The 57,671-nt window shown below is 44.8% G+C and carries 49 protein-coding genes and 1 other RNA gene (2 of these 50 running past the window's edge); 21 read left to right on the top strand and 29 right to left on the bottom strand.

All coding sequences use genetic code 11. The features are described from left to right. A protein-coding gene (locus tag IDJ77_RS04480; protein ID WP_191187732.1) for a PAS domain-containing sensor histidine kinase crosses the window boundary here: on the top strand, positions 1–1,046 show its 3' portion. Its footprint begins 463 nt before the window's first position; only the last 1,046 of its 1,509 coding nucleotides appear in the window; its start codon lies beyond the left edge, outside the window; the stop codon is at positions 1,044–1,046. 104 nt (positions 1,047–1,150) lie between these two features. Continuing rightward, a complete protein-coding gene (locus tag IDJ77_RS04475; protein WP_191187731.1) occupies positions 1,151–1,801 on the top strand; it encodes a response regulator in 651 nt (216 codons plus the stop codon). Between the two features lie 60 nt (positions 1,802–1,861). On the opposite strand, the gene IDJ77_RS04470 is transcribed toward IDJ77_RS04475, so the two are convergent. The 10 genes from IDJ77_RS04470 to IDJ77_RS04425 all read right to left on the bottom strand — a co-directional run bounded on the left by IDJ77_RS04470 (position 1,862) and on the right by IDJ77_RS04425 (position 13,704). Beyond that, positions 1,862–2,467, bottom strand: a complete 606-nt coding sequence (locus IDJ77_RS04470; protein WP_191187730.1) for a response regulator — start codon at positions 2,465–2,467, stop codon at positions 1,862–1,864. Positions 2,468–2,534: 67 nt separating this feature from the next. Then, on the bottom strand, positions 2,535–2,768 hold the full coding sequence (locus IDJ77_RS04465; RefSeq protein WP_191187729.1) for a hypothetical protein: 234 nt from the start codon (positions 2,766–2,768) through the stop codon (positions 2,535–2,537). Positions 2,769–3,549: 781 nt separating this feature from the next. Beyond that, positions 3,550–4,596, bottom strand: coding sequence for an NHL repeat-containing protein (locus IDJ77_RS04460; protein ID WP_191187728.1), 1,047 nt, complete (start codon positions 4,594–4,596; stop codon positions 3,550–3,552). Between the two features lie 431 nt (positions 4,597–5,027). After that, entirely contained in the window at positions 5,028–6,068 is a 1,041-nt protein-coding gene (locus IDJ77_RS04455) for an NHL repeat-containing protein (RefSeq protein WP_191187727.1), read from the bottom strand. 496 nt (positions 6,069–6,564) lie between these two features. Next, on the bottom strand, positions 6,565–6,993 hold the full coding sequence (locus tag IDJ77_RS04450; protein WP_191187726.1) for a response regulator: 429 nt from the start codon (positions 6,991–6,993) through the stop codon (positions 6,565–6,567). Next, positions 6,990–7,268 (bottom strand): hypothetical protein, encoded by a 279-nt coding sequence (locus tag IDJ77_RS04445; RefSeq protein ID WP_191187725.1) that lies wholly within the window; start codon positions 7,266–7,268, stop codon positions 6,990–6,992. The genes IDJ77_RS04450 and IDJ77_RS04445 overlap by 4 nt, the downstream gene beginning before the upstream one ends. 96 nt (positions 7,269–7,364) lie before the next feature. Next, positions 7,365–8,024, bottom strand: a complete 660-nt coding sequence (locus IDJ77_RS04440) for a response regulator transcription factor (RefSeq protein WP_191187724.1) — start codon at positions 8,022–8,024, stop codon at positions 7,365–7,367. Between the two features lie 5 nt (positions 8,025–8,029). Next, positions 8,030–9,598: a PAS domain-containing sensor histidine kinase gene (locus IDJ77_RS04435; protein WP_191187723.1), complete on the bottom strand. Its 1,569-nt coding sequence runs from the start codon at positions 9,596–9,598 to the stop codon at positions 8,030–8,032. After that, positions 9,576–12,524, bottom strand: coding sequence for a CheR family methyltransferase (locus IDJ77_RS04430; RefSeq protein WP_191187722.1), 2,949 nt, complete (start codon positions 12,522–12,524; stop codon positions 9,576–9,578). The genes IDJ77_RS04435 and IDJ77_RS04430 overlap by 23 nt, the downstream gene beginning before the upstream one ends. Positions 12,525–12,684: 160 nt before the next feature. Beyond that, positions 12,685–13,704: a chemotaxis protein CheB gene (locus IDJ77_RS04425; RefSeq protein ID WP_191187721.1), complete on the bottom strand. Its 1,020-nt coding sequence runs from the start codon at positions 13,702–13,704 to the stop codon at positions 12,685–12,687. A gap of 553 nt (positions 13,705–14,257) precedes the next feature. Here IDJ77_RS04425 and IDJ77_RS04420 point away from each other — a divergent pair. After that, on the top strand, positions 14,258–14,689 hold the full coding sequence (locus IDJ77_RS04420; RefSeq protein WP_191187720.1) for a hypothetical protein: 432 nt from the start codon (positions 14,258–14,260) through the stop codon (positions 14,687–14,689). A gap of 272 nt (positions 14,690–14,961) precedes the next feature. Here the strand turns inward: IDJ77_RS04420 and ssrA are convergent. The 4 genes from ssrA to IDJ77_RS04400 all read right to left on the bottom strand — a co-directional run bounded on the left by ssrA (position 14,962) and on the right by IDJ77_RS04400 (position 18,607). Beyond that, positions 14,962–15,332: a transfer-messenger RNA gene (gene ssrA, locus IDJ77_RS04415) on the bottom strand. 109 nt (positions 15,333–15,441) lie between these two features. Further along, positions 15,442–16,476, bottom strand: coding sequence for an acyltransferase (locus IDJ77_RS04410; protein WP_191187719.1), 1,035 nt, complete (start codon positions 16,474–16,476; stop codon positions 15,442–15,444). A 79-nt stretch (positions 16,477–16,555) separates the two neighbouring features. Beyond that, positions 16,556–17,761, bottom strand: a complete 1,206-nt coding sequence (locus tag IDJ77_RS04405) for a pyridoxal phosphate-dependent aminotransferase (protein ID WP_191187718.1) — start codon at positions 17,759–17,761, stop codon at positions 16,556–16,558. Positions 17,762–18,196: 435 nt separating this feature from the next. Continuing rightward, positions 18,197–18,607, bottom strand: coding sequence for a DUF1573 domain-containing protein (locus IDJ77_RS04400; RefSeq protein WP_191187717.1), 411 nt, complete (start codon positions 18,605–18,607; stop codon positions 18,197–18,199). A gap of 136 nt (positions 18,608–18,743) precedes the next feature. On the opposite strand from IDJ77_RS04400, the gene IDJ77_RS04395 reads away from it, so the two are divergent. The 3 genes from IDJ77_RS04395 to IDJ77_RS04390 are packed head-to-tail and all read left to right on the top strand — an operon-like array spanning position 18,744 to position 21,808. Then, entirely contained in the window at positions 18,744–21,176 is a 2,433-nt protein-coding gene (locus IDJ77_RS04395) for an alpha-ketoacid dehydrogenase subunit alpha/beta (protein ID WP_191187716.1), read from the top strand. A gap of 45 nt (positions 21,177–21,221) precedes the next feature. Beyond that, positions 21,222–21,383 carry a DUF2683 family protein gene (locus tag IDJ77_RS28000; RefSeq protein WP_394368024.1) on the top strand — a complete coding sequence of 54 codons (162 nt, stop codon included), beginning with the start codon at positions 21,222–21,224 and terminating at the stop codon, positions 21,381–21,383. Next, positions 21,374–21,808: a hypothetical protein gene (locus tag IDJ77_RS04390; protein WP_191187715.1), complete on the top strand. Its 435-nt coding sequence runs from the start codon at positions 21,374–21,376 to the stop codon at positions 21,806–21,808. The genes IDJ77_RS28000 and IDJ77_RS04390 overlap by 10 nt, the downstream gene beginning before the upstream one ends. A gap of 37 nt (positions 21,809–21,845) precedes the next feature. Here the strand turns inward: IDJ77_RS04390 and IDJ77_RS04385 are convergent, their stop codons facing one another. Continuing rightward, the gene (locus IDJ77_RS04385; protein WP_191187714.1) at positions 21,846–22,238 is read right to left on the bottom strand and encodes a DUF1801 domain-containing protein; all 393 of its coding nucleotides are present in this window, start codon (positions 22,236–22,238) and stop codon (positions 21,846–21,848) included. Between the two features lie 331 nt (positions 22,239–22,569). On the opposite strand from IDJ77_RS04385, the gene IDJ77_RS04380 reads away from it, so the two are divergent. The 5 genes from IDJ77_RS04380 to IDJ77_RS04360 all read left to right on the top strand — a co-directional run bounded on the left by IDJ77_RS04380 (position 22,570) and on the right by IDJ77_RS04360 (position 28,954). Then, complete coding sequence (locus tag IDJ77_RS04380) at positions 22,570–23,469, top strand: prephenate dehydratase (protein WP_191187959.1); 900 nt, start codon at positions 22,570–22,572, stop codon at positions 23,467–23,469. Between the two features lie 176 nt (positions 23,470–23,645). Next, entirely contained in the window at positions 23,646–24,776 is a 1,131-nt protein-coding gene (locus IDJ77_RS04375) for a bifunctional 3-deoxy-7-phosphoheptulonate synthase/chorismate mutase type II (RefSeq protein WP_191187713.1), read from the top strand. Positions 24,777–24,878: 102 nt separating this feature from the next. Continuing rightward, positions 24,879–26,225 (top strand): 3-phosphoshikimate 1-carboxyvinyltransferase, encoded by a 1,347-nt coding sequence (gene aroA, locus IDJ77_RS04370; RefSeq protein ID WP_191187712.1) that lies wholly within the window; start codon positions 24,879–24,881, stop codon positions 26,223–26,225. A 207-nt stretch (positions 26,226–26,432) separates the two neighbouring features. Continuing rightward, complete coding sequence (aroC, locus tag IDJ77_RS04365; protein WP_191187711.1) at positions 26,433–27,524, top strand: chorismate synthase; 1,092 nt, start codon at positions 26,433–26,435, stop codon at positions 27,522–27,524. A gap of 185 nt (positions 27,525–27,709) precedes the next feature. Next, positions 27,710–28,954, top strand: coding sequence for an MFS transporter (locus IDJ77_RS04360; protein ID WP_317174300.1), 1,245 nt, complete (start codon positions 27,710–27,712; stop codon positions 28,952–28,954). A gap of 5 nt (positions 28,955–28,959) precedes the next feature. Here IDJ77_RS04360 and IDJ77_RS04355 read toward each other — a convergent pair whose 3' ends face one another. Then, on the bottom strand, positions 28,960–29,133 hold the full coding sequence (locus tag IDJ77_RS04355) for a hypothetical protein (RefSeq protein WP_191187710.1): 174 nt from the start codon (positions 29,131–29,133) through the stop codon (positions 28,960–28,962). A 309-nt stretch (positions 29,134–29,442) separates the two neighbouring features. On the opposite strand from IDJ77_RS04355, the gene IDJ77_RS04350 reads away from it, so the two are divergent. Further along, positions 29,443–30,072, top strand: coding sequence for an HAD family hydrolase (locus IDJ77_RS04350; protein ID WP_191187709.1), 630 nt, complete (start codon positions 29,443–29,445; stop codon positions 30,070–30,072). A gap of 138 nt (positions 30,073–30,210) precedes the next feature. On the opposite strand, the gene IDJ77_RS04345 is transcribed toward IDJ77_RS04350, so the two are convergent. Together IDJ77_RS04345 and IDJ77_RS04340 are read right to left on the bottom strand one after the other, a co-directional pair. After that, positions 30,211–30,717, bottom strand: a complete 507-nt coding sequence (locus IDJ77_RS04345) for a DinB family protein (RefSeq protein WP_191187708.1) — start codon at positions 30,715–30,717, stop codon at positions 30,211–30,213. 3 nt (positions 30,718–30,720) lie between these two features. Further along, positions 30,721–31,737 carry a glycosyl hydrolase gene (locus IDJ77_RS04340; protein ID WP_191187707.1) on the bottom strand — a complete coding sequence of 339 codons (1,017 nt, stop codon included), beginning with the start codon at positions 31,735–31,737 and terminating at the stop codon, positions 30,721–30,723. Between the two features lie 106 nt (positions 31,738–31,843). Here IDJ77_RS04340 and IDJ77_RS04335 point away from each other — a divergent pair, with 106 nt between their 5' ends. After that, positions 31,844–33,400: a L,D-transpeptidase family protein gene (locus tag IDJ77_RS04335; RefSeq protein WP_191187706.1), complete on the top strand. Its 1,557-nt coding sequence runs from the start codon at positions 31,844–31,846 to the stop codon at positions 33,398–33,400. 226 nt (positions 33,401–33,626) lie between these two features. Here IDJ77_RS04335 and IDJ77_RS04330 read toward each other — a convergent pair whose 3' ends face one another. Further along, on the bottom strand, positions 33,627–34,430 hold the full coding sequence (locus IDJ77_RS04330) for a murein L,D-transpeptidase catalytic domain family protein (RefSeq protein ID WP_191187705.1): 804 nt from the start codon (positions 34,428–34,430) through the stop codon (positions 33,627–33,629). A 266-nt stretch (positions 34,431–34,696) separates the two neighbouring features. Then, positions 34,697–35,275, bottom strand: a complete 579-nt coding sequence (locus IDJ77_RS04325; protein WP_191187704.1) for a nitroreductase family protein — start codon at positions 35,273–35,275, stop codon at positions 34,697–34,699. Positions 35,276–35,500: 225 nt separating this feature from the next. On the opposite strand from IDJ77_RS04325, the gene IDJ77_RS04320 reads away from it, so the two are divergent. Next, positions 35,501–36,724, top strand: a complete 1,224-nt coding sequence (locus IDJ77_RS04320) for a dicarboxylate/amino acid:cation symporter (protein ID WP_191187703.1) — start codon at positions 35,501–35,503, stop codon at positions 36,722–36,724. A 152-nt stretch (positions 36,725–36,876) separates the two neighbouring features. Here the strand turns inward: IDJ77_RS04320 and IDJ77_RS04315 are convergent, their stop codons facing one another. Genes IDJ77_RS04315 through IDJ77_RS04295 form a run of 5 tightly spaced genes read right to left on the bottom strand, consistent with a single transcriptional unit; the run spans position 36,877 to position 40,118 of the window. Next, on the bottom strand, positions 36,877–37,380 hold the full coding sequence (locus IDJ77_RS04315; protein ID WP_191187702.1) for a hypothetical protein: 504 nt from the start codon (positions 37,378–37,380) through the stop codon (positions 36,877–36,879). 23 nt (positions 37,381–37,403) lie between these two features. Next, positions 37,404–37,898, bottom strand: a complete 495-nt coding sequence (locus IDJ77_RS04310; RefSeq protein WP_191187701.1) for a hypothetical protein — start codon at positions 37,896–37,898, stop codon at positions 37,404–37,406. Positions 37,899–37,956: 58 nt separating this feature from the next. Further along, positions 37,957–38,847 (bottom strand): sterol desaturase family protein, encoded by an 891-nt coding sequence (locus IDJ77_RS04305; protein ID WP_191187700.1) that lies wholly within the window; start codon positions 38,845–38,847, stop codon positions 37,957–37,959. Between the two features lie 4 nt (positions 38,848–38,851). Next, complete coding sequence (gene aroB / locus IDJ77_RS04300; protein WP_191187699.1) at positions 38,852–39,910, bottom strand: 3-dehydroquinate synthase; 1,059 nt, start codon at positions 39,908–39,910, stop codon at positions 38,852–38,854. A 1-nt stretch (position 39,911) separates the two neighbouring features. Next, positions 39,912–40,118 carry an RNA-binding S4 domain-containing protein gene (locus IDJ77_RS04295; protein WP_191187698.1) on the bottom strand — a complete coding sequence of 69 codons (207 nt, stop codon included), beginning with the start codon at positions 40,116–40,118 and terminating at the stop codon, positions 39,912–39,914. Between the two features lie 161 nt (positions 40,119–40,279). Between IDJ77_RS04295 and IDJ77_RS04290 the strand changes: the two genes are divergently transcribed. After that, positions 40,280–41,449, top strand: coding sequence for a proline dehydrogenase family protein (locus IDJ77_RS04290; protein ID WP_191187697.1), 1,170 nt, complete (start codon positions 40,280–40,282; stop codon positions 41,447–41,449). Between the two features lie 156 nt (positions 41,450–41,605). Here the strand turns inward: IDJ77_RS04290 and IDJ77_RS04285 are convergent, their stop codons facing one another. Together IDJ77_RS04285 and IDJ77_RS04280 are read right to left on the bottom strand one after the other, a co-directional pair. Then, complete coding sequence (locus tag IDJ77_RS04285) at positions 41,606–42,082, bottom strand: DinB family protein (RefSeq protein WP_191187696.1); 477 nt, start codon at positions 42,080–42,082, stop codon at positions 41,606–41,608. Positions 42,083–42,087: 5 nt separating this feature from the next. Continuing rightward, on the bottom strand, positions 42,088–42,720 hold the full coding sequence (locus IDJ77_RS04280; protein WP_191187695.1) for an HAD family hydrolase: 633 nt from the start codon (positions 42,718–42,720) through the stop codon (positions 42,088–42,090). 85 nt (positions 42,721–42,805) lie between these two features. Between IDJ77_RS04280 and IDJ77_RS04275 the strand changes: the two genes are divergently transcribed. Next, positions 42,806–43,927, top strand: a complete 1,122-nt coding sequence (locus tag IDJ77_RS04275; RefSeq protein WP_191187694.1) for a bile acid:sodium symporter family protein — start codon at positions 42,806–42,808, stop codon at positions 43,925–43,927. Here the strand turns inward: IDJ77_RS04275 and IDJ77_RS04270 are convergent. Then, positions 43,902–45,005: an SGNH/GDSL hydrolase family protein gene (locus IDJ77_RS04270; protein WP_191187693.1), complete on the bottom strand. Its 1,104-nt coding sequence runs from the start codon at positions 45,003–45,005 to the stop codon at positions 43,902–43,904. The two genes, IDJ77_RS04275 and IDJ77_RS04270, sit on opposite strands and share 26 nt — an antisense overlap. A 199-nt stretch (positions 45,006–45,204) precedes the next feature. Between IDJ77_RS04270 and IDJ77_RS04265 the strand changes: the two genes are divergently transcribed. Further along, positions 45,205–50,841, top strand: a complete 5,637-nt coding sequence (locus IDJ77_RS04265) for a YVTN family beta-propeller repeat protein (protein ID WP_191187692.1) — start codon at positions 45,205–45,207, stop codon at positions 50,839–50,841. A 159-nt stretch (positions 50,842–51,000) separates the two neighbouring features. Here the strand turns inward: IDJ77_RS04265 and IDJ77_RS04260 are convergent, their stop codons facing one another. Next, the gene (locus IDJ77_RS04260; RefSeq protein ID WP_191187691.1) at positions 51,001–51,396 is read right to left on the bottom strand and encodes a (R)-mandelonitrile lyase; all 396 of its coding nucleotides are present in this window, start codon (positions 51,394–51,396) and stop codon (positions 51,001–51,003) included. Between the two features lie 109 nt (positions 51,397–51,505). Between IDJ77_RS04260 and IDJ77_RS04255 the strand changes: the two genes are divergently transcribed. The 4 genes from IDJ77_RS04255 to IDJ77_RS04240 all read left to right on the top strand — a co-directional run. Then, positions 51,506–55,744: a gliding motility-associated C-terminal domain-containing protein gene (locus IDJ77_RS04255; RefSeq protein WP_191187690.1), complete on the top strand. Its 4,239-nt coding sequence runs from the start codon at positions 51,506–51,508 to the stop codon at positions 55,742–55,744. A gap of 217 nt (positions 55,745–55,961) precedes the next feature. Further along, positions 55,962–56,534, top strand: coding sequence for a Crp/Fnr family transcriptional regulator (locus IDJ77_RS04250; protein ID WP_191187689.1), 573 nt, complete (start codon positions 55,962–55,964; stop codon positions 56,532–56,534). Between the two features lie 397 nt (positions 56,535–56,931). Next, on the top strand, positions 56,932–57,450 hold the full coding sequence (locus tag IDJ77_RS04245) for a YceI family protein (RefSeq protein ID WP_191187688.1): 519 nt from the start codon (positions 56,932–56,934) through the stop codon (positions 57,448–57,450). Between the two features lie 29 nt (positions 57,451–57,479). Then, positions 57,480–57,671, top strand: partial view of a tautomerase family protein gene (locus IDJ77_RS04240; protein WP_191187687.1) — the 5' portion only. It continues 27 nt past the right edge of the window; 192 of the gene's 219 nt are visible here — the first part of the coding sequence; it begins with the start codon at positions 57,480–57,482; its stop codon lies beyond the right edge, outside the window.

Raw genomic sequence — 57,671 nt, 5'->3', positions numbered from 1 at the left:
CGTTAACAGGCGCCTACAATGTTGACAGATCTAAGGAACAGTTAGAACTGTCGCTGGAGGCATCACACGCCGGCACGTGGGAATTGGAAATCTACACTATGAGATTTTATCTGGTGTTATTTAATCGCCTGATGTGCCCAATACCCGATGTTGATTTTGACGGCCGATACAGAACTTTTATCGATTACATCCACCCCGAAGATCGGCCAATGGTAGAATCCAGTTTCCGGAAATCTATAGATTTTGGTGTACCAACAGATGTAGTTTGCAGGTTTCCAACGCAAAACGGGGAAATTTGCTATTGCCGCACTAAAGGGCAAGTGATTACCGATAATAATAGTATTAAGCGCCTCGCCGGCATCATGATTAATGTTACTGATCAAGTGCTTGCAGAGAAACATGATAGGGAATTAAAAGCAAGTCAGCAAAAACAAATATCGCTTGCAATCATAGAAGCTGAAGAGAGTGAAAGAAGGCGTATAAGTAACGCTCTACACGATAGTGTAAACCAATTATTGTATGGCGTAAAAATGAAACTTGACATTTTAAAACCCAAAACAACAGAAACGCCGGCTGTTTTAGAAATTGAACACCTGGTGGAGCAGGCAATTAGTGATGTGCGTAATATATCTTTTGAACTTGCGCCATCTATTTTAGTGGAATTTGGCTTGCAAGCCACTTTAACGGAATTAGCAGACCGGTTATCTTCAAACAGGTTAGAGATAAGAACAACGTTTCTTAAAAATAAATTTAGGCCGCCGTTAAACCTTGAATTAAATATTTTTAGAATTATACAGGAGCTAATTAATAATTCTATTAAGCACTCGGGTGCCAGTTTAATCGATATTAAAATAAGGATAACTAAAAGAATAGAGATTGAATTGAAAGATAATGGCAAAGGGTTCAATTACCCCGAGCAACTGGTAAGTCCAAGTGGTACCGGTCTTAGCAGCATTAAAAATCGCTTGGCCTTATATAATTGCGATTTGAAAATCGAATCGGCAATTGGCAAAGGCACAGTAGTTTTTATATCGTTTAACCCGTAAACCTAATTGTTATTTAACTTAGATTGTTACACATGATATTAGAGCTTTCGCGAGGCCGTTAAAATGATTGTTATCAAATCCGCTTATATAAATTAGAATACACCTTGATTAACATTATTCTTGCCGACGACCACAATCTTGTTAGAAACGGCATTAAAGCATTGTTAGATAGAGAACCACTATGTAAAATAGTAGGTGAGGCTGACGACGGTGCAACTGTGTTAGCGCTGTTGAAACAGGGTATTATTGCTGATATTGTCCTGACGGACATCAGTATGCAAGGAATGGGAGGGCTTGAGCTCGTAGAAAGCTTAAAAACTAGCCATCCCGAAATTAAATCAGTTGTATTAAGTGTACATGATAATGAACAATATGTAACGAAGGCTTTTAGAATGGGGGCTATAGGGTACCTTTTGAAAAGCATTGGTGCCGATGAATTGATTTTTGCTATTAAGCATATATCGCAAAATAACCAATATGTCTCTTCACAATTGTCAACCAAGTTTTTAGACAGGTTACTTACTATTCCCGACCAAATTCCAAATCTTTCTAAGCGTGGTATTGAATTCTCAGAAAAGGAATTGGAGATACTGAGCTTAATAGCAGATGGCTATACTAACCAGGAGATAGCCGATAAAACTTACTCGGGCAAACGTACTATTGAAGGATACAGGCAAGGGCTTATTGACAAAACGGGCGCACGTAATACCGCCGCTTTAGTTCGCTTTGCGATGGCGAACGGGATAATAAATTAAAGAGTTACCCATTAACGTGCCAATTTTGTGATGGCACTCTCGCGCAGAGTGCCAGTATCGTTACACCCCGCAAAAAATTGAGCGAATTGTATTTAATTCAACTGGTTTAGAGAGAAAAGTTTCTATCAACGGGTTGGAAATAGATTTTAATACGTCGGCCCGGGAAATTGACGAGGATAATATAAATATTCGAATCTTATTATCCGGATCGATGTCGAGTTGGTGAAATGCTTCTAAAAATTCCCATCCTCCCATAACAGGCATATTTAAATCGAGAAAAATATAGTCGGGAAAATAGGAGGGATCATTTATACTTATTTGTAACAACTTGTTGATGGCTGCATCTCCATTATTGAATAATTCAATGTCGAGTTTACCCAGAACTTGCTCCAACCCAATTTTTACAATAACGCTATCAAGTTCTGCATCATCTACAATGAATATTCTTGAGGGGCGCTTACTAACAAATACTTCTGGTAAATGCGGTCTAAAATCGAAATCAATTGCATTGCCTATAACGGAAATTATTGCGCCATTAAGGTTTTTCGTTTGAAGCCAATTGTGAATCGTCCGGGTGTTAACCATCAATTTGCGGGCAATATCGCCTATCAAATATCCGTTACTAATCAAAATCTTTGCAACTATCTGTCCGTAGTGTTTATCCATAATTAACTGATTAAATCCGCGTGCCTATAAGATTCGTTGATCTTATTACGCGCCAATTATTGTAGCACTAATTTTTGATACTTAAACCAGGGAAAATACTCGACCAATTTTTTTGTACCGTGCCTTCCGGATATAGCAGATCTTCAATTTCAAATTCCCCGTCGAGCCACTCCCTTGCATCGGTAGCGGTTCTCCATTCCGTATTCTCAAGCTTTTCTCTCATGTTTTGAGGAAAGGTGAGGTATTTATTATCTATCCAGTTTTGGGCATGATCCATTGAGATCACTTCTATCATAATCATGATCTGTTTCGAGTTGTCGACTCCCAACGCGCTAACAGGCTGGCAGGTTTCCAGGTTATTTTCCAATAATCGAACTGCCTCTATGATCTCTTGATTGCTTCTAATCATTTCTTTTAAATTAATTGCGATTGTAAATATGGATGGTAATTTAAATAATATGGAAGGGGTATTTAGCTAAAATTGCAGTATTTTTTATCAAAGGTTAAATTATGAATTTTTTATTTAAAAAACTAAAGAGAAACGATATTTTAACTGAATGAGTTGTTTTTTAGTTTTCTCTCGCCACACGTGAGCAAATAGCTGTTTAAATTGAAACGCACCTTTACTAAAAAGAGGATATATCAATTGATATGATTTGAGCCGTTTCTGTAGCATTCGCCGCCGCGGGCGGTATTATTTCCCGTAATTTGCACAAATACCCGTTTGCCTGGCTGATGGCATAAATGTTGGCAACGATTTATAAATTAATCAACATTTTATGTATCCCGGGCAACAATTTATTAATTTGATATCCGATTTTATCGACCAACTCGAAAGCATCCAGAATGAGTACTGGTGGTGGTTTAAATCACGCCACGGAAATTCTCAACAAACTACCGATGATCTAATCTCCAATCACGTGGTATTAGACTATTCAGGATTCGACTATTTGATATTTAAATTCGCCGATAATTCTGAGCTGCCGCGGGCAATCAGGATGGAATGTATTTCTGCTTATGTAAAAGTATTTGGTGACACCGACAATCTTTAAACAACGTTTCTCCCAATAATAATATTTAATTTATTTGAGGATGATTTTCCTGATCGCATTTGCTTTTGAATCTGAAAAATAAATAGCGCTTTCGTCTTTACTCAATGCGAGATATTTTGCATTTACATCAGCCTTTGAACCAACGCCGTCACGTCCGTCCGGGAAAGTTTTGTTGGGGCCGGCAATAATGCTTAGTTTCCCATTATCAATGCGTTTGATATAACCACCGTCAGCAACGTATAAGGTTCTGCTGTCTTTATTAGCTGTAATGCAAGTGATATTGTTAAAAGTAAGTTCGGGGAAGATAACCGCCCCGGTGTTGTCTTTAGAATGTTTGTAAAGCTTCCCTTTATATGCAAAGTAAATTACTCCATTGTAACCGGCAAATAGTGCGGGATATGTATAATAGCCGGGCTCATCGGGCAAAAATTTGTTGGTAAATACTATAGGCTCATAATTAAAAGTAAAGTTCGACTTTTTAGCTGTCACCTTTTGTATCGTATTACCCGAGATTGACCAAAATGCATTGGCATAGGGGTCTTTAACCATATCCCTTTGATCATAATATTGATTGCCATATCCGCCAATAAGTGCACCATCTGGTGTAAAGATAAGTACCCGGTCAGTTGGTTCAGATGGGTCGTCATCAATAGTATAAACAACGTTGTTATCATCAATTCCCAAGTATTTTGGCGAATGCAGCCAGTAGGCAGGGTTGGTCAATTCATGATTTGGCACAGCAAAAGACGAAACATCCGCGGTTGGGCTTACCATTCGGATAATATCGTTACCGGTATCGGCAACGTAAATTGTCCCGTCAGCCATCAGTTGAATGCCAAAGGGGTTATTAAAGCGGGCGTTTTTGCCGTTAGCATTTACAAGTGTTGCCCCTGATTTGTAAGGAGCACGGGCAATTGTAAATACGGAATTTACAGGTACGCCCGATATAGTCATCTCGGTTAGCGCTAAATTGTCTATTTGGGGGCTTATTTTGCTTTCAGCAACATCGTTTTTTTTACAGGTTGTTAAGCAAGCAAGCGCCAGTAACATTGCCGGAATGGTAAATTTACGTTTCATAGGTATTATTTATTGGTTAAGTGAATTTAGTTTAATGAAAGGCTAATGCTCAATTATTGCTACACAGTTTTGTATACAACTCCACGATTTTTCACATAATGAACACGTATTAATTATCCTTGGTAATTTTAATTTTTCGACGAGTAATTTTATGTTATTGAACTACCAATTATGCCTACAACATTAGAATCATCCGTCAAACAGCATGCAACAGCGTTCGTTTCGTGCCCTAAATGTAACAGTGCAGATGTTTCCAGGGTAACCCGTAATCTTTTTTTTAAGGTTTGTTCTCCTGTTGTGGATGTACGGAAGTATATCTGTTATAAGTGTTTAAATAAATTCCATAAAACATCCGGAAACGATTAATACGCGTGTTTGCAAACACGAAAAAGCCCGGGGATTTATAACCCCGGGCTTTTTCTATAAATTGATTATTGATTTCGGGATATCTTTCTTAATGCATGGTTACCTGCATCTACCACATAAATATCATTTTCGTTAAAGGAAATTCCGGTCGGCATGGAAAATCTGGCATCCTTTCCTAACAAGCCGCCAGTGAAACCAGCATCGGTATATGCGGAGAGTTCTGTTTCTACACCATTTGTACCCAATTGAGTAATTCTATTATTCTGATACACCAGAAAGAGGTTTTCGATAGGAGAAGGATTTAGGTTTCTGTCAAGTTTCTTAACAGCCATATCTAATATATCATATTTCTTATCTTTTTGAAAAAAGTACGTATTAACTTGTCCTTTTTGTGTAATTCTCCTGATAGTATGTCCGTTTCTTCTAACTCCATCACCGTCAATAACCCATAAAAAGCCATCCGCCGCTAATCGTATGCTGCTCAGGTAGCTAAAATGTGCGCTGGCGCCTATTCCATCTTTAATTCCAAAAAGCCCTGTCTTTCCTGCCAAAATACTGCACTCATTATCCGGAGTAACTTTAATAATTCTTCTGTTATAACTATCGGCTATAAATAAGGTACCGTCATCGGCAATGGCTATATCCTGGGGCGTATTGAGGCTGAGGCTAAGTTTTACCTTGCTTATATACCCGGAAGGCTTTATTTTAATAATCTTGTTTTCCCCCGCAACTGCAACATATATATCACCATTTTTTGCGGCCTTTATGCCATAGGGCCCGCGTAGTTTATCAACTGCTATTGTAACAGTACCGTTTTTTAGTACTTTATAAACTTTTCCCTGGTTTTGTGATGTAATGTACATCGACCCGTTTGGAGCTGTACAGATCCTTGTAGGTTGAGGGATATTATCCGTTCCGGATACCGTGGTGGATACGTATAAAGGAACTATTTCAGTGGTTGGAGCCTCGTTAGTTATTACATTTGTTGTTACAACCGGTGGCGTAACGTCCGAATAAGCGGGCTCATCTTTTTTACAACTTTGTATGCTGATAAGCAACCCAACCAACAACAGCTGAGCAAAATGTTTCAGGTAGATTTTTTTCATTGAAAGCACTTTAAAATAACACCATCTCCGCGTTAATATTGGAGGATTTTTCATGTTAATATTATTCGTGATTTAAAGTTATATATAGTTATAACCATAATTGTTAACGCAGAAAGGGTTGTGCGTTTAGTGTATAAAAAATGCACACTTTACACATTATTTATTGATAGATAGGTATTTATATCTGTGACGCCCGTTATAATAACAATTTATAGAAGACTGGAATATAAATCTTTAATGTGTGTAAACAATAAGGGTATGCAAGCACGTAAGTGGAAATCACTTTCAGTCATTTTAGACTGCAGGGTACTAATGCCCCGATAAATTAATCGCCCACAGGGAGCGCGTGGACCTTAGTAACTTTAGATCATTTGACGTGCACTATCAAATATTTGTCATTAACCGATCATCGACAGGCCCGATTGGAATGATCTTACCGGATGTGCGTTTAACTCGTTTATTAAGCCTGTTTCCGGCTCTGTTACTTTTATCATCTTCACAAGTTATTGCTAATCGTTAAAGATGCATGTTGCTGAATTATAGCGCGTGCAAACTGTAGAGTGTTATCGCGGGTAACCAATATTTTAACACGCTTCACCAAGTCATCTATATCAAATGGTTTTGCAATAAAGTCGTCACAGCCATAACTCCCCTTTGTAATAGGTTTAGAGCCGGCGGTAAAAATAATAACCGGAATAGCCGTAAATTCCGGATCTTTTTTGAGTTGCGAACACCAATCGCCGCCATTGATGTCGTTCAGGTAAAAGTCCAATAAGATCAACCCAGGTTGGTGTTGCCTTACTAAACTTATGAGATCGTGAGTGTCCTGCACTACGATAGCCTCAAAGCCTTCATAGTCAAACAATACCTGCAAAATATCCAATACAGCAGCATCGTCATCCAATACTAATATGCGCTTTCTCATGGGCTTACCTCCTTAAATGCATTCATGTCCACCAGGTCTACCAGGATAATGGTTTCATCAACACCCAGTGCCATTTGCACCGGTTCTTCAGCAAGGTCGAAATAGGTATCGAATTTTTCCGGCAGGTTAATAAGTGACGGTTCGGTTTTTACAGGAACCAGGGTGATGCATATATTTGCATCGTCTCCCACGATAGCGGTAGTTTTAGAATAGCAGTACCGGTACCCTTGGCTTACCAGCCCGTTGAGTAGCTTTGTAGTTAACATCTTTTGCATGGCCCTTATTTTTAATAAAGGTAGCCGGGCACAATTTTACACACGAGGGGATAACCCCCTAAAGCATTACGGGTTTTACTCTAAATGGTTGTATGGTTAGATAACTCCGTTAAGCATTGCGAACCGGATCAGCGCGATGGTATTTCGGGAGTCGGTTTTATCGATGAGCTGTTGCCGGTGGTTTTCAATAGTTCGCTTGCTGGTAAAAAGCTTGTCGCCTATTTCCTGGTTGGTATAACCTTCGGCGAGCAGGGTGAGGATCTCAATGTCCCTTGTAGAAAACTCGATGTTGTGAACGTTTTCATGGGTAATAGGATCGGGGATGGTGAGCAAACGAGTAAGAAAACGCGTTGATAACTCCGCGCAGATATACTGCCCGTATTCATGAGTGTGACGAATGGCAAATATTAACTCAGCGGTACTGACACTTTTTAATAAGTAGCCGCAAGCTCCGGATTTGAAAGCCTTGATCACATATTTTTCAGTGTCCAAAGCGCTTAACATAATTGCTTTTACTTTAGGGTAATCTGCTTTTAAGCGTTCAGTTAATTCAATGCCGCCCATTACGGGCATGTTCATATCCACCAATATGATATCCGCCATGGTGCCATTTTCAAGCAGGCTAAGTACTTCGGCGCCATTATTAGCTTCGCCGGTGATTTGGAAAGCTTTCTCCTTTTCCAGCATTGATTTGATGCCGCCTCTTACAATGAGGTGGTCATCGGCCAGTATGATGTTTAAGGTAGATTTTAACATGGCAATTACTCAGAAGTGATGTCTAATTTGATCTTAACTACAGTACCCTCTCCGGGTTGAGACTCAATAGTTAGATAACCGTTATATAAACTCAGCCGGTTTTTGATGCTGGATAGTCCTGAACCGGAAGCGATATCTTCCTGTTTTGCTACATCAAACCCCTTTCCGTTATCCGTTACGCAAATCTCGATACTTTTACTTTTTTTAACCTCAAGGGTAATTAGTGTGGCACCGGAATGCTTCAGGGCGTTATTAACGAGTTCCTGTAAAATGCGGAAAATATTTGCTTCAAGTGGTAGGCTTAATCGCTCGTTCAGCCGCGTAAGCTTTGTTTTGATCAGCATTTTTGGCGTAGAGAGGCGCTTAGCCATTTCATCGATTGTTGCCCGCAAACCAAAATCATTTAATATCGACGGCGCTAATTCAAAAGAAATGTTCCGTGTTTCCAGCACAGCCATATCTAAAAGCTCGTAAACGGTTTTCATTACTTCGGTAGGGTCTTCCGCATCAAATAAGGTGCGGAGCTTGATCCGGATTCCGTATAATAACTGGCTAACACTGTCGTGAAGTGCATCACTAATTCTGGCGCGTTCGTTCTCTTCCGCATGGATAGTAGCCAGCGCAATATTTTTTTGCTGATCAATTTTAGCGCGGATGGCTTCTTCCTCCAGATTTTTTTTTCCGGTAATATCCATCATTATACCCACAAAGCGGCTCGGTTGCCCGGATTCGGTGATCACGTGCCCACGGATGCTGGCGAAACAGGTAAGGCCGCTTTGATTGTTAAAACGGCAAACAAGATCGATCGATTGTTGATTATTCATCGCAACCCGGAACTGGTGATCTATATTGGCACGGTCATCCGGGTGAATAAGGTTGATAAACGTTTGGTATCGCCCGTCGAATTTATCGCCGGGAATAGCCCAGGTTTGGTAATTGAATTCGTCGAGGTAAAATTTCATGGTATCCAGCTCCAGTTCCCAGGTACCCGATGACGAGGCCTCTAAAGCAAGTTCGAGCCGCTCCTTGGTTTTCGCCAATACCATCTCCGCATGTACCCTTTTCGTTATATCCATTACGGCAATGTCGCATTGCAATGGCAAAGTACGCACAGGCGTAATAGCGATGCCTTCCATCTGCACATAAAACTCCCGGCCTTTCCTCGATCTTATTTTTAGGTGGCAGCTTTGCTTTCTTCCGCTATTAAGCATCTCCCTGAAAAAGATATGATACGTATCCATATCTTCGGCCGCAACAAAGCTTTGCAGTTTGTTATTTAAAATGTTGCTTTTAACAGATTCCAGTAGGGTAATTCCTACATTATTAACTTCAATGATTAGTCCGGTTTTATCAAGAATGTAATATCCTATCGGGGCCAGGTCATAAATCCCGGCAAACTTAATTTGCTGAAGTTTTAATTTCTCGTTAGCAATTCTAAGCTCATCGTTTTGCATCTCCAGTTCGGCCTGGTACAAGTGTAACTCTTCCAACACTTTTTCCAGGTGCTCTTCATGGGGAGATATGATACTTTTCTCCTTTACACTTAAAGGCTTACGCTCCGACTGGTTTTTCATTAATGCTCAAAACAATTAAAGGCGTAGTAACGGTGTCTTCAAAAAACGGACGCACTTCCAGCAGGTAAGTAATCGGCTTCTTCCCCTTTACAATTACTGTTGCCATACCCATTCTTCGTTCAAATAAGCATTGTTGCAGTAATTCGCCCGGTGTATCTGTTTTCCAGTGCTTTTTCAAAAACTCGTCAACCTTTTGGCCAAGCAGCTTATGCGGAACCAGCCCAAATAAAGTGGAAGCTGCTGTATTAGCGCTGGTGATTTTTAAACTTTTGTCGAGTTGAAAGGTAGCTTGCGGCATCTCGTTTACGATGGAAGCCAAATAATCCTTGCATACCTCCAGGCTCGATTGCATCAGCTTATAGTCAGTGATTAACGTCAGGGTTAAAACCGCGCCTGAGATATAATTATCTAAAGTGCGATAGGGCATAATGCGTATTCGGTACCATTCATTGTTCTTGGTTTTAACATCGGTAACTTTTATGCATAACTTATCTATTACCTCCCTGATATCATCTTCATTGATCGGCTGGTCGAAGTTGGAAACTACGTGACTAATTGGGCGGCCCACATCGGTTGCAATGAGGTTAAATAATTTGCGAACCTGCGGTGTATACCGTAGGATATTCAGGTCGTTATCCAAAAATAAAGTGCAAACTTCCGTGGCTTCCAATAAGTTCTTCATATCGTTATTAAGCCGGGTAAGTTCTTCTGTTTTAGATTGGTATTGAGAATTAACGGTCATTAATTCCTCATTTAGCGATTGCATTTCTTCTTTAGTGGTCAGCGATTCTTCATTCGTGCTTTGCAGTTCCTCGTTGGTGCTTTGCAGCTCTTCGTTACTTAGCCTTATCCGTTCCAGCGAGCCTTCCATTTGCTCAACTGTATTTGTTAACTGCTGCTTGGTATAAACGAGTTCTTTTTTAAGTTTCGTTGTTGCTGTGCTATCGTTAGGTCCGTTTATGTCTGGTTGGTTTTTAGCGGCATTTCCCAAACCCTGATCTTCAAAAACAATCAGCACCTGCACGGGGGTACCCGGTTCCCTAACTGCTGTAGCCCGGATACTTACCACCCGCTGTTCTTTATTATCTTTAAAACTTACGTTATCAGCAACAATAATATCATCGCTTTTCAGCGCTTGTTGCATGCTGTCAGATAAGGCGTACTTCAACTCCTCGCGTGCCAGTTTTAAAATATTGTTCACCACGGTTTCGCCGCGTGGCAGTTCCAGGTAAGTAGCGGTATTGCCGTTGTTATACAGGATGTCGCCTTTCTCGTTAACCAGCACCGATGGCGGTAAAAATTTATCTATCAGGATTTTGTTAAAAATATCTGTAATGGAGCGTTTTTGATTGGGTTCGGGCATATCATTCTGTTTTAACGGCTGTTTGGGTTGCTGGCCGGTTTGAAAAGGGAAATCTATCATGGTGCTTAGCCTGATATTGCCTTCCAGCCGGGTAAATATTTTCCATTTAGGGTCAATCGATTTAAACATGTCGGTAAAACCGCCTATGGTTTCTGCCGGCCCCATAAACATTACCCCATTTGGGTTTAGGGCATAATAAAATAAAGGGATGATTTTTTTTTGCAGCTCGTTTGTAAAGTATATCAACATATTGCGGCAGCAAAGCAGGTCGAGTTTGATGAAAGGCGGATCCTTCACCAGGTTTTGCTGTGCAAATACAATGAGGTCTCGTAATTCTTTTTTAACCCGAAAACCATCTTCATCTTTATGGAAAAAGTGTCTTAAACGTTGCGGCGATACTTCGGATACAATGTTGCTATGATAATGGCCCACACGTGCATGTTCCAATGCAACCGGATCCAGATCGGTTGCATATACCTGGATTTTCGACGCGTGTGTTAGTTTTAGCTCGTCTAAGCTTTCCACCAGTAACATAGCCACTGAATAGGCTTCCTCGCCCGTAGAGCAGCCTGCTACCCATACACGGATGGCATCATCATTTTTTTTACGCTGAAAAATTTCTTTTATATGGTGGCTAAGGGACTCGAATGCAGCCGCATCCCTGAAAAATTTTGTTACGCCTATTAGTAGCTCGTTGAAAAGACTTTCGGTTTCTTCGGAATTATCAGCCAGGAAATTTGCATACTGCCCATAATCTGTAAACTGGTTAAAAGCAATGCGGCGGTCGATCCGCCGCGTAACAGTGCTTTTTTTGTAAAGCGAAAAGTCGTTACCCGTATGCGTGCGCAGTAGCATCAGTATTTTCTGGACCGCGTTATTGTTTTTTAGAGAGATTTTAATATCATCACTGGCTTCTTCTGCAATTGCGGGGTGGTTGAGGTACTGAATGATCTTTAGGGGCATATCTTCGGGCGCAAGCACATAATCTATCAGGTTGGTGCCTATGGCCGCCAGGGGCATGCTGTTATAAGCAGCGGTGTTAGGGTCCTGGGCAAGGGTTAAGCCAAGGTTTTCTTTGATCATGCGGATGCCGGTTTCACCATCAGAGCCCATGCCCGAAAGAATCACCGCTACCGCCCTGTTCCATTGATCGTTGGCCAGGCTTTGCAAAAAGTAATCTATTGGTTGGCGTAAGCCTTCCTGTTTGGAGGCGGAAAGTAACAATAATTTCCGGTTATGAATTCCCATATCTTTATTAGATGGGATAACATATACATGGTCCGGCTCAATCGCAACACCGTCTGTTGCCTCAATAACCGGCATTGGAGTATAACGTTGTAACACCTCCGAAAGCTGGCTTTTATGCAAAGGGTCGAGATGCATAATGATCACTATTGCCGTTCCGCTATCGGCGGGCATTGTTCCGAAAAATTTCTCGTAAGCCGTAAACGATCCTGCCGACCCGCCTATGGCAATAATCGGGAAAGATTTGGGCTTACTTGCCTTTCCGGCGCTTCTCTTTACAATAAGTTCCGGTGTGATTGCTCTTCTTGCTTTGACCATTGATGGGTTGTAGATTAGGTAGGTAATTAACAGCTAAAGTTAATGTTATTTACTTTACACTAACCTTAGGTTGTTAAGAAAATTATTGCCTAAAAAGCAATTTATGTTGAATTTAAAGGCAATTTCTAAACCTATAACCAAAATAATAAGATTATGTTTGCTACTCACTTTCGCCGCGATAATCGTCGGCAAGTAAAATAGCGCGGATGCGGTCTATGTGCACCTGGGATAGTTCGGCACGTTCTATAGAAGAGCGTGCCGTAGCGCCACTTTGGTCTTTTGCAAGTGTTGTAAGCAAGTTCCTTCGTTCTTCAAACATGCGTAGAGCCGTCCACATGGTTTCTTCTATTTTGTTATTTTGTTCGGAGAGTAAAGCTGCAGCGGTATAAGCATGCCCGGTAAAGCAACGGAACCTCAGGGAGGGCCCTTCCTTCATTTTCCATAGTACGCCCCCGCATCCGGGGCAATTAAAGGGCACCTGCTCGCCTAATGCGTTTACAGCATCCAGGTCACCTACAACCCGTTCGGCAATTTCCGCCTCCTTTTGAATGTCTTTTGGTATTTCCTGCTGCTTTTTAAATGGCTTGCTCAATATACCTATTATTGCGCTGCCCATTTCTTTTACAGGTAAACAGAAATCAACGTCCACCTGGTTTAAAGCATTTTTAGGCATATCCGGGTATTCTGCATCGTTTGGGTCCTGTATAATGCAGGTGCCGCCGCACCGTTGTATAGCTATTAAACCCGCAGTGCCATCATCCAGATAACCTGATAGTATAATACCGATGGCCCTGTTTCCGAAAGCAACAGCGGCCGACCGAAACAGCGGATCTATTGCGGGCCGCGACCGGTTTTCCCTTGCGCCTTTTGTAACCTGCAAATGCCCGGTTTTATTAACCAAAAGGTGATGATCGGGTGGTGCCAGATAAACGTATCCTTTTTTTATCATCTCACCGTGTACCGCCTGAACGCAAGTTAAAGGGGTGCTGTTATTCAAGGAGTTTAACAAAGCCTCACCTGAGGCATCACCTGATATATGCTGTACCAGCAGAACTGGTGCAGGAAAATCAGGGCTGAGTTGTTTTAAAAATTCAATAGAAGCGTTCATTCCGCCTGCTGATGTTCCAATAACTACGATTTTATCCTTGGCAGGTTTAAACGATTTTTCTTTTTTATCCATATAATTAATTAACTCTTAATCACGTAACTAAATTTACGTGATCAGTGTTTGGCGTCTCTTCATTAAATTCAGTAGCGCCGCCCAATACATAGTCATAGGCATTTAATTGATATACGTGGCTATTATTTGTAGAAACAACACATTATAGTATCTACCCAAAGATACCCATGGGGACTTTTACTTGAATGGTTAAAACCACCAACCCGGTATGTACATATACCTAAACATTTACGCCGCTAACCAAGCGATTAATTGCAATGCACTTGATTGAAATTTCGACCATCAATTTAAACTTAAATCCACAATAAATGGGGAGGCGATCAAAACAGAAAAGATAGGCAGGAGTACGACTTATTATACGGAGGGGCAGGAGTGGTTTAAATTGGCAAGATCGAATTTTGAGAAAAAAAATGCCGTAGGTTAATGGACTTGATCAACTATTCACACAATTAGCGCAATCCATTCATTGCTTTCTATCTGGCTTCCTTTTTGCACTGATGGTGTTGTGTAACTATAAGTTTGCATGGCATCTTAGTTTAAGAAAATAATCATTATGAAAAAATTTACCCTCAACTCCTTTCGCTACATCGGTATGGTTTTAATCATGGCATTCGCGTTAGTATCCTGTTCAAAATCACTCCGCTTCGACAAGTCGGTAGTAGTGCCATCGGCCGAGGGTTCGGTGAAACTTGGTAAAGATGGAAACGGGAACCGGCAGGTAACCATGAAAGTGGATAACCTTGTAGACCCATCAAGGTTAACCCCGCCGCACAAAATGTACATCGTTTGGGTTCAAACTAAGAGCGATGGCAACAAAAGCCTTGGAAAACTCGTAAGCAGCGAAGCTTGGTTCTCTAAAGAACGTAATGCTGAATTTACCTCTGTACTATCTTACGATCCCGTCAAGTTTTTCATTACTGCCGAGGATGACGCTGACGTTACCAATCCTGGTTCAACTATCGTACTGTCTACAAGTAATTTCTAATTATCACGTCCACATGCAGCAAGTCGCTGTGTCTGGTTTAATAATAATAATGCACTATTACTCTGTAATACATACCGCTGTTTTCATTTGTTACGGATGGTGATTGGGCGAAATAGAGAGCAGCGCCTCAGTTAATTTGTTTCCAAAAAAATGCATCCTGGTTCATGGGGATGACCTGACGATCTGCGCTCATTTATGTCTCGGATTGCTATTGACACCTAAAACAAAAATCGCCTTTAAATGCTTGATTTAAAGGCGATTATTTGATGGTTAAGTGGAGCCGGAGGGATTCGAACCCTCGTCCAAACATGGTATAAGGTAAGCTTTCTACATGCTTAGCTGTTATTTAATTGTAGAGACTATGGAAGGTTAACCGCTTACCTGTACCTTAATCCTTAGGTGCTTTGTTTCGCTTGCTTACCACACCTTTAAGCAGGCTATTTCCGTTTTTCGATGCCCCGGTTGCCGATCCAACAGAACAGAAAACCGGCGGGACAAAAGCTATGCTAATTCTAAATTAGGCAGCTAAGGCGTAGTTATTTTCGCCATTTGTAAGTTTGAGCGTTCAGATTTAAGCGCTAATTCACCCAACGCGCTGCATGCTTACTTATTTATCTCCATCCTGTCAATTCCGGTCGACCCCATTTTTTGAGTTGGCAGTATTATTTGCCAGTTTGCAGATAGTACAAAGATACGGCATTTATTTGGCAGTATCCAGTGAACTTTAAAAGCAAATTCTTTGCCAGATAAGGCTACCCGGCCAAATGCTTAACTACGGGGACTTTACTCATAACATAAATTAATAACCACGATATCACAAAGCACAAAAGCGCTACAAGCGGGATGCTCAGCCAGGGATTGAAGATGGCGTACGTAACACCATTCAGGTCCAGTATATTCAATATCAGCGCGTGGCTAAAGTAAATTCCCAGCGTAAATTTGCTTGTATTTGCAAAAACGCGTTCTAATTTGGGCGGTATTATTACCCTGATGTTCTTTGCTATGAGGAATCCGCCGACCGATAGCATCACCACAAAAGGCCCCACCGGTTCGTAAAAATAAGTGCTCAGTTCTTTTGTCCTTATCTCCAAATAATAGGTGCCGATGGAAATGACCGTGGCGAAGCAGATGAATATTAACGCCGCCATAAACACTACTCCCGGAAAATTGAATTGTTTATTGGCCAAATAATAACCGAGTACCAAATAACCAGTATAGCCGCTGAAATACCGGAGTTCTACCGCAGTTTCAAAACGGGTAAGATAGGGGCTGCTGATTAATATGGTGATAAACCAAATCGCCAAAAAATAAAGGAGCTCTTTCTCCGAAGCATTCCGCACAAATTTGCTGATGATGGGGATAACCAGGTATAAGCCCACCAACAGATAAACATACCATAAATGGTAGGAGCTGCCGATCTTAAGCTGATGCAGTACCATGCTGATATTACCCCAGGTACCCCGATTAAAGTAGATGATCTCTTCGTACCACTGGTACCCCACATAAACCAGGCTCCAAAACAGGAAGGGGAGGAGCAAGCGGCCAAGCCGTTTCTTCAGGAAGTCGCCCAGTTCATAATCCTTGCCCAATACCAATGCACCTGTTATCATCACAAAAACCGGTACGGCAAACCGTGTAACGGCATTATAAACATCGGCAGCCATCCAATCGCCCAGCGCAACAGTTTTATAATTAAAGAGCAACGGCGAGGCCGTATGCAAAACCACCACGGCAAACATGGCCAACAGCCGTAGGTTATTTATCCAGCTTAGTTTTTGTTGGTTCATTGGTTCACTTGTTCATTAGTTCATTGGTGTTTAGATCAAGACAACTAACTGCAAACTCTCCGTTGCCCACTGCTAACTGCTAACTGCCAACTGTTTTCCCCGGATATGCTTTAAGTCCCTCTGCCAAAACAACCATTGCCTTGTTCAGGTCATCGTTATTCAATACGTAGGCCATGCGCACTTCGTTGGTGCCCGCTCCGGGTGTGCTGTAAAAGCCGGTTGCCGGTGCCATCATCACGGTTTGGTTATCGTAACTAAATTCTTCCAGCATCCACTGGCAAAATTTATCGGCATTATCTATCGGGAATTTGGCCACTACATAGAACGCGCCGCCCGGGTTAGGGCAGTAAACACCTTCTATTTTATTAAGGGCAGTTACCAGTGTATCGCGGCGTTTGGTATATTCTTTATTAACGGCGGTGAAGTATTCGTCGGGGGTATCAACGGCAGCTTCGCCTGCAATTTGCTCTACCATGCCAGGTGATAAACGTGCCTGCGCAAACTTTAAGCCCGCGGCAACAACCGCTTTGTTTTTGGTGATAAGGCAACCCAGGCGTGCACCGCAGGCGCTGTAACGCTTGCTCACGGTGTCCATTATAATTACGTTCTCGTCCAATCCATCCAAATGCATGGGGGAGATGAAAGTGCGGCCATCGTAGCAAAACTCGCGGTAAGCTTCATCGCTGAAGAGGTACAGGTCGTATTTTAGGGCCAGTTCTTTCAGTGCATCCAGCTCCGCCTGCGAATACAGGTAACCGGTTGGGTTATTGGGGTTGCAAATGATGATCGCCTTTGTTTTCGGGCCGATCAGCTTCTCAAACTCACTGATAGGTGGCAAGGCGAAGCCATTATCAATATAAGATAAAATGGGTTTTACTATCACATCGGTTTGGTTGGCAAAGCCGTTGTAGTTGGCGTAAAAAGGCTCGGGAATAATTACCTCGTCGCCCTCATCCAGGCAGCTCATCATGGCAATGGTGATAGCTTCTGATCCGCCGGTGGTAACAATAATATTTTCGGGCGTAATGTTGTAGCCCAGTTTATTGTAGTATTCTGTAAGTTTTTTGCGGTAGCTAAGTGTACCTTCACTTGGGGTATAGGCCCATACCTTAAAATCTATATTTTTAATGGCGTTCAGCATGCCCTCCGGCGTTTCAATATCCGGCTGGCCAATGTTTAAATGATATACTTTTTTGCCTTCCAGCTTAGCTTTATCGGCAAATGGTGTTAGTTTACGTATAGGCGAGGCTGGCATCCGCTGCCCCTTTTGCGAAATTTTTGGCATGCTGCAAAATTAGTAAAAAAATCATACGCTCACCGGCTTTTCAGTTTGTTGAAAGGCTGCCGCCGCCCGGCCTTGTAACTGTATCGGCTTTTTTACGCAATAAGTGTCCCAATTAGCGAGTGAAACACCTTGAAATTTGTTTTACATTGATTGTTAGTGATTTACATGTTTTAGGCGGGACACTTTGGGACATCCCTGTTATTTAAATAATATCCATAAGGTGCTTATTATAAATACGATATGAAAATTAATGAAAATCGAAAAAGAAAATCAGATGGGACAGTTTGGGACAGTTAATGCGCTCCGCTCGAAATAAACATTAAGCGTAACCAACTTAATAACGCGGAGAGAGATTCTTATCAACAAAAAAGGCACCGCTGTTTGCGATGCCTTAAAATTTTATCTCTCTCCTGAAGAGGGCCGGGCTGAGGCTCCTTATTTACTGCTTGCCGTTACCTTCTCTACAACCTCGCCTGATATAATTAAATATTTGGTAGGTGTTTTAGAGTTTGATGTAACTACAATGGTTTTGTTAAATGCCGATACACCAGCTGCGTTGTAGGTGATCTTGATTGAACCTTTACCTCCTTTTAATACCGGTGTTTTGGTATAATCGGCAATGGTACAGCCGCAGGTAGGGCGTACATCGGTTAAAATAAGAGGCTCCTGGCCAACGTTAGTAAATTCAAATACGGTGGTAACGGGTACGCCCTTTGGTATTTTACCAAAATCGTGCTTTTCTTCAGTGAATTTAAACTCGGCTTTGGTATCATCCTGCGCCATCGCTGTATTTGCAGTGAAGGCTAAGCCTAAAAACACTGCGCAAATCATCATTATTTTTTTCATGGTTACTGTTTGATTATTACAAATATAAAAGGTTTAACGCAAATTAAAAACTATTGCACAAACTATATGTTTTACAGTTACCAATTACAAAAACAGAATAGAATTTTATAATTTTACCGCCTAAACAAAATATTGTATGCCCGAAACTGTAATACACCATGGCAATGAACTAACAGCTGCCGAACTCAGTTTTGATGATTTCAAAAAAATTGTGATCAACGATTACCGCGTTGGTTATGAAAGCAGGCAGGCCAGTATTTTGGGCCGCAGGGAAGTTCTTACAGGTAAAGCCAAGTTTGGCATTTTTGGCGACGGCAAAGAAGTTGCCCAGTTGGCTATGGCCAAGGTTTTCCGCAATGGCGACTGGCGCGCAGGCTACTACCGCGACCAAACTTTTATGTTTGCCACCGGCATGAGTAACCTGAGGGAGTTCTTCGCGCAGTTATACGCGCACCCCGATATTGAGAAGGACCCTGCATCGGCAGGCAGGCAAATGAATTGCCACTATGCTACACGCTACGTTGATAAAGACGGTAACTGGGTAAACCAGGCCGAAACAAAAAATACCGCGTCGGACCTTTCTACCACCGGCGGGCATATGCCGCGGCTGCTGGGCTTGGCCTATGCATCAAAATTATACCGCCAGAATAAAGAGCTGGAATACCTTAAACAGTTCTCGGTGAACGGTAACGAAGTTGCTTTTGGCACCATTGGCAACGGCTCTACCTCCGAGGGCTTATTTTTCGAGACTTTTAATGCCGCCGGGGTTTTACAGGTGCCTATGGCTATCTCTATATGGGATGACGCTTACGCGATATCTGTGCCCGCCAAACTGCAAACCACCAAAGAAGATATCTCCGAAGTGCTAAAAGGTTTCCAGCGCGATGCCAGGGGAGCAGGTTACGAGATCTTTAAAGTGAAGGGCTGGGATTATGTTGCCCTTTGCGAAACGTACGAACGCGCTATAAAAATTTGCCGCGAAGAGCACGTACCTGTAATGGTACACGTAATAGAGATGACCCAGCCGCAGGGGCACTCTACATCGGGCTCGCACGAGCGCTATAAATCAAAAGCCAGGCTGGGCTGGGAAGACGAACACGATTGCCTGGTGCAGATGCGCAAATGGATGATCGAATCGGCAATTATTACTACCGAAGACATCGACGAACTGGAAGCTACCGCCAAAAAATATGTGCGCGAATGCCAGAAAGAGGCATGGGCAGACCTGGGCGGTGAGATAAAATCTGAAATGGACGAGGCTGTTGAGTTGATAGAGAACATTGCCGAGTATTCGCCAAAGCATAATGAGTTACACGAGCTGACAAAGGAGTTACAAAGTTGCGTTGACCCCGGTCGTAGGGATACTATTGCTGCCGTGCGCAAGGCATTGCGCATCACCCTTGGCGAAAATTCGCACGAGCGCAAGGTGCTGGCCGATTATCTGAAAGAGGAGTTTGTTAAAAATAAAGAGCGTTTCAATTCTAAATTATTTACGGATACACCGCATTCGCCGCTGCTGGTGCCCGTTGTTAAAGCTGAATATGCCGAAGACGCCAGGCTTTTAGATGGCCGCGAGGTGCTGAACGCCTGCTTTGATGCCAATTTTGAACGGGATAAAAGCATAGTCGCCTTTGGCGAGGATGTGGGTGCCATTGGCGACGTAAACCAGGGCTTTGCAGGCTTACAAGCTAAATACAGCGATCTACGGATCACCGATACAGGCATCCGCGAAGCTACCATCATAGGGCAGGGGCTGGGCTTGGCCATGCGTGGCTTACGGCCCATTGCGGAGATCCAATACCTCGATTACCTGATATACGCCCTCACCGTTTTAAGCGATGATGTGGCCAGCTTAAGCTACCGTACACGCGGTGGGCAAAAAGCGCCGCTGATCGTCCGCTCGCGCGGGCACAGGTTGGAGGGGATCTGGCACTCGGGCTCGCCGCTGGGTACCATACTCAATTCTATGCGCGGCATGCACATCTGCGTACCACGCGATATGACCCAAGCTGCAGGTATGTACAACACCCTGCTGCGTGGCGACGAGCCAGCGCTGGTAATAGAATGCCTTAACGGTTACCGTTTAAAAGAGAAATTGCCGGCCAACGTTGGTGAGTTTACCGTGCCATTGGGCAAAGCCGAGATACTGAGAGAAGGGAACGATATTACCGTAGTAACCTACGGCTCCACCCTGCGCATTGTGATGGAAGCGGCCGTGGAACTGGAGAAAATGGGCATCCATATAGAAGTGGTTGACCCGCAAACCCTTTACCCTTTTGATACCGAAAACGTATGCGCCAGTTCGCTGCGCAAAACCAATAAGCTGCTGGTGGTTGATGAAGATATCCCCGGCGGCGGCTCGGCCTACATCCTGCAAAAAGTAATAGAAAAGCAAAAAGGCTATTACTCACTTGATGCCCAGCCACGTACCCTTTGCGGCGCCGAACACCGCCCGCCATATGGCTCAGATGGCGATTACTTCAGCAAACCATCGCTTGATGATGTGATAGAAGCCGTTTACAGCGTAATGAATGAGGCAAATCCCGGGAAATATCCGGCGATATATTAAATTATTAGATTTGACAACTCTCTAAAGTTGTCAAATCTTTTCCCAATGAAACCCAGAACCAAAAAATCTGCTAAAACCGACCTCGGCTATAAGGTGCGAGAAACACCACTATATAATTCTGTGTTCGTAGAGAAGATATTACAAAGTCGACAGGATATTCAAAATGGCAAAGGGATTAAAATTGATTTAGGGAATTTGTGGAAATAAATAACACTAAAGTTATTAAGGATAGTAATTTTCGCAATCTCTATGAGACCGAAAAATTAATTGCCGGTAACATTTTTGAATACGCTTACCTTTTTGATAAGGTTAGAAATGCAACTATTGATATGGGCGATTTTTATGGTGACCCGTATTGCGCATTGATTGATGTGAATAATCAATGGTGCTTAATAGGCGGTGAGCATTTATGCGTCTGGAACGGGGGGCAACGAATTACAGAACTCATTAACAAAAATTTAAAGTGGATATTGCAAATGCGGCAAATCGGGTCTTTTGAAGCTGAATTATTGGTTGAGGGCGACTCTGATGCCAATCTTAGTGTATGGAGCATTAACGTCAATTCCCTCGTGAATAATAAAATCAGAGAGATTGAAAGAGGCGGTGACCTACCAGAGGAGATGTCATGGTAACGGAGGCAACGCAAGAATAACTTTTGTAAACAAACCTCTATTTTTTCTTCCTGTTCTCCAGCATCGCCACAATACTTATCGCTGCACAATCCACAATTAGCTGCGTGGCTATCTCCATCGGCATCGCTTCCGCACTCGTAAAATTAACACAGCCTTTCTGGAATTTAGCTAATGGTAGTAAAGGCTCATATTTTTGATGTATCGCCGGGTTCATATACATCGGCAGGCAGTGTAACGAGATATGTGCCTTTACGCCGGATAGTGCATACTTCATGGTGGTAGCCTCTTTGTAAATGATCATCTCTTTGCCCATCATGGGTTCTATAATGGGCGTTACGGTTTTATCATTGGCCATGATAGCATCGTGGAGGGCGATCATGATAGGCTGGCGTTCGGGTAATTGCTGGCTGAGGTATTCGTTGGGGGACATGAGTTTAAATTGATGAACTAAATTAAAATTTTAATCTGGTAATAAAAAATGGGGGTTTGCTGTTGAAATAATCGGTTAACTATAGATATTTCGGAATAAAATTCTGTTCGCCTACAAATTTTAACAAAAAATAAAATTATCTCTTGACAAATTGATTTTTACTTGTACATTTACGGCATAACAACAACAATGAACAATTCACGTGCATATTTTTATGGTTTCTACTTTTACTTTAGCAGTAAAAGCCGGGACTGATATGTACTAACAAAACATACAAAAAACTGAAAAGTCCCGGCCCAAAAAGGCGGGACTTTTTTGCTTTAACACAATGATGAAAACCGAAATACCAAGAGTTGCCATACAGGGGATCCGCGCTTCCTTCCACGAGGAGGCCGCATTTAAGTTTTTTGGCGAAAAGATCCATACAATAGAGTGCAACTCTTTTAAGCAAACCTTCGAGGCGCTTAAGAACGGCGAGGCCGACTATATTGTAATGGCGATAGAAAACAGCATTGCCGGCAGCATTTTGCCCAATTACTCGCTGTTGATGAGCTACAGTTTTCCGGTGGTAGGAGAGGTATACGTGCCCATACAGCTGCACCTGATGGCTTTACCGGGCGTAAAGTTTGAGGATGTAAAATACGTAACATCGCACCCCATCGCTATTCGCCAGTGTGTTGATTTTTTTGACGAGTACCCAAACCTGAACATAGTAGAAAGCAACGATACCGCTGCCTGCGCCAAACGCATCCGCGATGAGCAATTAACCGATACGGTTGCCATAGCCAATTCGCTTGCCGCCAACCTTTACGGACTGGATGTTTTAGAGCGCCGGATAGAATCGAACAAAAAGAACTTTACCCGCTTTTTGATCCTCACCACGCACGAGAACGCTAAGAAGAAACCGGGCAATAAAGCTTCGCTTTGTTTCCAGGTGAGCAACGAGGTGGGTTCGCTGGCTAAGGTGCTCAACATCTTCGCGCAGGAAAACGTGAACATGAGCAAAATTCAGAGCATGCCGGTATTAGGCAAGCGCAACGAATACAACTTTTATGTAGACATAGAGTGGACGGAGACCAAGCATTACGATGCCTGCATCCGCCAGATCCTAAAATACACCCAAAACTTCAACATTTTAGGCGAGTACGAACGGTATGAAGAAGAGATAGCGCCACTATTACCAAAAGCACAAAAAGCAAAAAAGTATATCACGATAAAGAAAATAGAATAAAGCCGGATGTCCGTAAGTCGGAAAGTCCGAAAGAAGGGAAAAAGTCGGGAGTCCGAAGTAGGAAAGACCGAAAAGATAAATAAAAGAAACACAAACCATAACAATACAATAACACAAGTAACAAAGCACTTCCGGACTTTCGGTCTTCCCGACTTTCGGACCAATTTAAAAAAGATATGAAACTGAATTTAAACATACAACCGCTTAATACCTGGATCAACAAAACAGGTATCGAACCACTTGTAATTGCCGGCCCATGCAGCGCCGAGACGGAAGACCAACTGGTGGCTACCGCTCACCTTTTAGCTAAAACAGGTAAAATAAGCGCCTTGCGCGCTGGTATCTGGAAACCACGTACCCGTCCGGGAGAATTTGAAGGTATCGGCAGCATTGGTTTGGAATGGCTTAAACGCGCCAAAGCAGAAACCGGCTTGCCAACTGCCGTAGAAGTTGCTACAGCCAAACACGTTGAGGAAGCCTTAAAAGCAGGTGTAGACATCCTTTGGGTTGGTGCACGTTCAACCGTTAACCCTTTCACCGTACAGGAAATTGCTGACGCCCTGCGCGGCGTTGATGTACCGGTAATGGTAAAAAACCCGGTTAACCCCGATCTTTCTTTATGGGTTGGCGCTTTAGAGCGTATCAACAATGCGGGTATCACCAAACTGGCAGCAATCCACCGTGGGTTTTCTTCTTACGAAAAGTCTGCTTTCCGTAACGAACCAATGTGGGACCTGGCTATCGGCTTAAAAACCCTTGCACCGCACTTGCCTATCATCAACGATCCAAGCCACATTACCGGTAACCGCGATCTGATCGGTTACATCTCGCAAAAAGCTTTAGACCTTGATATGCAGGGACTGATGATCGAATCGCACATCGACCCAAGCGTAGCCTGGACAGACGCTAAACAACAGGTTACGCCTGCTGCCCTTGCTGATATCATCACCAACCTGCACCTGCGCAAACCGGAAGTTCGTAACACCGAGGTGAACGATAAACTGGCCGAATTACGTAACCAGATAGATAAGATCGACGACCTGGTGATCCAAAAGATGGCCGAGCGTATGCAGATAGTAGAGAAAATTGGTAACTACAAAAAGGATAACGATATCACCATTTTACAGGTAAGCCGTTGGGACGAGATCTTACACAAACGCACCAGCTACGCAAAAGCATTAAAACTGAGCACCGAGTTTACCGAGAAATTGCTGGAGCTAATGCACAGCGAATCTATCCGCAAACAAACGGAGATCATGAACAAAAGCGAAGCAGGCCAGGCAGCAGAAAAATTAACGCACGCGTAAGGAGCCTCACCCCAACCCCTCTCCAATGGAGAGGGGCTTTAAGAAGCTAATAGAACCCTCTCCTTTGGAGAGGGCAGGGTGAGGCTGAAACTATATATACAAATGAAGCATAACATCATACTTACCAAAACAGGCAAATCGGCCAATGGCACAGTGCAGCTCACCGGATCGAAAAGTGAGTGTAACCGTGCCCTGGTGATAGAGGCGCTGAGCGATGGTAAGGTAAAAGTTGAGAATATTTCTGATGCGGCGGATGCCGTTTTGTTAGCCGGGATTTTAAGAAAGTCGGCAGTTGATAGTCCGCAGATTGTTGTGGGGACGGATGAGTTACATGAGGTTGAAGTAATTGATGAGAAGCTTCCGTCTTCAAACCATGAACCATCACCTATCAACCATGAACCAAAAACCGTCAATATCGGTCCCGCCGGTACGGCCATGCGTTTTTTAACGGCGTATTATGCCATCGGGAATGAGGAAGTAATATTAACAGGCAGTGAGAGGATGAAGCAAAGGCCAATAGGAGTATTGGTTGATGCGCTGAGGACGTTGGGTGCCCAAATTGATTATGAAGAGCAGGAGGGGTATCCCCCCATCAAACTAAAAGGCAGCTTTGAGCAGCAAACTCGTAAGATCAGTATAAAAGGTAATATCAGCAGTCAGTATATCACTGCGCTATTACTCATCGCTGTCAAGCTGCCTTTTGGTTTGGAATTACATATCGAAGGCGAGTTAACCTCGCGCCCTTATGTAGAAATGACGTTAGCTATGCTTAAGGAGGCAAATATACTGCACACCTGGGAGGGGAATGTCATTTCTATACCAAATCAGGAGTTTGCAACCACATCGTTACACATCGAACCGGACTGGAGCGCAGCATCTTATTGGTACGCCATAGCGGCCCTAAGCGATGAGGCGGAACTATTCCTTCCCGGCTTAACCTCTTATAGCCTGCAGGGTGATAGCGTGATCACCGAGATCATGGCCAACTTTGGCATCACCTCGCAGTTTAAAGATGGTGGCGTGCATTTAACAAAAGAGGTAAAGCCCATCTTCCGCAAGATCTTCGATATGAAGGAATGCCCCGACCTGGCGCAAACCGTTATAGTAGTATGCGCGGCATTGGGCCACGAAGCAACCTTTACCGGGCTGGAAACTTTAAAAATTAAAGAGACCGACCGCATCCTGGCCCTGCAAACAGAGCTGGCGAAAATTGGTGTTAAGCTGATTGAAAAAGGGCAGGTTTACAAACTGGACTGCAGCGAAAAACAATTGCCGCAGCGTATGTTCATCAGTACCTACCATGATCACCGCATGGCGATGGCCTTTGCGCCATTGGCTATCCTCATCCCCGAACTGGAGATAGAAGATGCCGACGTAGTAGAAAAATCGTACCCGGCGTTTTGGAAAGATTTGGAGAAGGTGGGGTTTCATTCGGAGGTTAAAGCTTAAAGGTAAAAGGTAGCGTAAGCGCCAACCACCGCGTCATTGCGAGGCACGAAGCAATCTCCCGATAAGCAGGGCGGATTTGCAAATCGGCTCTGCTTGCCGAGGGTTGCCACGCTATCGCTCGCAATGACGCGGTAGAGAAATCGGTGAAATCAATAAATAATAATCGGTGTAATCATTAAAAAAAAACATCGGTGAAATCATAAAAAAATGGCAGGTAACTCATTCGGGCAATTATTCAGGATAACAACTTTTGGCGAATCGCATGGCGAGGCTATCGGCGTAATAGTAGATGGCTGCCCGGCGGGTTTAATGGTAGACCTGGATTACATACAGGGCGAACTGGATAAACGCAAGCCCGGCCAAAGTAAAATAACCACACAGCGCAAAGAGGCCGATACCGTTAAAATACTTTCGGGTACGTTCGAAGGGAAAACTACCGGTACGCCCATCGCCATGATCATCCCGAATGAAGATCAGCGTTCTAAGGATTATGGCCATAACGTGGACGTGTTCCGCCCCTCGCATGCCGATTATACTTATCATACCAAATATGGCATCCGCGACCACCGTGGTGGTGGCCGCTCATCAGCCCGCGAAACTGCGGCACGTGTTGCAGCGGGTGCATTGGCCAAGCTGTTGCTAAAAACACAAGGCATCGAAGTGTTAGCGCACGTAAGTAGCGTTGGTAAAATAGATGCGCCTAATGTGAGCATCACCAGTGCCGAAGAATTTTTAGCAGAGAGAGAAAAAAACATCGTCCGCTGTGCCGACCCGGCCACCGCAGAAGAAATGATAGAATTTATCGACGGTATCCGCAAGCAGGGTGATACCGTTGGCGGTAAGGTAAGCTGCCATATCCAAAACTGTCCCGTTGGCCTTGGCGACCCCGTGTTTGATAAGCTGCATGCTGATTTGGGTAAGGCCATGCTCAGCATCAACGCGGTACACGGTTTTGAATTTGGCTCCGGCTTTGCAGGCAGCGAAATGCGTGGCTCGGAGCATAACGATATTTTTATTACTAACGATGCGGGTAAAGTAAGTACCATCACCAATTTCTCGGGTGGTATACAGGGCGGTATCAGCAATGGTATGCCTATCGATTTTAAGGTAGCCTTTAAGCCCGTAGCCACCATTATGCACAACCAGCAAACGGTGGATAGCGAAGGCAACTCCGCCGAAATCTCCGGCAAAGGCCGCCACGACCCTTGCGTGGTTCCCCGCGCCGTACCTATTGTAGAAGCCATGGCCGCGCTGGTACTGGCAGATCATTGGCTGCGTAACCGCAATTCAAAACTGTAGAGACGCAATACTTTGCGTCTCCAGTATGCAAAGAACCCGCAAAATGCACTTAATTGCTCGTTCAGAGACGCCAAATATTGCGTCTCTACGTGTTGCCATAGGGTAATAATCTATAAATCGCGCTTGCTTTTGATAAGCAAATACTAAATTAGGCGAGTATTCAACCGCAACTATAATTCCTAACCGTGTCTATACTGCAACTCTACAAAAACGCTTATAGCGGGCTCTCCCGCAATAACTGGTATTTGAGCATTGTTATGCTCATTAACAGGAGCGGGACTATGGTGGTGCCCTTCCTTACTATTTATTGCATTAACCAGCTTCATTTTACGGTTACACAGGCGGGTTTGGTAATGACGCTTTTTGGCGCAGGCTCTATCATCGGCGCATATTTCGGCGGTTGGCTTTCTGATAGGATCGGTTTTTATGATATGCAGATCGGCGCCCTGCTTACCGGCGGGCTTATGTTTATCCTGCTCGGCTTTCAGCATGCCTTTATTACGCTCGGCATCGGTACATTCATCTTAAGTTTTTGTAACGAATCGTTCCGGCCGGCAAATTCTATGGCGATCGCTTATTACAGCAAGCCCGAAAATAAAACACGCTCATACTCGCTTCATCGCTTAGCGGTAAACCTGGGCTGGGCGGTTGGTGCCGCAACAGGCGGGTTTCTCGCATCGTTCAATTACCATTTATTGTTTTGGGTAGATGGCTGCACCAATATTTTGGCTGCGCTAATTTTGTTGAAACTGATGCCGCGCTCTGGTTATAAAAAGCCCGAAAAGCCGGTGGGCAAGGTTTCTGCCACCTTATCGCCATATAAAGACAAAACCTACCTGCTTTTTATGGGGCTCACAACGCTGTTCAATATCTGCTTTTTCCAATTCTTTGTAATGGAGCCGGTGTTTTATAAGCTGGAATGGCATTTTAGCGAGCGTTTTATTGGTTTTTTACTTGCGCTTAACGGCATCATCATCGTATTGGTAGAGATGGTGATGATCAACTATCTCGAAGGTAAAAAGCATCCTTTAGTTTATATCGCCTGCGGTGTGGTAGTTACCGGGAGCGGGTACATATTGCTTAACTTTTTACCGCCGGGCGCGGTTGCCGGCTTGTTGGTGGTTATAATTATCACCTTCGGCGAAATGCTGAGTATGCCCTTTGGTACCTCTTTTTGGGTAACCCGCTCATCCGAGCATAACCGCGGGCAATACGCCGCGCTTTACACAATGTCGTGGTCGGCAGCGCAGGTGATTGCTCCTGCCCTGGGCGCACAGGTGATCCAGCACGGTGGTTTCCGGGTATTGTGGTGGCTGCTGGGCGCTATTTGCGCTGCAGTAGCCGTTGGCGTAATACTGATGTACCGTTTCAACACCGAAAGCAAAGTGGTGGCCGATATAAAACAGGCCCAAGCAGAAATGCAGCAATAGGCCGATTAAAAGCCGCGAAAAGTGGTGCCCACAGCCAGTACTATAAAGCCTATCATCACCAGCGTAAAGCTATACAACGTTAAATACGGAACTGCTATCAGATGGCCAATAATACCGGCAATGCCTAAGGCTAAGCCAATTATCCAGGTAATTCTTTTGGGGGCGGATGGGTTTGTCATGATAAGATTGGGTATTTGTAAATATTTAATTGTGAATATGTTAAGAGGGTAACGCAGTGAGCGGTAAAAGGTTTGAATGTATTTTTTATGCTTCGAAAATAAATTATTTAAACGTTTCAAATCCCTCCTTGGGGAGGGGTGCGGCCGGAAGGAGCGCAAAGGCAGGGAGGGGTTTAGCCATTTAGTCAGCGATTGCATAGCTTGCGAAACCCCTACCTCCTCCTTCCCCAGGGAAGGAATCGCACATTCCCCGCTTTTTGTTTGTTTCGAACATGCGAGGTTTCAGCCACCATCCCTATCTTTACCACTATGAAACGCGTCCTCATCCTCGATCTGGATAATACCATCTATCCAGTAAATTCTATCTCCAACCACCTGTTCGGGCAGCTGTTTAAGCTGATAGACGAACAACTGGATCCGGAAGACAGCGACATGGTAAACAAAGCTAAAGACGAGCTTACCCGCCGCCCGTACCAGCATGTGGCGGATGAATTTGGCTTCAGCGCCGAACTGAAAGCTAAAGGAATGGAGCTGCTTAGTAACATTGAGTTCACCGAAGTAATGCATGCTTTTGATGAATACGCCGACCTCCGTTCTATCGATATCGACAAATACCTGGTGACAACCGGCTTTACCAAACTGCAACTAAGCAAAGTAAAAATGCTGGGTATCGAAGCTGATTTTAAGGGCATCTACATTGTTGATCCGGAGAAATCCACTCAAACCAAAAAGGATGTATTTGCAATGATCATGGCAGAAAACAGCTACGCTGTTGAAGAAGTTTTAGTAATAGGGGATGACCCCAAATCAGAAATAAAAGCGGCTATTGATCTGGGCATCGATACCTTTTTATTCGACCCAACGGATAAACATACCGATGTTACCGTTACGCACAGGGGTAAGGATTACAAAGGTGTGGGGAGGATAGTTAAAGGGTAGCAATTCCCTACGTCATGTTGAACCTGTTTCAACACCTCATCATACAAGTAGCTACTATGCATATCGTTTGCATTACCGCGAGCCGTGCGCGTGGGGTGCCGAAATAAATTCGGCATGACGGTAGGGCACAGCCACTCACTACTGTCTCAGTACCCTCACCGTCACCAACAACTGCCCCCAATGCCGCATCGTATGCTCCGCAGCATGCGTATAAAGCCCGATGACGGTTGAGGGTAATTTCCCCCTGCCTACCGGGCGAAAGTCTGATAAAATGGTTGTATCAGCTTCGCCCAACTGTAAAAGTGCTTTATCCACCTGCTTGTTAAAAGCTTCAACCAAACCCCGCGTAGTGTATGTTTTATTGGTCGGCTTGCCCTCTTTGCTCAAGTATTCCAGTTGTTCCGGGTTAAGGGTCTCATTTTGTGCATAAGTAAAAAGCCTGTCCAGCACGCCGGTTAAATGCTGCAAATGAAAACCGGGCGAGGCCATGCCCGCAACCTTATCCCACAATAGTTCATCCGGAAAGCCCGCCATCAGCTCATTCAGCTCTTCGCGGGCCTGCAATAAAGCGTGCGCAACAGGCTGCAATAAAGCGGGCATATTGGGCAGGGGGCCGCGCAGCCATACTTCGGGTTGGGCGCTCATGTGTTATGGTTTTGTGGCAAGCCGGGCTTTCACGTCGTCGTGATTAAGCGTTTGCGGCAGGCTGTAAATTTCTTTGGCGCGGCCTTTTGGGTTATCAGTCCAAAGCCAGCTGGTCCAGGTCATAAACCAAAGCCATTTGGGCTGTGCCTTAAGCACCTGCGGGTTTGGGATCTCGCCATTCTCGGTGAGCGCTATCGGCTTGCCGTTTGCCAGGGCAAGCAGTTCGTTATAGTCGTTTTGTTCGTAATCAAAATGGTAAACGTCGGTACCTAAAATATCCACGTAATTGGCACCCGGGTAATAATCCTTGTAGTGATATGCCTCATCTTCAGGGATATCGCGCAGGCTGTTGGCGCCCCAGACCCAGATAAGGTTATTCAGCTTATGGTAATTGGTGTACCTGTCGTACATCATTTTATAAAGTTTGGCAATGCCGTCCGGGCCTTTTTTATTCCCCCACCAAAACCAAACGCCGTTCATCTCGTGGTATGGTCGCCATAAAACCGGTACTTTGGCATCCTGCAATTGCTTTAAGTAACCGGCAATAACATCTATCTGGGTCAACCATTTTTTGTTTAATTCGGTACCGGGGGTGGTGAGTTCGGTCCATTGTGCGGGTGTTAATTTGCCCTGCACGCTTTCCTTCCAGCCGTATGGCGGGTTATCAATAGGGCGGCCCTGGTGCCACATCAGCGTAATCAGGTATCCCTCGCGCGATTTTTTGATAGATTCGTTTACAATGTTCTGTCCCAGGTCTTTATCTCCCCATAAAATAAAATCGGTACCCCAAAGGGCCGGGTACTTACCTGTAATAGCCTTTGCCGAATCGGAGAATACATTAAGATCGCTGTTGTAGTTGTGCTGGCCGCTGAGGATATGCTTACCGTTTATTTCGTACAGGTAAGCCAAAAGGTCGGTAGCTTCTTTACTGGCATTTTTGTTTACCGGCTTAAAGGTTTGCGCCATTGGGCTGCAGGCAACAAGCAATAAAATGGGGAGGACGAATGCTATTTTTTTCATTGTTTGTATTGAGGTTAACATGAGCAGGCAGATGTTTAAAACTGACCCGAAATTGTGGTATAGCTATTGCTATATGCTTCCAAATTTAATATTATAAATTCATCCTATGATAAAGTTCAACTTAAAAAAATTCTCTCCTATACCTTTGCTGCTAATATTCGCGGCTTTTTTATTGGTGTTTCAAAGCTGTAAGAAAAGCCGGTCGGACCTGGGCGCCGTGCTCTACAAAAAAACCAAGAACAAAGTTTTTAAAGATGCCACTCCCGAGGGGCTCGCCGAAGTATTTAAACAAGTGCTGGTTGAAGAGCGTAAGAACATGACCAACCCCAACCTCATTACCGCTTATTACGAGCAGAACGATTACGACCCGGCGTTTGTAATGGATCACATATTTAACGGGGATGTAGACCTTACCGCAAATTACTTTGAAAAAGTAAACCAGCATGGCCTGGACCCGAAGATGTTCAACGCTGATAAGATAAAAGCGCTGGTTGATAAATTCCAGGATAAAAAAGCTATTAAGAACATTGATGAAGCTTATAAAGATATCGCTTTGCTGGAGATCACTACCGCAAACTCGCTTATTAATTACTCTAACGCACTGCAATACGGCATTTTAAGCCCGCGTAAGATCTACCAGCGTTATTTTACGGCCACTAAAAGGCCCGATAGCATCAGCATGTCGAAGATCTTTCACATTACCAACATGAAGGCCTACCTGGATAGTATTCAGCCTAAAGATCCGCAGTACCTTGCTTTGCAAAAAGCCTTAATGGATGGCAGCACAGCGCCGGGCTTGAGCAAGGAGGAAACTACCCGCTACCTGGTTGCCAATATGGAACGCCTCCGCTGGAAAAACAAGCCAACGCAATCGAAATATGTAGTTGTGAACATCCCCGATTACCGTTTGGATGTAATGGAAAACGGCCAGTCGGTTTTGAATATGAAGGTATGTGTAGGCGAGGGGCGTAATAAAGACAGGGAAAATAGCCTGGTAGATTACGATGAAAGCGATAAAATAGATCGCCCCTTCAGCCGCGAAACCCCGCAGTTGAACAGTGTTATACACAGTGTGCAGGTAAACCCGGTTTGGAATATCCCCGAGAGTATTGCCAGTAAGGAAATTATGGTGGAAGCAGCTAAAGATCCTTATTATTTAAGCAGCAAAAATATCGACGTTTATGAAAATGGTAAGAAGATAGAAGATACAGAAACCATCAATTTTGCGAACGCTCCCAAAGACAAGTACGAGTTTAAGCAACGCCCCGGTGATGATAATTCATTAGGGAAGATCAAATTCCTTTTCAATAATAAAAGCAGTGTTTACCTGCACGATACACCGGCTAAAGAACCCTTTAACTGGGCAATGCGTGCGGTAAGCCATGGTTGCGTTCGCCTTGGCGATCCGCAGGGCCTGGCGCAGCAGTTGTTCGGTCAGGGCCCAACTTTCGACAGGATAGCCAAGGCAATGAGCGAGGACAACCCGGAGCCAACCACCATCGCAGTACCGTCTAAAACGGCTGTGTACATTACCTATATCACTTGCTGGGCAGATAGCAATGGCATTATCCAGTTCCGCCCGGATGTGTACGGGTTGGATATAGTGTTGTATGGGCACTTGCAAAAGTTTTTGGCAACTAATGACCAGTTAGCGAAGCTATAAGCACCGATTTCACGGATTTAAAATTGATTACACCGATAGGATTGCTATAGGCACCGATTTCACAGATTTAAAATCGATTACACCGATAGATTGATTATTTCGAACAAAGCCGATTGATTGCGAGAATCGGTGTAATCAATCCCTACAATCAGTGAAATCCCATAAAATAATAAAGCCCGGTATCATAGCTGATCCCGGGCTTCTTATTTATAATTGGTTAGTAGTATTAAAGGCTTGCAACGCGGCCCGAATCTGCTTTTACAGTATCGGTGCCAACAGGCATCAGGTAGTTTAAGGGTGCAGTTTCATCCAAAAATTTAGATGTGTAATTGCTGCTGCTGCCATTGATAAACATCATCGAATGCCCTTTAATGGTATTAATAACCATATCGGATACGGCAGGACTTACCGCCGGGCAGCCAAAGCTGCGGCCTAAGCGGCCAATGGCGTTAATAGTGCCCTGGCTTACGTAATCTGCAGCGTGTACTACAATACCACGTGCTAAGGCACCACTGTTGATGCCCTGGTCTAACCCATTTAAACGTAACGAACGACCGTGTTTGCCCATGTAAACATCATCGGTTAAGTAAAAACCAAGGCTGCTCTGGTGCGATTCGTTGTTGTTTGAAAAAGCGGTTGCCATATCATTACCACTGCCTTGCCCGTGAGCAACGAGGGTGTTCAGCAACAAGGTTTTGTTAACCACGTCGATGATCCACATCCGTTTTTCGCGGCTCGATTTATTAAAATCTATCACGGTAATAATATTGCTGTTTTTGGGCAGTTTGTTAGCCAGTTTCAGGTTTAAATAGCCGGTGATCGCTTTCTGAAACACGGCAACATCCATACCCGTTTGCTGCAGTTGCGCAGCCTGGTAAATATCGTTTACGTATTGCGCAAAATATTCTTTCGCACCTACGGTAACGGTTTTTACTTCAATATTTTTTGATGCGTTTGAAGGTTTCCAACTGATAACAGTTGTAGAAATTAACAATAAAACGCAAATAGCCCACCAAAGATGTTTTCTCATAATTATATAGTTTAATCCAATAGTTTAATCAAGTCAGGGAACGCAGGCCGAGGATTTGTTGGTTTACAAATTGTGATTTGTTAGAACAAATATACGCAAATTAGTTAAAAATATTGTCATTGCAAAGCAATTGTGTAGTTTAATGATAATTTGTTTCAATAAAGTTAATTCAAAGCTTTTGTAATAACAAAAAAACCTCATTCAAATCCATATAAATAATGGGTTCGAATGAGGTTTTTTATACGCAGAAACGCTGCGTTTTGTTATTATTTATTCCAGGTGATCTTTTCTTCTATCGGGGTTTTGCGTACACCGGCTGGCTGGGTTTCGGTGTAACCTAAATAGATAACGCCTAAAACGCTATCCTCGGGGCCAAGGCCAAAATGTTCTGCAAAGGCAGGTTTTAAGGCCATACCGCCGGTGCTCCAAAACGCGCCGATGTTTAAGGCGGTAGCGCCTAAAAGCATGTTTTGTACCGCGCATGATGCCGAAATAACTTCTTCAAATTGGGGGATCTTTGGCAGATCGCCGCGTTTTTGGTAGGCGATAACTACATGTGATGTATTATTACCCTGGCTGCTTAAGTTGGCAAAGGTGGTTGCATTAAAAGTTTCTTCGGTAGTGCCGGCTTTGTAGATCTCGGCGTGCTGCGCGCAATATTTCAAAGGCTCTTCAAATACAATAAAACGCCATGGTTCGGTAAGTCCGTGGGTGGGCGCCCAGTCGGCAAGCTCTAAAATAGAGGCCACGTGGCCGTTTGGTATTTTGTTACCGTTCATGGTAGACGGCTTGATGGTGCGGCGTGCTTTGATATTATTGGCAACGGTTGCGAAAGTAGTTTCCATAGTGTATATGTTGTGCTGTTTGCTGAGGCGCAAAAGTAGTAAATGCCCGGTAGATAGCTTGCAGGTTTGTCAATTTTTCAAATTGGCAAATCTTGTGCGTATGGATGGTGGGCTGTGGTTAATTATGATTGATTATTGAACACGATTACACTGTTTTCTGCTGCAAGAGGAAAATAATCCGATAAAATCTCTACCTTTCACCATTGCCGTTAGCGGTGTTTACTTATGAATAACTGGTTTAAAAATTATAGTAGTATTATATGGCTGCTCGGCAGCATTGTTGCCGGCTCTGTAGCAGGCGTAGTGTTAGGTAAGGATGCGGAAGTGTTAAAGCCCATTGGCGATATTTTCCTCAACTTGTTATTTGTTGCCGTGATACCGTTGGTGTTCTTCGCCATCGCTTCGGCAATTGCAAACCTGCAGGGAACGCAGAAGCTCGGCCGCATTATGTGGATCATGACGGCGGTTTTCCTGGGGATGATACTCATGGCCGCCATATTAACTATTACAGCGCTTTGGATATTGCCCCTGGATAACAGCATGGCAAAAGCTGCTGTAGATGTTTCGCAGGATGCCGGTAAGAAATTTTCGGGCGATTCCATCGTGCAGCTATTTACCACCAGCGAATTCTTCAATTTGCTATCCCGTAAAAATATGCTGGCCATGATCATCTTTGCCATACTGGTGGGCTTTGGCGCATTGCGTGCCGGGGAAAAGGGGAAAGCCTTCAGTGATTTTTTAAATGCCGGTAACGAAGCTTTTAAGCAGGTGTTCATCATCATCATGAAAGCCGGCCCGGTTGGCCTGGGGGCCTATTTTGCCTACCAGGTAGCTGAATTCGGCCCGGCTTTGTTTGGTACGTATGCGCATACTTTGGGTATTGGCTATGGGGTGAGCCTGTTTTACTACGCCGTATTCTATAGCCTGTATGCTTTTATAGCCGGCGGCGTAAAAGGTATCAGGCGGTTCTGGAAAAACAATATTATACCATCGGCCACAGCAGTTGCCACCTGCAGTAGTATAGCCACCATCCCCGCCAATATCGACGCTGCAAAAAAGATGGGGGTAAGCGATGTAATAGCGGGCATCACCATACCATTAGGCGGCCCTTTGCATAAGGATGGTTCCAGTGTATCATCCATATTGAAAATGGCGGTGGTTTTTGCTATGTTCGGCAAAAGCTTTGATAGCCCCGGCGTTATTATCATAGCTCTGGGCATGACGGTTTTGGTAAGCATTGTAGAAGGCGGCATACCCAACGGCGGCTACATCGGCGAACTGCTTTTTATCTCAGCCTACGGTTTCCCGCCCGAAGCATTGCCACCTGCCATTATCATCGGTACCCTGATAGATCCGGTTGCTACATTATTAAACGCCACAGGCGATAATGTTGCGGCAATGATGATCAATAGATTTGCGGAAGGGAAACTGGTGCCGGAGGAGGGGTAGCCTGTATGCAAGTAAGCGTGGACGCTTACGAATTTCTACAGTCAAGCGTGGACGCTTGCCCGGGCGTTAATGAATGAGATAACCTCATAAACAAAAACCGCCGATTCAAGCGCTCGCTTAAACAGGCGGTTAAAATAAAATTATACATAAGGTTATATCAGCTTATCCTCTAATAGCTTAGCGTACAGCTTATCTACACCGGTTTGTGCCGCCTCTGTTATGCCAAATTGGCCATATACTTCAAAAGCACCCTTCCAAACCGGTTTTTTGGTTTCACCGTCTATAATGGTTATCTCGAATGTGCCGCCATCTACCATCTTGTTTGTAGAGTGTACAACCGTTTGCCTTATCACCATTAAAGCTTCGGGTTTGTACTCGGTAATTTGTTTATCAATGTCTCCTTCGCTGTCCAGGCTTAGCTCGTTTCTTACATAGGTGGTCGATTCTACCTGGCCTGTAGCAAGTTTGCTTTTTAAGCCTTGCGAAAAGTAAGTGAAGAAGTTTTTGGCTTCCCTGGAGCCATTAATCAGGATGAAAAATTTCTTGATCTTTTTGTCGTAGCCCTCCTGTTTGTTAGAGGTGATCTTGGCCGTTACACAGGCCTGTAACAAAAACGCAGTAGTTAATACAGTAGTAAATAGTAGTTTTTTAATCATATCAAATAGTTTATTGGGGGTTATTAAATTAAGCCGTCGGCTATAAGTTTTTTGATGATGGAATCGACAGTTATAGGGAGGGTTTCGTCGTGGTAAATAGCGCTCATGCCTACGTTGACGCTGCTTTTCCATACAGATCTTTTTGTTTGGGCATCTTGCAATGTAAGGAAGAAAATTCCCTCGCCGGATTTGAGATCTGTATCCGTCTGCGTTATCAATAAAATTGCTTCGGGGGCGTAGGCGGATACTTTTTTGTTGATGTCTTCCCCGGTATCGAAAGACTGGTCGTCATGCTCATAGCCGGTGCAGGCAATGTTTTTGAGTTTAAATTGCTGTTGTAAAGCCAACGACAATTCCTTACCAGCCTTTTTTCCGTCTTTTGTACAGGTGGTAAGTACAAATATTTTCTTTGGCTTCTTATTGTAGTCGGTGGCCTTGTTGGATACGATTTTTTGTGCGCACGAAAAAAATAGCAGCAGGAGGAGGGGCAGAAACGGGTATAATATTTTCTTTTTCATTCAATCGGTTTAGGATTTCGGTTTAAATATAAATTATTGCGGCCAATAATTAAAATGCTTACTTACCAGATCTATACTCCTTCTGCATCACTCTCGCCGTTTGCGTGCTGCCATCATGGCTCCAGCCGGGCGGGTTAATAAAATACAAAAGCTTATTCTTAAAGCCTGGCGCGTGCTTTACATCGCGTAACAAAGCTTTCCATTCGTGGAAGAGGATATTTACCGGGCCTAAGTCTTCCGGCTGGTGGGTGAGGCCGTATTTTACAGGTTCTGCAGGGTCTTCATCGTGGAAGGTGCCGAAGAGCCTATCCCACACGATAAACATCATCCCCATGTTTTTATCCAGGTAGGGGATGTTGGAGGCATGGTGTACCCGGTGATGGGCGGGCGTTACAAAAATATAGCCGTACCATTTAGGCAGCGGGATGTGGTACTGCGTATGCACTAAATTGCCGTAAAGCTGCGTAAGCAGGTAAGCGTATAAAATATCCACCGCGTTAAAGCCAAACAGTGCCAGCGGCATGTAAAAGAAGGTACGGTATAGCGGCTCGAACACGGTAGAGCGGAAACCCGTGCTAAAATTAAAATGTTCGGAAGAATGATGCGTTACGTGCATGGCCCAAAACATGCGGCAATAATGCCCGGTATAATGCAGCACCCAGTATAAAAAATCCTGCGCTACAACCAGCACAAACCAGTATACAAAAGCGTTGCTTATCTGCACAAACCGGTATTGGTAGGCATAGCTCAGCAGGAAAAAGGCCGTGCCGTTAACCAGCAGGTTTACAAAAAATGTGAGCGTGGTGAGGTAGATGTTGGTCAGCGTATCGCGCTTTTCGTAGTAATGGCGATTTTCGCGGTAGCTAAACCACATCTCGGTTAAAGTAAGGAGTACCAGCAAACCTACCAGTATCACTACAGCTTCGTTTCGGGCATCTAAAGGGGGCATTTTTCTATAAAGTAGTGTAATATCTCAAACTCTCGCAAAGTTCTTGCTCCGTGCAGATATTATCAATACTGTATCGCCCTATGCTTGTCAGCAGGGTGCAATTTATTTGGCCGTTTTGATTTTTCTTATCCTTTTGCATGAGTTGGAACAATGCAGGATAACAATCACCGGCTATAGAATGTTTAGGGTAAAGCTTTGTTAGTACTTCGGCTATCTCAGCAAGCTGCTCATCTGGCAACCCAACTTTTTTGTTGGAGAGCCATGCCTCGCATACCATACCAACAGCAATGGCTTCGCCATGGGTTAGCGGGTTGCTGTCGTTCAGCATAGAGTAGGTTTCCACCGCGTGGCCAACCGTGTGGCCAAAATTTAAAGCCTTGCGGATTCCTTTTTCGTGCGGATCTTCGATCACCACTTCATTTTTGATCTCTACCGAACGGTGTACCAGCTCGAGAGCTGGAAGGCTCAGATCGCTGGTTTTTAATTTGTCCCAATACGCAGCATCGCATATCAGCCCATGCTTCAACATTTCGGCAAGGCCGGAAAGGATCTGGCGCTCGGGCAGGGTTTTAAAGAAATCGGACACCATAAACACCGCTTTTGGCTGGGTAAATGTGCCGATGATGTTTTTGATGCTATCCAGGTCAACCCCGGTTTTACCACCAACGGAAGCGTCCACCTGCGAAAGCAGGGTAGTGGGCACCTGCACAAAATCGATACCGCGCTTGTAGGTAGAGGCTACAAAACCACCAAGATCGGTAACTACACCGCCGCCAAGGTTTATCATCAGGGCTTTGCGGTCGGCACCAAAATCAATCAGCATCTTCCAAACGCCTATACAAAAATCAAGGTTCTTGCTTTCTTCGCCGGCGTTTATCTCGATGATATCGAAATTATCCGCTTCGCCAAGGTATTGCTGCAACAGGGGCAGGCAATGCACGGCGGTGTTCTCGTCGGTTAAAACAAAACTGCGCGAGTATTTGCCCTCTTTTATAAAATTAACCAGTTGGGTTAAGCTGTCTTCAAAAAATATCTGGTAGCCGTCGCTTTGTATCGTGTTCATGTTATATCACCTTGATCTGCTGACCTCTGAATTCAACCAAATCGCCCGGTTTAACCTTCAGGCGTTTGCGGTAGTCGATGGTGCCATTATAGCTAACTTCGCCATATTGTACGGCTATTTGCGCCTCGCCGCCGGTTTGTACCAGCCCGGTCGCTTTTAGCAGTTGTATCATGGGGATATAGTCGCCCTCTACCTTAAATTCTATCATGGGTGGCAAAAATAAACTATTCGTGCAATAATGGGTTATCATTTTATAATTTTGCAGCCTGTTGGCAGTTCATAGTTAATGGTTCATAGTTAATGGTAAGCTCGAAACTGCCATGAACTATCATCTATGAACCATGAATCATCACCCACGAACTAAAGTACATGAACGAAAAACTGTCCTTCGAAAATACCGAGATCGCTTTTAAACACTCCAGCAATACCGACCTTAACCGCGCCTACTGGCTTTTTAAGGTTATTAACGTGAACTTTTTGGTAAAGATAGGCCCGCCCATCACCAACTTTTTTATGAAGATAGGCCTGCCTATCAAAAGCCTCATAAAAGCTACCATATTTAAACATTTCTGCGGCGGCGAAACCATCCAGGAGTGCGATAAAACCATCAAAAACCTGGCCGATGGCAGGGTAGGTACCATCCTCGATTATTCGATAGAAGGGGAAGATGATGAGAGTGTTTTTGATAACACGCGCGATGAGATCATCCGTACCATTGTGCGGGCCTCTAAAGATAAGGCCATCCCCCTTACCGTGTTTAAAGTTACCGGTGTTGGCCGTTTTTCTTTGCTGGAGAAACTGGACGAAGGCCTGAAATTAAACATGGACGAGCAGATAGAATGGCAAAAAGTGCAGGACCGCGTGCTGGAGATCTGCGAAATGGCGCACTCTGAAAACGTACCGGTGATGATTGATGCCGAAGAAAGCTGGATCCAAAAAACTATCGACCACCTGGCCATTAACATGATGCGCTTTTTTAATAAAGAGCAAGCCATTGTTTATAATACCTACCAAATGTACCGCCACGATAAACTGGCTTCCATTATTACCGATTTTACCGTTGCCGAGGATGAAGGCTTTATTTTAGGTGCAAAGATCGTTCGAGGAGCCTACATGGAAAAAGAACGCAAACGCGCCGAGGAACGCAGCTATCCATCGCCCATACAGCCGGATAAAGCGGCTACCGACCGCGATTATAACGATGCTCTTGTGTTCTGCGCCGACCATGTAGATAAAATAGCCATTGTTGCCGGTACCCATAACGAAGACAGCTGCCGCCTGCTTGCCGACTTGCTGGACGAAAAGAAAATAGCCCACAACAACCCTCATGTGTGTTTTTCGCAACTGCTGGGCATGAGCGATAACCTGAGCTTTAACCTTGCCGACGGCAGTTACAATGTGGCCAAATACGTGCCTTATGGGCCTATAAAAGCTGTGTTGCCGTACCTGTTCCGCCGCGCGCAGGAGAATACCGCTATAGCCGGCCAAATGAGTAGGGAGCTGAGTTTGATTGTTAAGGAAAAGAAAAGAAGAGGATAGAAGATTTCAAATGTGCAGATTTTAGATGTGCAGATTCAATTTCGTCACATCGTCATTGCGAGGAACGAAGCAATCTCCCGATGAGTAGAGCCTCCTTGCGAGTCTGCTTTGCAAGCTTAGAGATTGCTTCGTGCCTCACAATGACGCTGGGGATGATCATTCCCTCACCACATCCGTATCCACCGGCACATAACCTAATTGCCTGCTCATATTCACCACCTGCCCTTTGTGGTGAAATTCGTGGGTGATGGCGTGGGTGAAGATCTCAAATGGCGAACGGGTAAGTTGGCTACCATCGGGCCGGGTGATTAATATCTGCTGGCCCAAGGTATTAGTAAAATGATGCAGAAATTCATTCATCACCAAATCTACCTGCCCGTAAGCGTTGCGAACGGAAACAAAGTTCTGGTGCTCTTCGTTTTTAAAATAGGGGCGCTGCTGCTGCATTACACTTTTTGAGAGCCAGAACAGGTAGCAGTTGGCTACATGCATCATTTGCGTTATCATGCTCTCATTATTGAATGATGGGAGCGGCCTAAGCAGATCTTCCGTTTTTACAGTTTCGCAATAATCAAACAGCGCGTTGCGCGCCGAAAGCACTAATTGATACTGATGTAGCAGGGTGGTATACATACGAGTTAAATTAAATGTTCGCGTTGGGCGAAGGCCTGCAGGGTATCTGGCGCGGTCATTAAAAAGGTTTGGATGCCTAATGTTTTAGCTGCTTCCAGGTGCTGCGGACTATCGTCTATAAACAACGTTTCGGCGGCGATAAGGTTGTTCTCTTTCAGCACTTGTTCAAAAATATGCAGTTCGGGCTTGCGCTTGCCTACCAGGTGCGAATAATAGGTTTTCTCGAACAAGTGCTCGTTATCATCAAACCCAAATTCATCCTTCAGGTACTTCATGATATAGGTGTAGTGGATATCGTTGATATTGCTCAGCAAAAACGTGCGGTATTTGTCTTTCAGCTTCAGCAACAGGTCGTGATTGCCGGGGGCGATACCTAACAAAAGGCTGTTCCAGGCATCGGTGATTTGCTGGTCGGTTACATCGGCGTTTCCTATGTGCTTTTTTACATACGCACGGAACTCATCGGCAGTAACTTCGCCGCGGTCGAACTTATCAAAGATCTGATCCTGCTGGCTGTGGCCGAAAAAGCCTTCTGCATCGGTAACGCCCAGCTTTTTAAATTCCTGCTGCGCTATGCGGAAATCGATACTAAAGATAACGTTACCGTAATCGAATATGATGTTTTTGATGTTTTGCATAAATATGTTGTAATTTGATGGCAAATATGTGCAAACGGCTTCAAAATCCCGTTGCACATCAAGCTAAATTTAAACCTTTTATGCAATGCTGAGCAGCAAAAACTGGCAATTATTACTGATACCCTTACTTTGCCTGGCGGCCTTCATCGTTCTTAGTATTTTACACAAACCCGTTGCCGGCTGGATGCTTACGCTGGCTTTTATATCGCTGGGCGTCTCGTTCAGGCGCTACCCCAAACTAAAAGGCTTTTCGTTCACCATGATGATCTTCGCGGCCTTTATTGTGGCCATGTACTACCCGCAATATTTTATAAGCGTAGGCGGGTTTAAATTGTCCTTGCTCATTATCCCGCTGCTGCAGGTAATTATGTTTGGCATGGGCAGCGAGCTCAGTTTTAAAGAACTCGCGGCCATCGTTAAAATGCCTAAAGGAATCCTGGTTGGCGTAATTTGCCATTACACCATTATGCCGCTGATAGGCTTCGGGCTGGCCAATATCTTCAGCTTTCCGAAGGAGATTGCCGCCGGTATTATTTTGGTGGGATGCTGCCCCAGCGGATTGGCGTCAAACGTGATGGCTTATTTAGCACGCGCAAACCTGGCGCTATCTGTGGCGGTAACCACAGTATCTACCTTGCTGGCACCCTTATTTACACCCTTGCTGATGCGTTTGCTGGCGGGCAAATTTATAAAGGTAGATTTTTGGGATATGGCCTGGGATACTACCCGCGTGGTGATCATCCCCATACTGGCCGGGCTGTTGTTTGATAAGCTGTTGCGTGGCCGCTTAAAATGGCTGGATAAGCTGATGCCCGTGATCTCGATGGCCGGTATCGGCCTCATCATCGTGGTGATCACCGCCGCCGGGCGTGATAGCCTTATTAAAGTGGGCTTTTTATTATTCGTAGCGGTGTTTATTCACAACGTTTTGGGCTATACGCTGGGCTATTGGTTTAGTCGCTTATTGCGCTTTAAAGAAAGGGATTGCCGCACCATATCGCTGGAAGTAGGTATGCAAAACAGCGGCCTCGCAGCCGGTTTAGCCTTGCTGATGGGCGGGATGGGCACCGTTGGGCTGGCCGCGGTTATCTTCGGCCCGGTAATGAATATCTCCGGCTCATCATTATCTACCTGGTGGCATGGTAAACCGCCAAAAGACGACGAAGAAACGGAAGCTAAACCTATTGGTCTTTCAACAGCTTCCTGAAGAAGGGGTTAAGCTGTTCCGCTAAAATGGCATGGTCCTCCACGCTGGGGTGGCCACTGCAACCGCGCGGGTCCATCGGCGGGAAAAAGAATGTGGCCACGGGTTTATCTTTTGGATAAAGCGCGTCGATTTTGGCTTTAATGGCCGTTAGGCAATTCTCTAAGATCTTACCGGACTCTCCCTTCACCATCGGGCTGCTCAATAGAGCTATCTGTGCTTTAGGGTATTTACTTTTTACCGATTGGATGAATTTTACAAAATTCCCCTGGTACACTGCGGTATCAAAAGGTTTGCGGGGATGTACGCCATCACCTTTGCTGATATCGTTGGTGCCCAGGGCGATGCTTACAATTTTGGGGCTGTAAGTGCTGAAATCCCATTTCTGCTGCTGATTCACCTGGAAATCTACATTCTCATAAACCTGCGGCATCGAAGGGCTATCCATGTTCCAGGTGCGGTAGATGCCAATGCCGCTTACGCTGCTTAAAATAAAATTGGTTTTAAGCGCCCGGGCCACCCTCGGCCCATAGGCCATATAAGCGTTATGCTGATCGTGATAGGCTCCTGTTCCGCAAGGCACTTCGGATGCATCTGCCGCGGCACCGCAGGTGATGCTGTTGCCAATAAACTCAATTAAAGGCAGCTTTTGGACCGATAAGGGCGCTACTTTATCGGCGGCAATCTTCTCAATAATAACTGCCCCGGTATGCGCTTCGGTGGTTTTATAGATCCAGATGGTATGTTTGCCGGGTTTTGTGTTGATCACGATAGGGGCGTTTGAATTACCTTCAATACGCAGTCGTTTTTGATAAACCCCATCCAACTCATATTGAATATAATTATGCGCGTTTGCATCGGCAAGGCTTACATGTAGTTCGCATTTTTCACCGGTAAAGCTGAAGCCAAAATGCACTGCCGAGCTGATCAGTTCCAGCTTATGCTGCTGGTTGAATAAGTAGCGGCCGTAGGGCTTTAATTGTTCCGCTTTAAGTGTATCGGTTTTGGGTTGTGCATCACACGATCCAAATAAAAAAATCGCGATAAACGACAGCATAAATAAACGCATACGGGTTGCCATAGGTTCTATCAATTGGTTGATACAAGTATAATGCCTGCGTAGACGAAACACAAGCGCGCAGGTTTATTTGTAAACAAAATGCTAAGAAAGTACCAACAATTTAATTGACACTTTTTTTGATGCAAATTAGTATGGCTTAATATCCTTAATATTTATAAATTTGGTAGGATTGATTTGATATGTACCTACACCCTATTGCATGAGGAAACTTTTACTTGTCGTATTTTTTTTAACAGCCTTATTCCTTATCCCTGGCGGTGTAATTGCGCAGGAAAGCCAAACCGTAACTACCGGCGATTTCACCAAACCCGTTGAGTTCCCGGGCGGAAACTGCGTTTACCGGTGGACCAACAGCAACCCCTTTGTTGGACTGAGTGCCGCGGGCGGAACCGGTAACATAGCGCCTTTTAAAGCTATCAATACACTGCCAATCCCGGTTGTAGCCACTTTTACGGCAGAGCCTGTTGCATCTGATTTTGCCTACGTTCCCGTTAGTTCCACCAATAGCGTTTCGGTTATCAGCATTGCAACCCACAGCGTTGTGGCAAACATCCCTGTGGGAAACGCGCCTTCCGGCGTAGCGGTAAACCCTCAGGGTACTTTGGTTTATGTCACTAATGCCGACGCTAATGCTATCGGAAACACTGTTTCGGTTATCAGTACGGCCACCAACAAAGTAGTTGCAGGTGTTTTTGTTGGAGAAGGCCCGCGCGGTATAGTGGTTGGTGCCGATGGGAGCCGCGTTTATGTAGCAAATTCCAATTCGGATAACGTGTCGGTAATTGATGCAGCAAATAATTACGTAATAGCCACTATCCCAACAGGGCAAACGCCGGTGGGTATGGTTATAAGCCCCGATGGCAGTAAATTATACGTAGCAAATACCAACGGAGGTTCGGTATCGGTTATAGCACTTTCGGATAACAGCGTCATAGCCACCATCCCGATAGAGAAATTCTCCAACTTCCTTGCCGTTAGTCCCGATGGTAAAACCTTATATGCAACTAACGGGGGAGGGACAACGGTAACCGTAATTAACGCGATAACCAATAGCATCATAAAAAAAATAGAAGTAGGCTCCAATTCATGGGGGATAGCAATATCTCCCGATGGCAGTAAAGCTTATGTGGCTTTAACCACGGGTGCAACGGCTATAATAGATCTTGTTAGCGGCACGGTTTCCACCCGGTCTACGCCCTCTAACCCGCAAACTATAGCCATTGCTCCTGATGGCACAATTTATATAACAGATGCTGCAGGCGGCAACCTCAACTATTACAATGCCGATTTTTCCTATGGTGGCCAAATACATGTAGGTGCTGGTTTGGTATTTGGTAATTTCATTAAAAAGAGCCAGCCCTGCACGGCCAGTCCCGTAACATTTACTATTACTGTTAACCCGGCATCAACTACCACTATAACCAACGGACCGGTTAGTGGCGACATAAGCGCATGTATTGGCGCGGCTTCTGCAAGCCCGTTTATACAGCAATTTAAAGTTTCGGGCACGGGCTTAACTGATAATATTACCGCCACCGCCCCAACGGGTTTCGAGCTGTCACTTGCCCCAGCAAGCGGCTATGGAAATTCGGTGAGCGTTCCGCAGAGTGGCGGTAAGGTAAGCGAGGTGAGGGTTTACGTAAGATCTGCCGCCACGGCAAATAGTGGCTATATATCCGGTTCGGTGGCTTTGGCATCGGCGGGAACGCCTGTAAAATATGTGGGCGTGAACGGTTGGGTAAATAAATTGCCCGCGGTAAATAACCCGGACGACAAATTTGTTGCAAAAGGAGAAACACTGCCGGTTATTAATTTAACAGGCACTGCAAATATTTACCGATGGACCAACGACAATCCATCCATTGGCCTTGCGGCAAGCGGGGAGGGGGATATTACATCGTTTACGGCTATCAATACCGGTAGTACCCCGGTTGTGGCCAACATTAGGGTAACGCCCGTGCCGGCGCAGCTGGCCTATATTTCAAACTACAATGATAACACTGTTTCGGTGGTTGATATTGCCGGGAGCAGGGTATTGACAACGATTCCGGTGGGTAAAAGCCCAACTGGGATAGCCGTTGCCCGGGACGGGAGCATGGTATTTGTCGCCAATTATGATTCGGATAACATATCGGTGATCAGTACTTTTTCAAACAAAGTTATCAATACAATCGCGGTAGGGAAGAATCCGTCGGCGGTGGCGGTATCTACAGACGGGAGCAAGTTATATGTGGCTAATAACGGCACCAACAAGGTTGCGGTTATCAGTACCTCTAACTTTCAAACGCTGGATATTATAACGGTTGGAGAAAACCCGGACGGGCTGGCTGTTAGCCATGATGGTACACGGCTTTATGTTTTAAATTACAGCAGCTTTTCCATTTCTGTTGTAGATGTGGCCTCGAACACCATAGTGGCAACTATGACCGGAATAAACGGAGCGGTCAGGGATATTTGTATAAGCCCGGATGACAGCAGGTTATATGTATCGATCAATAGTTTCGACAATGTATTAGTATTTAGTACCGTAACGAATACTTTAGAAACAAAAATACCAGCGCCCGGGGGGCTTGGGTTTATCGGTATAAGCCCCGACGGAAATACGCTATATGGGGGCAGCGGGCAGGTATTGGACATACCTACAGGTACAAAGAAAACTAATACATTCACTTCCCCAACGCAGTCAGGGCTCGCCTTATCTGCCGACGGCCAGCTATTAATTGTACCCATTGATTATCAAAATAATTTGTTGGTGGTGAATGTTACGACCAATGCTGTCGTTAGCAAAATAGCTGTTGGCAAGTCCCCATTCGTTATTGGTAATTTTATAAAGGAAAACCCCGGTTGCGACGGCCAGCCAATTGATTTTAAGATAACCGTAAACCCTACTTTAACAGCAATTACAACTACCGCTGTAACGGGTAAAATTTCTGCGTGTGTAGGTAGTGCTTCGGTTAGCCCTAATATTCAGCAGTTTAAGGTTTTGGGCACTTTTCTAACGGAGCAAATCACGGCAACGGCCCCGGCGGGTTTCGAACTATCGCTTAGTGCCGGTAGCGCTTATGGCAATGCTGTAAGTATTCCGCAAAGTGGTGGTAAGGTAACCGATGTTATTGTTTATGTACGGTCGGCAGCGTCTGCTCCCCTTGGTTACATCCAAGGCAACGTATCACTTACATCGGGTGATGCGCCCTTGCAAAATGTAAACGTATCCGGCTACGTAAACGAACTGCCTTTTGTTAATAACCCGGGCGATAAAACAGTTGATAACGGGGCAGTATCAGCCGCAATTGTTTTCGAGGGGACAGGTAATTTTTTCGAGTGGACAAACGATAATCCATCCATCGGCCTGGCTGCAAATGGCGTTGGAGATATTGCATCCTTTATGGCGATAAACACCGGTAAAACAGCCGTTAAAGCCAATATTAAAGTCACCCCGGTGTCGGCGCAGCTGGGGTATGTCACCAATTTTAACAGCAACGATGTATCGGTGATCAACACGGCCAATAATTCGGTTATCAAAACTATCCCGGTGGGTACCAACCCCGTTGGCGTTGCCGCAAGCCGCGATGGTAGTATGATGTATGTCACCAATACCGGCTCCGGTAATGTTTCAGCGATAAATACATTTCTTAACAAAGTTACATACACTATCGGTGTTGGCTACAGGCCAACAGGGATAGTAATGTCGCCCGATGGGCTTAGTTTATATGTTACTAATTTTGGGCAGAAAACTGTGTCGGTTATTGCGACGTTAACCCAGCAGGTGGTTGCCACTTTCGTTGTTGGCGAAAACCCCAATGGGATAACCATCAGCCACGATGGAAAGCGGTTGTATGTAGTGAATTATTCAGGGAACAGCCTTTCGGTGGTCAATACAGGTAGCAAGACAGTAATAGCTACCATACCTATAGGAGACTTGCCCCAGGGCATTTGTATTAGCCCGGATGATAGCAGGGTATATGTGGTTAACGAAAATTCCGGCAGTGTTTTGGTTATCAATACAGCAACCAACAAGGTTATAGCCGAGATACCCGTTGGCAGCGCGCCCGAAAATATTGCTATTAAACCTGATGGCAGCCTGGTTTATGTAACCAATGTAATGTCTAATACGGTATCGGTTATCAGTACCGTCACTAACTCGGTAATAGCCAGTATCCCTACCGGCAATGCCCCGATGGGTGTAACGGTAAGCTCTGATGGTACACGGTTATTTGTGGCCAATACGCTGGATAATAGCATGTCTGTTATCAATACGGCTAACAATACGGTGGTAGCTACCATCCCGGTAGGCGATCACCCATATGCAATAGGTAATTTTATTAAGGAAAGCACCGGCTGCCCTGGTGTGCCTGTAGATTTTAGCATAACGGTTAATCCAACCGTGCCACTTATAACAGCTACACCTGCAACGGGTACAATATCTGTCTGCACGGGCAATGTATCAGCCGGCACCAATATCCAGCAGTTTAATGTATCAGGCATTAATTTATCCGCAGGTATCACTGGCAACGCGCCGGCTGGGTTCGAAATATCGCTGACCGCTACTGGGGGTTATGGAGCAACTGTTACCATGCCCCATACCAACGGAAAGGTAAACGACATTATCGTATACGTACGGTCGGCAGCTTCTAATATCCCGGGTGCTGTTTCGGGTGATGTTATTTTAAGTTCAGTTGGCGCAGAAAATATTCCTGTTCGTGTTGCTGCTTTTATTAATGCGCTGCCTACCGTTAATGATCCGGGCAATCAAAGCGTGGTAAATGGCGCTGTAACCACTGCAATTAATTTTACCGGAACGGGCACTACGTTTACCTGGATAAACAACACCCCCTCTATCGGACTGGCCGCCAGCGGCACGGGTAATATCGGAGCGTTCACTGCCCAAAATACAGGTACGGGTACAGTTGTTGCTACTATTACCATTATTTCCCAAAACCAAACGTGCACCAGCGATCCGGTTAGTTTTACCATCACCGTGAATCCCACCCCACCACCCACCTTATCCGCATCGGGTACGCTTTTGCCGCTAACCACGGTATATGGCACATCGTCGTCATCAGAGAGTTTTACCGTATCTGGTACAAATATTATTTCGGGTATTTCAATTGCCGCGCCCGCCGGGTTTGAAGTAAGCACCGATAACCTTACGTTTAGCAGCACGGCTGCCGTAGCGGGCACCGGCACCATTCCGGCAAAGCCAGTATATATCAGGCTGACATCAAAAGCAGCCGTTGGTACATACGGGGGCGATATTTTGGTGAGCGTAAGTGCTGCTACATCTGCAACGGTGGTAATACCCAATAGTACGGTAACGCCCGCCCCGCTAATGATCACTGCGGATAATAAAGCCAAAGCCTTTGGCGAGGTAAACCCGGCGCTCACGGTAAGCTACAGCGGTTTTGTAAACAACGATAACGCCACCAAGCTTACCCGCCAACCCAGTGTGTCTACCAGCGCAACCACTACATCCGAACCGGGAGATTACGCCATAATTGTCAGCGATGCGGCGGCTTTAAATTACACTCTTAGCTACCTGCCCGGCGTATTAACTATTAAGCCGGCTATAACGCTGGTAGCTATCCCCAATACTTTTACGCCCAATGGCGATGGCGTAAACGATACCTGGAACCTCTCGTTTTTGCAGGGATACCCAAAAGCCACAGTAAGCGTATTAAACAGGTGGGGCGATAAAGTTTATTCATCCATAGGGTACGCCGTACCCTGGGATGGCAAATACAAGGATGCCTTTTTGCCCAGCGGTACCTATTATTACGTCATAAACCCCAAAGACGGCCAACCGGTTATAAGCGGCTGGGTAGCACTTATCCGTTAATAGATTTAACTATGGACAATCGCGCTTACTTATTTTGCTACAGGCAAGCGATGTTTGGCCCGGTACTCGTTTGGCGAGCAGCTGTAGATCTTTTTAAACTCCCGGAAGAAATAGGTTTTATTGTTGAACCCGGTTATATCGGCTTCCCCGGGGGATAGCTTATCCGTTGTATTGTTCGTCGGTAACCTGTTCCATCCAGTCTACCGGCGAACCGTTTAGTTTTTCCTGTATCGCTATATGGCTCATGGCGGTGGTGGCGGTAGCGCCGTGCCAGTGCTTTTCGCCCGGCGTAAAATATACCACATCGCCCTGGCGGATGTCCTGCCTCGCTTCGCCCTCCTGCTGTACCCATCCCGCGCCTGCGGTAACAATAAGAGTTTGCCCAAAAGGGTGGGTATGCCAGGCGGTGCGGGCACCCGGTTCAAAAGTAACCAGCGCCATAGCTATGCGCGAGGGTTCGGGCGGATTGATCAGTGGGTCTATCCTAACCGTTCCGGTAAAATATTCGGCGGGGCCTTTTCCTGAAGGCTGCGTTCCAATGCGTTTTATTTCCATATCGATGTGTCTTTGTATTTGTTAAAGGCAAACAGTTTTTATTGAAATGTAGGTATTATAATCGAATAAGTGTTATTATTGTAATGCTTTGTTATCATGTTAGCCCCTGATGGAATCTTCTAAACCGTGCCTTTTACTCCAGATTGTCCGGCTGTTTTTATTCTGCATTATTTTTCTTCTGCCCAAACTGGCATCGGCACAAATAGATAAGGAATTCTGGTTTGTTGCACCTAATGTACATGCGGAAGGTTCGAGACAGTTTAACCTGCCCATTACCTTGCGCATAACAACCCTGGCGTCACCGGCCACGGTAACTATCTCAATACCGGCCAATCCATCTTTTACCCCCATTACAAGGGATGTTGGTGCCAACGAAAATATCAGTGTAGACTTAAGCACCTGGGTGGATCAGCTGCAAAATACTCCGGCAAATACCACGTTGGATAAGGGCCTTTTAATAACATCTACAGCAGATATTACGGCTTATTATGAAGTAGTAAGCGGTTTTTGCAAATGTAACCCCGAAATATTTTCTCTTAAAGGCAAAAATGCATTGGGTAAAGAGTTCTTTATATCATCGCAGTATACCTATAATGAATCTACCAGTTACCCGGGTACAAACGCGTTTGATATTGTGGCAACTACGGATAATACACACGTTACCATTACCCCCACCAACAACATTGTTGGCCATAACGCCAATATCCCGTTCACTATCACCTTAAACAGGGGGCAAACATTTTCGGCAGTGGCATCAAGCAGCGCTGCCAGCGGGCATCTTCAGGGTTCGTACATATCATCAGACAATCCTATTGCGGTTACCATTAAAGACGACCTGGTGCAGATCTCCAGCTGCGCCGACCTTATTGGCGACCAAACCGTACCCACCACTGTATTGGGCACAGAATATATTGTTACGAAAGGTTTTTTGCAGCCGATTGATAACATTTACGTGATGGCTGTTGAAAACAATACATCTGTTTATATTGATGGCAATACATCTCCAGTAGCGGTGTTAGCTAAAGGGCAGTCGGCTATCCTCGATCTGACCAACCCCAATGTTTACATTCGGGCCGACAAAAAAATATATGTTTATCACCTAACAGGGAATGGTTGCGAGGCAGGGTCGGCAATTATCCCGAAATTAAATTGTACGGGCTCAAGGTCGGTAAGCGTGGTACGAAGCAACGAAGGCTTGTTCGCGGTGATGATCACCACAAAAAATGGCAATCAGAACGGTTTTACGGTTAACGGGAACAGTACACTTGTGAAAAGCAGTGATTTTGCCGTTGTGCCGGGTACGGGCGGGGTGTATGTTACTTCGAGGATAGACCTCAGCGGCAATGCCTCTGTTGGCGATGCATTGAATTTTGCAAATTCTACCGGGAATTTCTCCCTGGGTTTTATAAACGGCGGAACTGACGATGGAACACGGTATGGGTTCTTTTCAGATTTTAAATCGAGCAATGTAGAGAGCAGTTCTTTTGAAACCTGTCCGTCTTCGCCCGTGCAACTAACCGCCTATGGTGGCGTAAGCTATAAATGGACGCCTGCCGCCGGGCTAAACAACCCTAATATAGCCAATCCAACAGCCTCGCCGGCATCCACAACAGATTATACAGTTGAAATTACCACTGCCGATGGCTGCGTGGATTTTGCTACGGTGCATGTAACGGTCTCGGGCGGGATAACACCTTCCGTCAGTATCGCGGCCTCAGCAAATGATATTTGCCCCGGTACGCTGGTAACGTTTACAGCCACACCGGTAAATGGCGGCGCTACCCCCGTTTACCAATGGCAGGTTAACGGCGTAAATGCCGGTACCAATAGCCCCACGTTTAGCAGCAGCGCGCTTGCCAACGGCGATAAGGTAAGCTGTAAAATGACGAGTAGCGCGCCATGTGCTGCCCCCGCCGGCGTTACAAGCAATAGTATTACCATGAATGTTGCCAGCATTGTACCGCCAACCATTGATATCGCGGCTTCGGATAACAACGTTTGTGAGGGTACATTTGTTAGTTTTGCCGCAACGGTTACAAACGCGGGCAGCAGCCCTGCTTATCAATGGCAGGTAAACGGTATAAATGCCGGCGCTAACAGCCTCACTTTTAGCAGCAGTACGCTCGCAAATGGCGACAAGGTAAGTTGTACCGTAACTACAACATCTGCATGTGGTACAGTTTATGCCATTACGAGCAATACGGTAGCCATGGTTGTTAATACTAATCTGCCGGTGTCGGTCAGTATTACGGTTTCACAAAATAACGTTTGCGTTGGTGTTAATGCCACCTTCACGGCAACACCAACCAATGGTGGCACCGCGCCGGTTTATCAGTGGCGGGTAAACGGTGTAAATGGCGGCACAAACAGTCCAACTTTTAGCAGCAGCACACTTACCAACGGCGACAGGGTGGTTTGCGTGATGCAAAGCAATGCCATATGCGCCACGCCGACTGCTGCAAGTAGCAACGAAGTTGTTATGATCGTAATGCCTTATGTAACCCCTTCTGTTAATATTGCAGCTTCAGCAAATAATATTTGCCCCGGCGATATCATTACATTTACTGCCACACCGGTAAACGGCGGCGCAGCCCCCGCCTATCAATGGAAGGTAAATGGCAATAACGCAGGCACCAATAGCGCCACCTTTGCAGGCACTACCTTTGTAAACGGCGATGTAGTAAGTTGTATCATAACCAGCAATGCTGTTTGCCCTACCACACCTACTGCCACAAGCAATAGTATTAACATAATTGTAAACACCCCGGTTAGCCCATCCGTATCTATCACAGCTTCGGGTAATAACATTTGTTCGGGCACTTCGGTCACATTTACAGCTACACCTGTCAACGGTGGTAGTGCTCCCATTTACCAATGGCAGGTAAATGGCATAAATGCCGGTACAAACAGCAATGTTTTTAGCAGAAGCACTCTTGCCAATAATGATGTTGTAAGCTGCCGGTTAACCAGTAACGCAAAATGCGCGATACCTGCAGTTGTACCCAGTAACACGCTTACCATGGTTGTAAATCCGGTACTGTCGGCATCTGTGAGCATTGTGGCTTCACAAAATGATGTTTGCACGGGTACTAACATTACTTTTACCGCGACGCCTGTAAACGGCGGCAGCATTCCTGCATACCAATGGGCGGTAAACGGTGTAAATGCCGGCAACAACAGCGCAACCTTTAGCAGCAGCACTTTTGCCAACGGCGACAGGGTAACCTGTATAATGACAAGCACCGCGCTATGTGCCACCCCGGCTGCAGTAAGCAGCAACACGGTTACCATGATCATAAATCCATATGTAACGCCTTCGGTTAGTATCGCGGCATCTACCAATAATATTTGCCCGGGCCAAACAGTTACCTTTACGGCTGTCGCCATAAACGGCGGCACGGTGCCGGCTTATCAATGGCTGCTCAATGGTAATAACGCGGGCTCTAATAACTCAACTTTTGCAAGTAATACATTTATAGATGGCGATGTAGTTAAATGCATTATAACCAGCAGCGCTGCCTGCACTACAACCTCTACAGCCACAAGCAGCGACATTAGCGTAACCGTAAACCTGCCGGTTAGCCCATCGGTAACTATCGCGGCTTCAAACAATAATGTTTGTTATGGTACTTCGATCACTTTTACGGCTACACCAATTAATGGTGGTAACGCGCCCGCTTACCAGTGGCTGATAAACGGAGTAAGCACCGGGACCAACAGCAATACGTTTGTTAGCAATACGCTTGCCAATAATGATGTGGTAAGCTGCCGGTTAACCAGTAATGCAAAATGCGCGGTGCCCGCAATTGTACCCAGTAATAATACTATAACTATGGTTATTAATCCGCTCCCTGTGGTTAACGGCGGCGGCGATAAAACCATCGAAAAAGGTAACAGCGTTACGTTAAGCGCAAACGCCTCGGGTAATATCGCTAATGTAACTTGGAGCCCTTCGGCAGGGTTAGATAATACCACAACATTAACCCCCACGGCAAACCCGGAGAAAACTACCTTATACACCTTAACAGTGCAATCAGCAGCGGGTTGCGTAAACACAGCCACCGTAAAAATTACGGTGCTTACACACCTCATCATACCCAATACATTTACGCCAAACGGCGACGGCATTAATGATAAATGGGAAATTGGCAACCTGGCAGATTACCCCGATGCCTACGTTAAAGTATTTAATCGCTGGGGATCGGAAGTGTACCGTTCAAAAGGCGGCAGTGGTACCTGGGATGGAACGATAAAAGGTAAACGTTTGCCTTTTGGCACCTACTACTATGTTATAAACCTGGATAAAAAAGCGACCCCGATAAGTGGCTATGTAGCTTTGATAAGGTAACATTTTTGGGTAACACGTAGTAAATGGCAGAGGCGAAGCTACCGGGACGGGTCTTCGGATCAGGTTCGAGCCCTGCAAGGCTATTGATTCTCCCTGAGGGCTAAGTTTTACTTCCCTTTGTCTTGCTCGTATTGCCAGGCTGAACCCTATTTAATATATTCAATTTTTAAAAGAATATTTATATTTAAAAATTGTTGTGTTATTGGTAATACAAGCTATGGAAGCCAAAGAACTGTTACGAACTCACGTCACTAAATCAGCCAGTCTAACTGAGGAACAGTTTGATTATTTCTTTTCACATTTTCAAAAACAGGATTTCAAGAAAGGGCAGGCTATCATTACCGCGGGCGACACCGTAAATTGTGAATATTTTGTGATCTCAGGATGTTTGAAGTCTTTCTACATCAACGAAGATATTAAAATGTTCATCCTTCAGTTTGCCATGCCTACCTGGTGGGCATCGGACTATAGCGCTTTATATAACAACACTAAAGCTTCCATCAATGTAGATTGTATCACTGATGCCGAGGTGCTTTGCCTTAGCAACGACGACAGGGAGAAATTATGCAATGAACTTCACCAGGTGGAGCACTTTTTTAGGTGGCGAACCAATAGAGGTTACGTTGCCGCACAAAAAAGGCTGCTGTCTTTTATGAATAATAATGTGAAGTATAGATACGAGGAACTGCTAAAACTATATCCCGAATTGTATAATATAGTACCGAAAAACCTGATTGCCGCCTACCTGGGTGTTTCAAGAGAAACGCTTAGCAGGCTTTACACCTCCTGATCCTACCATCTTCATAAACTTTCGCTTTTAGCATACTTGCCTCTATACCGATTTTTTGATCTGTTAATTTGATGTAGAAGAGTGAAGTTTAAGTAGCTCTGCAGCGCCACTCCGGCCATAAATTTGTAGACAGAAAGGGCCTATCCTAAATTCATTTATTATTTAAGTTAAACAGAGGCAGTCACTTTGTCGCCCTGGAACAACCCCAAATCTTTGCCGGAGAAATACGCGGGGCATTTAAACGCTGCGCTATAAAATGCTGCCATTGAGTATGGCAATTGGGTAGGGGAGTGACCTACATCACATAAACAGGCTGCTTGTTTGAATGTGATGTAGGTCACCTTCATAACCGCCAAATGCTGCCGTAATTTGTTCTATAATTTAAAACATAAATAAAATGAAAAATCAAAAATTCGAGATCGTAACCCCACAAAGTAATATCGGCTGGGTGGGAAAAAAAGTAACCGGCGCGCATAACGGTACCATCGCCATCAAAGAAGGCGAAGTGATTTTAAACGACGGTAAACTTGCCGGTGGTAAATTCATCATCGATACCACTTCCATTAAGATACTGGATGTAACCGACCCTGATTTAAACGCTCAATTTTGGGGACACCTGGCTTCTGATGATTTCTTCTCATTGGAGAAATACCCGGAAGCTGTTTTAGAAATAACCTCGGTTGAAGGTAACCATGTGGAAGGCAACCTGACCATTAAAGATATTACACATGCTATTGGTTTTGATGTTGCCGTAAATGTGAACGGCGATGTATTAACCGCAACAGGCCTTGTGGTAGTTGACCGTACCAAATACGGGATGAAGTTCCGCTCAGGAAATTTCTTCCAAAACCTGGGCGATACCCTTATCTACAATGATTTTGAACTGAATGTAAACATTATTGCTAAAGCTGTTTAACCAACAGCTTTAGCTTAAAAATTAAAGCCATGCCATACGTAAAAATAGAAGTAACCCGCGAAGGAGTTACCAGGGAGCAAAAGCAAACACTGATAAAAGGTGTAACAGATTTGATAACCGATGTGTTGAATAAAGACCCGCAGCTAACCCATGTGGTGATACAGGAAATTGAGCTGGACGATTGGGGCTTTGCCGGCGAACAGGTATCAGTACTCAGAGAA

The sequence above is a fragment of the Mucilaginibacter pankratovii genome, assembly GCF_014773265.1.
GTDB lineage: Bacteria > Bacteroidota > Bacteroidia > Sphingobacteriales > Sphingobacteriaceae > Mucilaginibacter > Mucilaginibacter pankratovii.
Note: the sequence above shows the minus strand (reverse complement) of the source record. Positions and strands in the feature narration are given on the sequence as shown.

Excerpts from the sequence above, each read along its gene's own strand:
- IDJ77_RS04420 (WP_191187720.1), top strand. The coding sequence starts at position 14,258 with ATGAAAAAATTTACCCTCAACTCCTTTCGCTACATCGGTATGGTTTTA.
- IDJ77_RS04445 (WP_191187725.1), bottom strand. The coding sequence starts at position 7,268 with ATGCAAAAGATGTTAACTACAAAGCTACTCAACGGGCTGGTAAGCCAA.
- IDJ77_RS04385 (WP_191187714.1), bottom strand. The coding sequence starts at position 22,238 with ATGTCCCCCAACGAATACCTCAGCCAGCAATTACCCGAACGCCAGCCT.
- IDJ77_RS04250 (WP_191187689.1), top strand. The coding sequence starts at position 55,962 with ATGGAAGCCAAAGAACTGTTACGAACTCACGTCACTAAATCAGCCAGT.
- IDJ77_RS04350 (WP_191187709.1), top strand. The coding sequence starts at position 29,443 with ATGAAACGCGTCCTCATCCTCGATCTGGATAATACCATCTATCCAGTA.
- IDJ77_RS04255 (WP_191187690.1), top strand. The coding sequence starts at position 51,506 with ATGGAATCTTCTAAACCGTGCCTTTTACTCCAGATTGTCCGGCTGTTT.
- IDJ77_RS04275 (WP_191187694.1), top strand. The coding sequence starts at position 42,806 with ATGCTGAGCAGCAAAAACTGGCAATTATTACTGATACCCTTACTTTGC.
- IDJ77_RS04315 (WP_191187702.1), bottom strand. The coding sequence starts at position 37,380 with ATGATTAAAAAACTACTATTTACTACTGTATTAACTACTGCGTTTTTG.
- IDJ77_RS04425 (WP_191187721.1), bottom strand. The coding sequence starts at position 13,704 with ATGGATAAAAAAGAAAAATCGTTTAAACCTGCCAAGGATAAAATCGTA.
- IDJ77_RS04340 (WP_191187707.1), bottom strand. The coding sequence starts at position 31,737 with ATGAAAAAAATAGCATTCGTCCTCCCCATTTTATTGCTTGTTGCCTGC.
- IDJ77_RS04465 (WP_191187729.1), bottom strand. The coding sequence starts at position 2,768 with ATGATTATGATAGAAGTGATCTCAATGGATCATGCCCAAAACTGGATA.
- aroA (WP_191187712.1), top strand. The coding sequence starts at position 24,879 with ATGAAGCATAACATCATACTTACCAAAACAGGCAAATCGGCCAATGGC.
- IDJ77_RS04345 (WP_191187708.1), bottom strand. The coding sequence starts at position 30,717 with ATGAGCGCCCAACCCGAAGTATGGCTGCGCGGCCCCCTGCCCAATATG.
- IDJ77_RS04265 (WP_191187692.1), top strand. The coding sequence starts at position 45,205 with ATGAGGAAACTTTTACTTGTCGTATTTTTTTTAACAGCCTTATTCCTT.
- IDJ77_RS04310 (WP_191187701.1), bottom strand. The coding sequence starts at position 37,898 with ATGAAAAAGAAAATATTATACCCGTTTCTGCCCCTCCTCCTGCTGCTA.
- IDJ77_RS04375 (WP_191187713.1), top strand. The coding sequence starts at position 23,646 with ATGAAACTGAATTTAAACATACAACCGCTTAATACCTGGATCAACAAA.
- IDJ77_RS04400 (WP_191187717.1), bottom strand. The coding sequence starts at position 18,607 with ATGAAAAAAATAATGATGATTTGCGCAGTGTTTTTAGGCTTAGCCTTC.
- IDJ77_RS28000 (WP_394368024.1), top strand. The coding sequence starts at position 21,222 with ATGAAACCCAGAACCAAAAAATCTGCTAAAACCGACCTCGGCTATAAG.
- IDJ77_RS04320 (WP_191187703.1), top strand. The coding sequence starts at position 35,501 with ATGAATAACTGGTTTAAAAATTATAGTAGTATTATATGGCTGCTCGGC.
- IDJ77_RS04470 (WP_191187730.1), bottom strand. The coding sequence starts at position 2,467 with ATGGATAAACACTACGGACAGATAGTTGCAAAGATTTTGATTAGTAAC.
- IDJ77_RS04450 (WP_191187726.1), bottom strand. The coding sequence starts at position 6,993 with ATGAGAAAGCGCATATTAGTATTGGATGACGATGCTGCTGTATTGGAT.
- IDJ77_RS04285 (WP_191187696.1), bottom strand. The coding sequence starts at position 42,082 with ATGTATACCACCCTGCTACATCAGTATCAATTAGTGCTTTCGGCGCGC.
- IDJ77_RS04405 (WP_191187718.1), bottom strand. The coding sequence starts at position 17,761 with ATGCCAAAAATTTCGCAAAAGGGGCAGCGGATGCCAGCCTCGCCTATA.
- IDJ77_RS04355 (WP_191187710.1), bottom strand. The coding sequence starts at position 29,133 with ATGACAAACCCATCCGCCCCCAAAAGAATTACCTGGATAATTGGCTTA.
- IDJ77_RS04260 (WP_191187691.1), bottom strand. The coding sequence starts at position 51,396 with ATGGAAATAAAACGCATTGGAACGCAGCCTTCAGGAAAAGGCCCCGCC.
- IDJ77_RS04435 (WP_191187723.1), bottom strand. The coding sequence starts at position 9,598 with ATGAAAAACCAGTCGGAGCGTAAGCCTTTAAGTGTAAAGGAGAAAAGT.
- IDJ77_RS04395 (WP_191187716.1), top strand. The coding sequence starts at position 18,744 with ATGCCCGAAACTGTAATACACCATGGCAATGAACTAACAGCTGCCGAA.
- aroB (WP_191187699.1), bottom strand. The coding sequence starts at position 39,910 with ATGAACACGATACAAAGCGACGGCTACCAGATATTTTTTGAAGACAGC.
- IDJ77_RS04270 (WP_191187693.1), bottom strand. The coding sequence starts at position 45,005 with ATGGCAACCCGTATGCGTTTATTTATGCTGTCGTTTATCGCGATTTTT.
- IDJ77_RS04280 (WP_191187695.1), bottom strand. The coding sequence starts at position 42,720 with ATGCAAAACATCAAAAACATCATATTCGATTACGGTAACGTTATCTTT.
- IDJ77_RS04305 (WP_191187700.1), bottom strand. The coding sequence starts at position 38,847 with ATGCCCCCTTTAGATGCCCGAAACGAAGCTGTAGTGATACTGGTAGGT.
- aroC (WP_191187711.1), top strand. The coding sequence starts at position 26,433 with ATGGCAGGTAACTCATTCGGGCAATTATTCAGGATAACAACTTTTGGC.
- IDJ77_RS04460 (WP_191187728.1), bottom strand. The coding sequence starts at position 4,596 with ATGAAACGTAAATTTACCATTCCGGCAATGTTACTGGCGCTTGCTTGC.
- IDJ77_RS04430 (WP_191187722.1), bottom strand. The coding sequence starts at position 12,524 with ATGGTCAAAGCAAGAAGAGCAATCACACCGGAACTTATTGTAAAGAGA.
- IDJ77_RS04455 (WP_191187727.1), bottom strand. The coding sequence starts at position 6,068 with ATGAAAAAAATCTACCTGAAACATTTTGCTCAGCTGTTGTTGGTTGGG.
- IDJ77_RS04440 (WP_191187724.1), bottom strand. The coding sequence starts at position 8,024 with ATGTTAAAATCTACCTTAAACATCATACTGGCCGATGACCACCTCATT.
- IDJ77_RS04380 (WP_191187959.1), top strand. The coding sequence starts at position 22,570 with ATGAAAACCGAAATACCAAGAGTTGCCATACAGGGGATCCGCGCTTCC.
- IDJ77_RS04290 (WP_191187697.1), top strand. The coding sequence starts at position 40,280 with ATGAACGAAAAACTGTCCTTCGAAAATACCGAGATCGCTTTTAAACAC.
- IDJ77_RS04330 (WP_191187705.1), bottom strand. The coding sequence starts at position 34,430 with ATGAGAAAACATCTTTGGTGGGCTATTTGCGTTTTATTGTTAATTTCT.
- IDJ77_RS04410 (WP_191187719.1), bottom strand. The coding sequence starts at position 16,476 with ATGAACCAACAAAAACTAAGCTGGATAAATAACCTACGGCTGTTGGCC.
- IDJ77_RS04295 (WP_191187698.1), bottom strand. The coding sequence starts at position 40,118 with ATGATAGAATTTAAGGTAGAGGGCGACTATATCCCCATGATACAACTG.
- IDJ77_RS04325 (WP_191187704.1), bottom strand. The coding sequence starts at position 35,275 with ATGGAAACTACTTTCGCAACCGTTGCCAATAATATCAAAGCACGCCGC.
- IDJ77_RS04335 (WP_191187706.1), top strand. The coding sequence starts at position 31,844 with ATGATAAAGTTCAACTTAAAAAAATTCTCTCCTATACCTTTGCTGCTA.
- IDJ77_RS04245 (WP_191187688.1), top strand. The coding sequence starts at position 56,932 with ATGAAAAATCAAAAATTCGAGATCGTAACCCCACAAAGTAATATCGGC.